This is a genomic window from Streptomyces yongxingensis, from assembly GCF_055597465.1.
Genome location: NZ_CM145717.1, coordinates 3472665 through 3528061, shown reverse-complemented (window position 1 = coordinate 3528061; position 55397 = coordinate 3472665). Strand labels below are relative to the sequence as shown.

Annotated in this window: 52 protein-coding genes and 1 riboswitch (2 of these 53 cut by a window edge); of the genes, 39 read left to right on the top strand and 13 right to left on the bottom strand. The window is 72.4% G+C overall.

The window, feature by feature from the left end; genetic code table 11:
- Positions 1-212, top strand: partial view of a tetratricopeptide repeat protein gene (locus ACZ6TD_RS14695; protein ID WP_471354205.1) — the 3' portion only. The gene continues 115 nt to the left of window position 1, outside the view; the window shows 212 of its 327 coding nt (coding positions 116-327); the start codon falls outside the window, past its left edge; its stop codon occupies positions 210-212.
- A 438-nt stretch (positions 213-650) separates the two neighbouring features.
- Here ACZ6TD_RS14695 and ACZ6TD_RS14690 read toward each other — a convergent pair whose 3' ends face one another.
- Positions 651-3104: a DNA gyrase/topoisomerase IV subunit A gene (locus ACZ6TD_RS14690; RefSeq protein WP_471354203.1), complete on the bottom strand. Its 2454-nt coding sequence runs from the start codon at positions 3102-3104 to the stop codon at positions 651-653.
- A 320-nt stretch (positions 3105-3424) separates the two neighbouring features.
- Here ACZ6TD_RS14690 and ACZ6TD_RS14685 point away from each other — a divergent pair, with 320 nt between their 5' ends.
- The 4 genes from ACZ6TD_RS14685 to ACZ6TD_RS14670 all read left to right on the top strand — a co-directional run bounded on the left by ACZ6TD_RS14685 (position 3425) and on the right by ACZ6TD_RS14670 (position 8450).
- Positions 3425-4789: a M16 family metallopeptidase gene (locus ACZ6TD_RS14685; protein WP_471357740.1), complete on the top strand. Its 1365-nt coding sequence runs from the start codon at positions 3425-3427 to the stop codon at positions 4787-4789.
- A 20-nt stretch (positions 4790-4809) separates the two neighbouring features.
- Positions 4810-6192: a M16 family metallopeptidase gene (locus tag ACZ6TD_RS14680; RefSeq protein WP_471357737.1), complete on the top strand. Its 1383-nt coding sequence runs from the start codon at positions 4810-4812 to the stop codon at positions 6190-6192.
- Between the two features lie 283 nt (positions 6193-6475).
- Positions 6476-6640, top strand: a riboswitch (cyclic di-AMP (ydaO/yuaA leader).
- A gap of 14 nt (positions 6641-6654) precedes the next feature.
- On the top strand, positions 6655-7449 hold the full coding sequence (locus tag ACZ6TD_RS14675; protein WP_471354201.1) for a M23 family metallopeptidase: 795 nt from the start codon (positions 6655-6657) through the stop codon (positions 7447-7449).
- A gap of 245 nt (positions 7450-7694) precedes the next feature.
- Positions 7695-8450 (top strand): GntR family transcriptional regulator, encoded by a 756-nt coding sequence (locus ACZ6TD_RS14670; protein ID WP_471354200.1) that lies wholly within the window; start codon positions 7695-7697, stop codon positions 8448-8450.
- A gap of 155 nt (positions 8451-8605) precedes the next feature.
- Here ACZ6TD_RS14670 and ACZ6TD_RS14665 read toward each other — a convergent pair whose 3' ends face one another.
- Positions 8606-8887: an HPr family phosphocarrier protein gene (locus tag ACZ6TD_RS14665; protein ID WP_137979878.1), complete on the bottom strand. Its 282-nt coding sequence runs from the start codon at positions 8885-8887 to the stop codon at positions 8606-8608.
- 189 nt (positions 8888-9076) lie between these two features.
- Between ACZ6TD_RS14665 and ACZ6TD_RS14660 the strand changes: the two genes are divergently transcribed.
- The 4 genes from ACZ6TD_RS14660 to ACZ6TD_RS14645 all read left to right on the top strand — a co-directional run bounded on the left by ACZ6TD_RS14660 (position 9077) and on the right by ACZ6TD_RS14645 (position 14680).
- Positions 9077-11998 (top strand): bifunctional acetate--CoA ligase family protein/GNAT family N-acetyltransferase, encoded by a 2922-nt coding sequence (locus ACZ6TD_RS14660; protein ID WP_471354198.1) that lies wholly within the window; start codon positions 9077-9079, stop codon positions 11996-11998.
- A gap of 107 nt (positions 11999-12105) precedes the next feature.
- Positions 12106-12702 (top strand): DUF5998 family protein, encoded by a 597-nt coding sequence (locus ACZ6TD_RS14655; RefSeq protein ID WP_471354196.1) that lies wholly within the window; start codon positions 12106-12108, stop codon positions 12700-12702.
- Complete coding sequence (locus tag ACZ6TD_RS14650) at positions 12702-13943, top strand: alkaline phosphatase family protein (RefSeq protein ID WP_471354194.1); 1242 nt, start codon at positions 12702-12704, stop codon at positions 13941-13943. Before ACZ6TD_RS14655 ends, ACZ6TD_RS14650 begins: the two co-directional genes overlap by 1 nt.
- 92 nt (positions 13944-14035) lie before the next feature.
- Positions 14036-14680 (top strand): thymidine kinase, encoded by a 645-nt coding sequence (locus tag ACZ6TD_RS14645; RefSeq protein WP_471354192.1) that lies wholly within the window; start codon positions 14036-14038, stop codon positions 14678-14680.
- Positions 14681-14796: 116 nt separating this feature from the next.
- On the opposite strand, the gene ACZ6TD_RS14640 is transcribed toward ACZ6TD_RS14645, so the two are convergent.
- Positions 14797-15579: a VOC family protein gene (locus ACZ6TD_RS14640; protein WP_471354190.1), complete on the bottom strand. Its 783-nt coding sequence runs from the start codon at positions 15577-15579 to the stop codon at positions 14797-14799.
- A 287-nt stretch (positions 15580-15866) separates the two neighbouring features.
- Here ACZ6TD_RS14640 and ACZ6TD_RS14635 point away from each other — a divergent pair, with 287 nt between their 5' ends.
- Entirely contained in the window at positions 15867-16703 is an 837-nt protein-coding gene (locus tag ACZ6TD_RS14635; protein ID WP_471354189.1) for a sulfurtransferase, read from the top strand.
- Between the two features lie 54 nt (positions 16704-16757).
- Here the strand turns inward: ACZ6TD_RS14635 and sepH are convergent, their stop codons facing one another.
- Positions 16758-17852 carry a septation protein SepH gene (sepH, locus tag ACZ6TD_RS14630; protein ID WP_471354187.1) on the bottom strand — a complete coding sequence of 365 codons (1095 nt, stop codon included), beginning with the start codon at positions 17850-17852 and terminating at the stop codon, positions 16758-16760.
- Between the two features lie 356 nt (positions 17853-18208).
- Here sepH and ACZ6TD_RS14625 point away from each other — a divergent pair, with 356 nt between their 5' ends.
- The gene (locus tag ACZ6TD_RS14625; protein ID WP_471354185.1) at positions 18209-19078 is read left to right on the top strand and encodes a hypothetical protein; all 870 of its coding nucleotides are present in this window, start codon (positions 18209-18211) and stop codon (positions 19076-19078) included.
- A gap of 58 nt (positions 19079-19136) precedes the next feature.
- Here ACZ6TD_RS14625 and ACZ6TD_RS14620 read toward each other — a convergent pair whose 3' ends face one another.
- Together ACZ6TD_RS14620 and ACZ6TD_RS14615 are read right to left on the bottom strand one after the other, a co-directional pair.
- Positions 19137-20462 (bottom strand): D-arabinono-1,4-lactone oxidase, encoded by a 1326-nt coding sequence (locus ACZ6TD_RS14620; RefSeq protein ID WP_471354183.1) that lies wholly within the window; start codon positions 20460-20462, stop codon positions 19137-19139.
- The gene (locus ACZ6TD_RS14615) at positions 20416-21672 is read right to left on the bottom strand and encodes an MFS transporter (RefSeq protein ID WP_471354182.1); all 1257 of its coding nucleotides are present in this window, start codon (positions 21670-21672) and stop codon (positions 20416-20418) included. The genes ACZ6TD_RS14620 and ACZ6TD_RS14615 overlap by 47 nt, the downstream gene beginning before the upstream one ends.
- Before the next feature lie 119 nt (positions 21673-21791).
- On the opposite strand from ACZ6TD_RS14615, the gene ACZ6TD_RS14610 reads away from it, so the two are divergent.
- Both ACZ6TD_RS14610 and ACZ6TD_RS14605 read left to right on the top strand, forming a co-directional pair.
- The gene (locus ACZ6TD_RS14610) at positions 21792-22943 is read left to right on the top strand and encodes a ferrochelatase (protein ID WP_471354180.1); all 1152 of its coding nucleotides are present in this window, start codon (positions 21792-21794) and stop codon (positions 22941-22943) included.
- A 98-nt stretch (positions 22944-23041) separates the two neighbouring features.
- Positions 23042-23842 carry an inositol monophosphatase family protein gene (locus tag ACZ6TD_RS14605; RefSeq protein WP_452872759.1) on the top strand — a complete coding sequence of 267 codons (801 nt, stop codon included), beginning with the start codon at positions 23042-23044 and terminating at the stop codon, positions 23840-23842.
- Between the two features lie 172 nt (positions 23843-24014).
- Here the strand turns inward: ACZ6TD_RS14605 and ACZ6TD_RS14600 are convergent, their stop codons facing one another.
- A complete protein-coding gene (locus ACZ6TD_RS14600) occupies positions 24015-24188 on the bottom strand; it encodes a hypothetical protein (protein WP_020867951.1) in 174 nt (57 codons plus the stop codon).
- 360 nt (positions 24189-24548) lie between these two features.
- Between ACZ6TD_RS14600 and ACZ6TD_RS14595 the strand changes: the two genes are divergently transcribed.
- The 4 genes from ACZ6TD_RS14595 (at position 24549) to ACZ6TD_RS14580 (ending at position 27881) form a co-directional block, all read left to right on the top strand.
- On the top strand, positions 24549-25202 hold the full coding sequence (locus tag ACZ6TD_RS14595; protein WP_014055413.1) for a response regulator transcription factor: 654 nt from the start codon (positions 24549-24551) through the stop codon (positions 25200-25202).
- Positions 25203-25208: 6 nt separating this feature from the next.
- Positions 25209-26456 (top strand): sensor histidine kinase, encoded by a 1248-nt coding sequence (locus ACZ6TD_RS14590; protein ID WP_471354178.1) that lies wholly within the window; start codon positions 25209-25211, stop codon positions 26454-26456.
- Positions 26457-26862: 406 nt separating this feature from the next.
- Positions 26863-27165 carry a DUF4193 domain-containing protein gene (locus tag ACZ6TD_RS14585; protein WP_009714537.1) on the top strand — a complete coding sequence of 101 codons (303 nt, stop codon included), beginning with the start codon at positions 26863-26865 and terminating at the stop codon, positions 27163-27165.
- A gap of 35 nt (positions 27166-27200) precedes the next feature.
- Positions 27201-27881, top strand: coding sequence for a hypothetical protein (locus ACZ6TD_RS14580; RefSeq protein ID WP_471354176.1), 681 nt, complete (start codon positions 27201-27203; stop codon positions 27879-27881).
- Positions 27882-27899: 18 nt separating this feature from the next.
- On the opposite strand, the gene ACZ6TD_RS14575 is transcribed toward ACZ6TD_RS14580, so the two are convergent.
- Positions 27900-28346, bottom strand: a complete 447-nt coding sequence (locus ACZ6TD_RS14575) for a DUF3093 domain-containing protein (RefSeq protein WP_471354174.1) — start codon at positions 28344-28346, stop codon at positions 27900-27902.
- 59 nt (positions 28347-28405) lie between these two features.
- On the opposite strand from ACZ6TD_RS14575, the gene ACZ6TD_RS14570 reads away from it, so the two are divergent.
- The 8 genes from ACZ6TD_RS14570 (at position 28406) to ACZ6TD_RS14535 (ending at position 36505) form a co-directional block, all read left to right on the top strand.
- Complete coding sequence (locus ACZ6TD_RS14570; RefSeq protein WP_471354172.1) at positions 28406-28987, top strand: PaaI family thioesterase; 582 nt, start codon at positions 28406-28408, stop codon at positions 28985-28987.
- Complete coding sequence (dut, locus tag ACZ6TD_RS14565) at positions 28984-29499, top strand: dUTP diphosphatase (RefSeq protein WP_037962336.1); 516 nt, start codon at positions 28984-28986, stop codon at positions 29497-29499. The genes ACZ6TD_RS14570 and dut overlap by 4 nt, the downstream gene beginning before the upstream one ends.
- Position 29500: 1 nt before the next feature.
- Entirely contained in the window at positions 29501-30286 is a 786-nt protein-coding gene (locus tag ACZ6TD_RS14560) for a DUF3710 domain-containing protein (protein WP_470011976.1), read from the top strand.
- A gap of 266 nt (positions 30287-30552) precedes the next feature.
- Complete coding sequence (locus tag ACZ6TD_RS14555) at positions 30553-31464, top strand: hypothetical protein (RefSeq protein ID WP_471354169.1); 912 nt, start codon at positions 30553-30555, stop codon at positions 31462-31464.
- A gap of 267 nt (positions 31465-31731) precedes the next feature.
- Positions 31732-34344: an ATP-binding protein gene (locus ACZ6TD_RS14550; RefSeq protein WP_471354167.1), complete on the top strand. Its 2613-nt coding sequence runs from the start codon at positions 31732-31734 to the stop codon at positions 34342-34344.
- Positions 34341-35024: a response regulator gene (locus ACZ6TD_RS14545; protein WP_471354165.1), complete on the top strand. Its 684-nt coding sequence runs from the start codon at positions 34341-34343 to the stop codon at positions 35022-35024. Before ACZ6TD_RS14550 ends, ACZ6TD_RS14545 begins: the two co-directional genes overlap by 4 nt.
- Before the next feature lie 236 nt (positions 35025-35260).
- Positions 35261-35680: an OB-fold nucleic acid binding domain-containing protein gene (locus ACZ6TD_RS14540; RefSeq protein WP_471354164.1), complete on the top strand. Its 420-nt coding sequence runs from the start codon at positions 35261-35263 to the stop codon at positions 35678-35680.
- A gap of 3 nt (positions 35681-35683) precedes the next feature.
- On the top strand, positions 35684-36505 hold the full coding sequence (locus tag ACZ6TD_RS14535) for a DUF3159 domain-containing protein (protein WP_471354162.1): 822 nt from the start codon (positions 35684-35686) through the stop codon (positions 36503-36505).
- A 52-nt stretch (positions 36506-36557) separates the two neighbouring features.
- Here the strand turns inward: ACZ6TD_RS14535 and ACZ6TD_RS14530 are convergent, their stop codons facing one another.
- The gene (locus tag ACZ6TD_RS14530) at positions 36558-37235 is read right to left on the bottom strand and encodes a potassium channel family protein (protein ID WP_030834322.1); all 678 of its coding nucleotides are present in this window, start codon (positions 37233-37235) and stop codon (positions 36558-36560) included.
- Complete coding sequence (locus ACZ6TD_RS14525; RefSeq protein WP_037962347.1) at positions 37232-37900, bottom strand: potassium channel family protein; 669 nt, start codon at positions 37898-37900, stop codon at positions 37232-37234. The genes ACZ6TD_RS14530 and ACZ6TD_RS14525 overlap by 4 nt, the downstream gene beginning before the upstream one ends.
- Before the next feature lie 612 nt (positions 37901-38512).
- On the opposite strand from ACZ6TD_RS14525, the gene ACZ6TD_RS14520 reads away from it, so the two are divergent.
- The 8 genes from ACZ6TD_RS14520 to ACZ6TD_RS14485 all read left to right on the top strand — a co-directional run bounded on the left by ACZ6TD_RS14520 (position 38513) and on the right by ACZ6TD_RS14485 (position 47603).
- Complete coding sequence (locus tag ACZ6TD_RS14520; protein ID WP_471354160.1) at positions 38513-40045, top strand: ATP-binding protein; 1533 nt, start codon at positions 38513-38515, stop codon at positions 40043-40045.
- A complete protein-coding gene (locus ACZ6TD_RS14515) occupies positions 40042-40470 on the top strand; it encodes a roadblock/LC7 domain-containing protein (protein WP_037962350.1) in 429 nt (142 codons plus the stop codon). The genes ACZ6TD_RS14520 and ACZ6TD_RS14515 overlap by 4 nt, the downstream gene beginning before the upstream one ends.
- Positions 40467-40823 (top strand): DUF742 domain-containing protein, encoded by a 357-nt coding sequence (locus ACZ6TD_RS14510; protein WP_037962352.1) that lies wholly within the window; start codon positions 40467-40469, stop codon positions 40821-40823. Before ACZ6TD_RS14515 ends, ACZ6TD_RS14510 begins: the two co-directional genes overlap by 4 nt.
- A complete protein-coding gene (locus ACZ6TD_RS14505) occupies positions 40801-41412 on the top strand; it encodes a GTP-binding protein (RefSeq protein ID WP_471354157.1) in 612 nt (203 codons plus the stop codon). The genes ACZ6TD_RS14510 and ACZ6TD_RS14505 overlap by 23 nt, the downstream gene beginning before the upstream one ends.
- Entirely contained in the window at positions 41409-42881 is a 1473-nt protein-coding gene (locus ACZ6TD_RS14500; RefSeq protein WP_471354155.1) for a cytochrome P450, read from the top strand. Before ACZ6TD_RS14505 ends, ACZ6TD_RS14500 begins: the two co-directional genes overlap by 4 nt.
- A complete protein-coding gene (locus ACZ6TD_RS14495; protein ID WP_471354153.1) occupies positions 42863-43981 on the top strand; it encodes a cytochrome P450 family protein in 1119 nt (372 codons plus the stop codon). The genes ACZ6TD_RS14500 and ACZ6TD_RS14495 overlap by 19 nt, the downstream gene beginning before the upstream one ends.
- Positions 43982-44068: 87 nt before the next feature.
- Positions 44069-46159 (top strand): APC family permease, encoded by a 2091-nt coding sequence (locus tag ACZ6TD_RS14490; protein ID WP_471354151.1) that lies wholly within the window; start codon positions 44069-44071, stop codon positions 46157-46159.
- A gap of 100 nt (positions 46160-46259) precedes the next feature.
- Positions 46260-47603 carry a class I SAM-dependent RNA methyltransferase gene (locus tag ACZ6TD_RS14485; protein WP_471354149.1) on the top strand — a complete coding sequence of 448 codons (1344 nt, stop codon included), beginning with the start codon at positions 46260-46262 and terminating at the stop codon, positions 47601-47603.
- Positions 47604-47657: 54 nt separating this feature from the next.
- Here ACZ6TD_RS14485 and ACZ6TD_RS14480 read toward each other — a convergent pair whose 3' ends face one another.
- Positions 47658-48605: a hypothetical protein gene (locus tag ACZ6TD_RS14480; RefSeq protein WP_471354147.1), complete on the bottom strand. Its 948-nt coding sequence runs from the start codon at positions 48603-48605 to the stop codon at positions 47658-47660.
- A 674-nt stretch (positions 48606-49279) separates the two neighbouring features.
- On the opposite strand from ACZ6TD_RS14480, the gene ACZ6TD_RS14475 reads away from it, so the two are divergent.
- On the top strand, positions 49280-50086 hold the full coding sequence (locus tag ACZ6TD_RS14475; RefSeq protein WP_471354146.1) for a DNA-binding response regulator: 807 nt from the start codon (positions 49280-49282) through the stop codon (positions 50084-50086).
- A gap of 86 nt (positions 50087-50172) precedes the next feature.
- Positions 50173-50961, top strand: a complete 789-nt coding sequence (locus ACZ6TD_RS14470) for a LuxR family transcriptional regulator (RefSeq protein WP_471354144.1) — start codon at positions 50173-50175, stop codon at positions 50959-50961.
- Positions 50962-51179: 218 nt separating this feature from the next.
- Here the strand turns inward: ACZ6TD_RS14470 and ACZ6TD_RS14465 are convergent, their stop codons facing one another.
- On the bottom strand, positions 51180-51338 hold the full coding sequence (locus ACZ6TD_RS14465) for a hypothetical protein (RefSeq protein WP_471354142.1): 159 nt from the start codon (positions 51336-51338) through the stop codon (positions 51180-51182).
- Between ACZ6TD_RS14465 and ACZ6TD_RS14460 the strand changes: the two genes are divergently transcribed.
- A complete protein-coding gene (locus ACZ6TD_RS14460; RefSeq protein WP_471354141.1) occupies positions 51339-52157 on the top strand; it encodes an IclR family transcriptional regulator in 819 nt (272 codons plus the stop codon). It begins immediately after the preceding gene.
- Positions 52158-52264: 107 nt separating this feature from the next.
- Here the strand turns inward: ACZ6TD_RS14460 and ACZ6TD_RS14455 are convergent, their stop codons facing one another.
- The gene (locus ACZ6TD_RS14455; RefSeq protein ID WP_471354139.1) at positions 52265-53014 is read right to left on the bottom strand and encodes a DUF6269 family protein; all 750 of its coding nucleotides are present in this window, start codon (positions 53012-53014) and stop codon (positions 52265-52267) included.
- Positions 53015-53454: 440 nt separating this feature from the next.
- Between ACZ6TD_RS14455 and ACZ6TD_RS14450 the strand changes: the two genes are divergently transcribed.
- The 3 genes from ACZ6TD_RS14450 to ACZ6TD_RS14440 form a co-directional block, all read left to right on the top strand.
- On the top strand, positions 53455-54225 hold the full coding sequence (locus tag ACZ6TD_RS14450) for a thioesterase II family protein (protein WP_471354137.1): 771 nt from the start codon (positions 53455-53457) through the stop codon (positions 54223-54225).
- A gap of 117 nt (positions 54226-54342) precedes the next feature.
- Complete coding sequence (locus ACZ6TD_RS14445) at positions 54343-54594, top strand: acyl carrier protein (RefSeq protein ID WP_210949165.1); 252 nt, start codon at positions 54343-54345, stop codon at positions 54592-54594.
- 40 nt (positions 54595-54634) lie between these two features.
- A protein-coding gene (locus ACZ6TD_RS14440; protein WP_471354134.1) for a beta-ketoacyl-[acyl-carrier-protein] synthase family protein crosses the window boundary here: on the top strand, positions 54635-55397 show its 5' portion. The gene runs 488 nt beyond the window's last position; only the first 763 of its 1251 coding nucleotides appear in the window; it begins with the start codon at positions 54635-54637; the stop codon falls past the right edge of the window.

Genomic DNA, 55397 nt, shown 5'->3' with positions numbered 1-55397 from the left:
GGGGCGCGTACGCCGAGGCGGTTCACTGGCTCGGTAAGGCGGCCGCGACGGGTGACCTCTCGGCCATGGTGGTGCTCGGCACCGTCCATCTGGACCGTGGCGAGCTGGGCGAGGCGGAGCGGCACTTCCAGCGGGCGGCGGACCGCGGCCACGCCGGTGCGCGCCTCGCCCTCCGGCAGATGCGCGCCCGGCGCAACGGCAGCGGTCACTGAATCGTCCGCCGTCGGCCGTCCGGGGCCACGTTCGCCGGGGCGCCCGGACGCGAGCAGGTGCCTCTCCCGGCGGCAGCCAGGGGAGCCTGGCGCGGTCGCGCGCACGGCGCGGGGTCGTCCCCGGCCTGGGCGGGAGACGTACTCGGGCCACTCCGGCAACGCGGCGAGGGGCCGTACCGCGCGTCGGGAGCGGGGCGGCCGTCACATCGGGTCATGCCGGGCCCCGGGAGCGGGGCGGCCCGCGTGCGGACGGGCCCGAGGGGCGTGAGCGGCGCGGCGCGGGTGCCCGGGAACGGCGAGGGGCGCGGCACCTCGCGGTGCCGCGCCCCTGCGCGCTCGTCCTGCTCGTCCGGGCCGGACCCGGCTCGTCCGGGCTCGTCCGGCCAGACCGGTTCGTCCGGCCGGACCGGTCTGGCCGGCCATACCGGCTCGTGCGGGCTACACCGGTCCGGCCACCACCGTCACCGGCTTGGCGAGCGGCTCGCCCGAGCCGTCCCGGCGCGGGTCGATCTCCGGCAGCGCCGCCGGGGAGCCGTTCGCCCCCGCCGCGCGGGCCGGGACCGTGCCCGCCCAGGCCATGACCAGGCGGTCCTCGCCCTTCAGGAACCGCTGGCAGCGCACCCCGCCCGTGGCCCGGCCCTTGCGCGGGTACTGGTCGAAGGGGGTGAGCTTGGCCGACTGCTGCACCGAGTCATCGAGCGTGCCGCTCGCGCCCGCCACCGTGAAGACCACCGCGTCGCTCGCCGGGTCGACGGCCGTGAACGAGATCACCTTGGCGCCGGAGCCGAGCTTGATGCCCGCCATACCGCCCGCGGCGCGGCCCTGCGGCCGCACCTGGCTCGCCGCGTAGCGCAGCAACTGGGCGTCGTCGGTGATGAAGACCAGGTCCTCCTCGCCGGTGCTCAGCTCCACCGCGCCCACGATCCGGTCGCCCTCCTTGAGGCCGATGACCTCCAACTCGTCCTTGTTGGCGGGGTAGTCGGGGACCACGCGCTTGACGACGCCCTGCTCCGTGCCGATCGCGAGCCCCGGTGAGGACTCGTCCAGGGTGGTGAGGCAGATCAGCTCCTCGTCGTCCTCCAGCGAGAGGAATTCGGCGATGGGCGCCCCGCCCGCCAGATTCGGGGGTGCGGCCGACTCCGGGAGCATCGGGAGGTCGATCACCGAGAGCCGCAGCAGCCGCCCGGTGGAGGTCACCGCCCCCACGGAGCCACGGGCCGTGGCCGGGACCGCCGAGACGATCACATCGTGCTTGGCGCGCTTGGCCTTCCCCTCGACCGGGAACGGCTCGCCGTCGGCGGTACGGGCCAGCAGCCCGGTGGAGGACAGCAGCACCCGGCAGGGGTCGTCCGCGACCTCCAGCGGCACCGCGGTCACCGGCGCGTTCGACGACTCCAGCAGCACCGTGCGGCGCGGGGTGCCGAACTTCTTGGCCACCGCGGCCAGTTCGGAGGAGACCAGCTTGCGCAGCTCGGCGTCGGAGTCGAGGATCCGGGTCAGCTCCTCGATCTCGGCGTTGAGCCGGTCGCGCTCCGACTCCAGCTCCAGCCGGTCGAACTTGGTCAGCCGGCGCAGCGGGGTGTCCAGGATGTACTGCGTCTGGACGTCGGAGAGGCCGAAGCGGTCGATGAGGGACCGCTTGGCCTCCGCCGCGTTCTCGCTCTGCCGGATGAGGCGGATGACCTCGTCGATGTCCAGCAGGGCCACCAGCAGACCCTCGACCAGGTGCAGCCGGTTCCGCCGCTTGGTGCGCCGGAACTCGCTGCGCCGCCGGACCACGTCGAAGCGGTGGTCGAGATAGACCTCCAGCAGCTCCTTCAGGCCCAGCGTGAGCGGCTGGCCGTCCACCAGCGCCACGTTGTTGATGCCGAAGGACTCCTCCATCGGCGTGAGCTTGTAGAGCTGCTCCAGCACGGCCTCGGGGTTGAAGCCGTTCTTGATCTCGATCACCAGCCGCAGCCCGTGCTCACGGTCGGTGAGGTCCTTGACGTCCGCGATGCCCTGGAGCTTCTTCGCACCGACCAGGTCCTTGATCTTGGAGATGACCTTCTCGGGCCCCACCGCGAAGGGCAGCTCGGTGACGACCAGGCCCTTACGGCGGGGGGTCACGTCCTCCACGGCCACCGTGGCGCGGATCTTGAAGGTGCCGCGGCCCGTCTCGTACGCGTCCCGGATGCCGCTCATGCCCACGATCCGGCCGCCGGTGGGCAGGTCGGGCCCCGGCACGTGCCGCATCAGCGTGTCGAGGTCCGCGCCCGGGTGCCTGATCAGATGGCGGGCGGCGGCGATGACCTCGCCCAGGTTGTGCGGCGGCATATTGGTGGCCATGCCGACCGCGATCCCGGACGTGCCGTTGACCAGCAGGTTCGGATAAGCGGCGGGGAGGGTGACCGGCTCCTGCTCACTGCCGTCGTAGTTCGGGGAGAAGTCGACCGTGTCCTCGTCGATCGACTCGGTCATCAGCGAGGTCGCCGACGCCATCCGGCACTCGGTGTACCGCATCGCGGCCGGCGGGTCGTCGTTGCCCAGCGAGCCGAAGTTCCCGTGGCCGTCGACCATCGGCAGGCGCATGGAGAACGGCTGCGCCATGCGCACCAGCGCGTCGTAGATCGACGCGTCGCCGTGCGGGTGGAGCTTTCCCATCACCTCGCCGACGACGCGGGCGCACTTCACATAGGAGCGCTCGGGGCGCAGGCCCATCTCGTTCATCTGGTAGAGGATGCGGCGGTGCACGGGCTTGAGCCCGTCACGGGCGTCGGGCAGCGCGCGCGAGTAGATGACCGAGTAGGCGTACTCGAGGTAGGAGCCCTGCATCTCGTCGACGACGTCGATGTCGAGGATGCGCTCCTCGAAGTCGTCCGGCGGCGGGGTCTTCGTGCGGCGGCGGGCCATCGCGCTTGGGGCTCCTTCAACTGCCGATGCGGGATCTGACGCGGACCATTGTGGCCCCGTCCACCGACAAGTGTGGAACGGCCCGGGGCGCTCGCGGCCGGGGCGGGCCCCGGAACCGCGCCCGGCGGCACCGCGCGAAGGCTCGTCGAAGGGGCCCCGACCCGGCGCCGGAGGGGCGCGGAAACGGTTCGGGACAGCTCGGCAGGACGGGAGTGGACCGGAACTTCGCCAGATGTCCGTCCCCTTGCATACAGTGACAGAAGCGCTGCGCAAGCGGCTGGCACGCGCTCCATCACGCGATCGAAGGGACGTACATGCCCATGGGTCACACGGCCACGCAGCAGGCCGGCTCCGGCGGCTTGAAAGCGACTGAGCACCGCCTGGCCAATGGCCTGCGCGTGGTGCTCTCCGAGGACCATCTGACCCCGGTCGCCGCGGTCTGTCTGTGGTACGACGTCGGCTCGCGCCATGAGGTCAAGGGGCGCACCGGCCTGGCGCACCTCTTCGAGCACCTGATGTTCCAGGGCTCGGCGCAGGTCACCGGCAACGGCCACTTCGAGCTGGTGCAGGGGGCCGGCGGCTCGCTCAACGGCACGACCAGCTTCGAGCGCACCAACTATTTCGAGACCATGCCCGCCCACCAGGTCGAGCTCGCCCTGTGGCTGGAGGCCGACCGGATGGGGTCCCTCCTGACCGCGCTGGACGAGGAGAGCCTGGAGAACCAGCGCGACGTCGTGAAGAACGAGCGCCGCCAGCGGTACGACAACGTCCCGTACGGCACCGCCTTCGAGAAGCTCGTCGCCATGGCGTACCCCGAGGGCCACCCGTACCACCACACCCCGATCGGCTCCATGGCCGACCTGGACGCGGCCTCCCTGGAGGACGCGCGGGAGTTCTTCCGCACCTACTACGCGCCGAACAACGCGGTGCTGTCGATCGTCGGCGACATCGACCCCGAGCAGACGCTCGCCTGGATCGAGAAGTACTTCGGGTCCATCCCCTCCCACGAGGGCAAGCGGCCGCCCCGCGACGGCACACTCCCGGAGGTGATCGGCGGCGAGCTGCGCGAGGTCGTGGAGGAGGAGGTCCCGGCCCGCGCGCTGATGGCCGCCTACCGGCTGCCGCACGACGGCACCCGTGAGGCCGACGCCGCCGACCTGGCGCTGACCGTCCTCGGCGGCGGCGAGTCCTCCCGGCTCCACAACCGCCTGGTGCGCCGCGACCGCACCGCCGTGGCCGCCGGGTTCGGCCTGCTGCGGCTGTCGGGCGCCCCCTCGCTGGGCTGGCTGGACGTGAAGACCTCCGGCGGTGTCGAGGTGCCCGCCATCGAGGCCGCCGTCGACGAGGAGCTGGCCCGCTTCGCCGAGGAGGGGCCGACCCCGCAGGAGATGGAGCGCGCCCAGGCGCAGATCGAGCGCGAGTGGCTGGACCGGCTGGCAACGGTCGGCGGCCGGGCCGACGAGCTCTGCCGTTACGCGGTGCTCTTCGGCGACCCGCAACTGGCGCTGACCGCCGTGGAGCGGGTGCTCGACATCAGCCCCGAGGAGGTGCGGGCCGTGGCCGCGGCGCGGCTGCGCCCCGACAACCGCGCCGTGCTGGTCTACGAGCCCGTCCAGGGCGCAGAGGACGCAGCCGGCACCGCCGAAGCCGCCGAGACCGACGCAGAAGGGGAGGCGGCCCAGTGAGCGACGCCGTCACCGCGACCATGACCTTCCACCCGCAGCCCAAGGGCGGCGCCCCCAGGCCGTGGGCGTTCCCGGCCCCCGAGCGCGGTGAGCTGCCCAACGGCCTCACCGTGCTGCGCTGCCACCGCCCCGGCCAGCAGGTCGTCGCCGTCGAGATCAACCTGGAGGCGCCGCTGGACGCCGAGCCGGCCGGGCTCGAAGGCGTCGCCACGATCATGGCGCGCGCCCTGTCGGAGGGCACCGACAAGCACGACGCCGAGGAGTTCGCCGCCGAGCTCGAGCGCTGCGGCGCCACGCTGGACGCCCACGCCGACCACGCCGGCGTCCGCGTCTCCCTGGAGGTCCCGGCCTCCCGGCTGCCCAAGGCCCTCGGTCTGCTGGCCGACGCGCTGCGCGCCCCCGCCTTCCCGGACGGCGAGGTCGAGCGGCTGGTGCGCAACCGGCTGGACGAGATCCCCCATGAGCTGGCCAACCCGGCCCGCCGCGCCTCGATGGCCCTCTCCGCGGAGCTCTTCCCGGCCGAGTCGCGGATGTCCCGGCCGCGCCAGGGCACCCAGGAGACCATCGAGGGCATCGACGCCGCGGCCGTGCGGGCCTTCTACGAGGCGCATGTCCGGCCCTCCACCGCCACCGCCGTCATCGTGGGCGACCTCGGCGGCGTCGACCTGGACCGGGCGCTCGTGGACACCCTCGGCGCCTGGACGGGCGGGGCGGGCGCGCCGCGCACGGCTCCGCCGATCGTGGCGGACGACACCGGCCGTGTGGTGATCGTCGACCGGCCGGGCGCGGTGCAGACCCAACTGCTCATCGGGCGCGTGGGCGCCGACCGCCACGACCGGGTCTGGCCCGCGCAGGTGCTCGGCACGTACTGCCTGGGCGGCACCCTCACCTCCCGCCTCGACCGCGTGCTGCGCGAGGAGAAGGGCTACACCTACGGGGTGCGCGCCTTCGGCCAGGTGCTGCGCTCCGAGCCCCCGTCGCCCGCGGGCGGATCCTCGGGCGCCTCGATGCTGGCGATCAGCGGCTCGGTGGCCACCGAGGTGACCGGCCCCGCGCTGGACGACCTCTGGAAGGTGCTGCGCACGCTGAAGGAGGAGGGGCTGACCGACGACGAGCGCGATGTCGCGGTGCAGAACCTGGTGGGCGTCGCCCCGCTGAAGTACGAGACGGCGGCGTCCGTGGCGAACACCCTCGCCGACCAGGTCGAGCAGCATCTTCCGGACGACTTCCAGGCGCAGTTGTACGTCCGTCTCGCGGAGACCGGCACGGTGGAGGCCACCGCCGCGGTGGTGAGCGCCTTCCCGGCGGACCGGCTGGTCACGGTGCTGGTCGGGGACGCCTCGGCGATCGAGGAGCCGGTCCGGGCGCTGGGCATCGGCGAGGTGCGCGTCATCTCGGGCTGAGCCGAGGAGAGTTGGCCGGAACCGTTCGATGAGCCGCCGCTCCGGCCCGCTCGCTGACGGTCCGGAGGCGGTCCGGCAGACGTCCGGTCCATGAGCCGACAGCGGAAGGCCCCCGGCCCCGTAAGGGCGTCGGGGGCCTTCCCATACGCCCGATTTATGGGATTGACTGCTTGTTTGGTTTGTGGGGAGAGCAACAAAAAACCGGAACCGTTTGGTGATCGAAAGCGGGCCCGTTTAGCGTCAGTCCGGCTGTTCGCCAGCGACCCGCCGCACCCGCGGCACCGGACAGTCATCGCCGAGTCCCCGTACGGCGCGAGCCAGGGGAGCCGGGGACCCAACACGTCCCCAGGGGTGAATCGGGCGCCTTCCCCGGCCGGGGGAGGAGTCCGTAGGAGACCTTCCTGCTCCGAACCCGTCAGCTAACCCGGTAGGCGAGAAGGAAGGAAAGGAGTGCGCCTCAGTATGGCGTCCACCCGCACTGCCACCGGGAAGCATCGCCGCACCAGCAAGGCCAACATCCGCACGGGCGCGAACGTCGTGGGCATCACGACCGTCGCCTCGGGTGTGGTCGCCGGGATCACCGGACAGGCGTTCGCGGCCGACGGGGGCTCCAACCCCCAGCAGACCGGTCTGACCCAGGCGATCGTGATCGGCGACGGTATCGCGGACCACATCGAGGCCCAGGCGCAGTCCCAGGAGACCGCCGCCGAGCAGGCCGCCGCCAAGGCCAAGGCAGAGGCGATCGCCCGCCAGGAGGCCGCCAGGAAGGCGGAGGCCGCGGCGAAGAAGGCCAAGGCCGAGCGGGAGGCCAAGGAGCGCGCGGCGCGCGAGGCCGAGCGCAAGCGCCTCAACACCTTCGTGTCGCCGATCAGCGGCTCCTACGTCTCCACCGGCTACCAGGCGTCCAGCGGCCTGTGGTCCTCCGGCAGCCACACCGGTATTGACTTCCACGCCTCCACCGGCACCACGGTGCACTCCGTGGGCATGGGCGAGATCGTCGAGGCGGGCTGGGGCGGCTCCTACGGCAACAACGTCGTCATCAAGATGAACGACGGCACCTACACCCAGTACGCCCACCTGTCGTCGATCAGCGTCTCGGTCGGCCAGAAGGTCACCCCCGGCCAGCAGATCGGCCTGTCGGGCGCCACCGGCAACGTCACCGGACCGCATCTGCACTTCGAGGCCCGCACCAGCCCGGACTACGGCTCGGACATCGACCCCCTGTCGTACCTGCGCTCGCACGGCCTCAACGTCTGACCCGTCGCGCGACCGACGCGAACGCCGCGCGGTCTCGCGATCCCGAGATCCCGCGAGACTTCCGAGAAGGCCCCGTCCGCCGGACGGGGCCTTCGGCGTGCCACCGCCCGCCTGACCAAAAAATATCCATGAAATGCTCCCCGTCATCGGAAATGGCGTCCGCGTGGAATAGAGTCGTTCAATACGCGTTCCATGGCCGCGTTTCGCGGGGGTTAAGGCGGAGGTTCGACAATGCGGGACCGTAAGTGAGCGGGGATACGAACGCGGTCCAGGGCGGTCGCCGGATTTCGGCACACGCGGTCTGCGCGGCGATTCGCGACGACATCGTATCCGGCGCATATCAGCCCGGCAGCCGCCTCACCGAGGAACTGCTCGCCCGGCGCTACGGCGTCTCCCGGGTGCCGGTCCGCGAGGCCCTGCGCACCCTGGAGTCCGAGGGCTTCGTGACGACCCGGCGGCACGCGGGGGCCTGCGTCGCCCAGCCCTCCGAGCGTGAGGCGGCCGATCTGCTGGACATCCGCGCGCTGCTGGAGCCACTGGGCGCCGCACGGGCCGCACAGCGCCGCACCGAGGCCCATCTGAAGGTGCTGCGCGGGCTGGTCCGGCTCGGCCGGGAGCGGGCCCAGGGCGGTCAGCTCGGCGAACTGCGGCCGCTGGGCGACTGGTTCCACGAGACGCTGGCCCAGGCGTCCGGCAGCCCGAGCCTGGCCGCGCTGCTCGTCCAGCTGCGCCGTAAGACCGCGTGGGTGTACGCGGCCGCTCCCGGATCGCGGCCCGCGCCGCTCGAGGGCGCCGCGCGCCCCGACCCGGCCGCGCGGGCCGTGGAGTCCTGGGCGGAGCACGGCGCGCTGGTGGACGCGGTGGCGCGCGGCGACGCCGACCGCGCGCGGGCGCTCGCCACCGCGCACACCGAGCGCGCGCTGTCGGAATACCGGCTGCGCCGCCCGATTCCGGTGAGGACTTCGAAACATTCCGTCAACACGGCGAGCGGCCGGAATTAACAGAGCTCCCGTATACAACTCATTGGGAATTCTGTGTGCGGTAGCAGAAAAACGGCGGGCCGCGGCGACCAATACGGCCACCGCGGCCCCGCCGTGCCGAATCCCTGAAATCACCCCGGGAATCAGCCGGGAATTCCAGACAGGGCTCGCCCGGGTCAGACGGTCTCGGGAAGCTCCTCGAGGCCCTCCGCCACCAGCTTCGCCAGTCGGTCGAGCGCGACCTCGGCATCGTCCGCGTCGGAGGCGAGGACGACCTCCTCGCCGCCCTGGGCGCCCAGGCCGAGCACGGCCAGCATGGAGGCGGCGTTGACCGGGGTGCCGTCGCCCTTGGCGATCGTGATGGGGACGCCGGAGGCGGTGGCCGCCCGGACGAAGATCGACGCAGGGCGGGCGTGCAGGCCCTCGGCCCAGCCGATGGTGACGCGGCGCTCAGCCATGGTGTTGCCCTTCAGGTGTGACGGTGCTGTTGTCTAGACCAAAATCATACGGTGTCCGGATTCACCCGTACGATGTCCGAGTGAGCCCGGCCATGCCCGGACTGGCCCGATACGGACCTTCCCCCGACACTTGGCCCCGACGCAAGGGTGTCCACCATTCGGACCGGGTGGACCCGTACCCTGGCTCCCATGCGGAGCCCGTCGGACCATCACGCCTACCCGACCCACTGGGAAGCCGATGTGGTGCTCCGGGACGGCGGCACGGCACAGATCCGTCCCATCACCCCTGATGACGCCCAGCGGCTGGTCAGCTTCTACGAGCGGGTCTCGGACGAGTCGAAGTACTACCGCTTCTTCGCGCCCTACCCCCGTCTCTCCGACCGCGATGTCCACCGCTTCACCCACCACGATTACGTCGACCGGGTGGGCCTGGCGGCCATCGTGGGGGATGAGTTCATCGCCACCGTTCGTTACGACCGCATCGACGGCAGGGGGATGCCCGCCGCGGCCCCCGCCGACGAGGCCGAGGTCGCCTTTCTCGTCCAGGACGCCCACCAGGGCCGCGGGGTGGCCTCCGCCCTCCTCGAACACATCGCCGCGGTCGCGCGCGAGCGGGGCATCCGCCGGTTCGCCGCCGAGGTGCTGCCCGCCAACAACAAGATGATCAAGGTGTTCACGGACGCGGGCTACACCCAGAAGCGCAGCTTCGAGGACGGGGTCGTCCGACTCGAGTTCGACCTCGAACCCACCGACCGCTCCCTGGCCGTCATGCGCGCCCGCGAGCAGCGGGCCGAGGCCCGGTCCGTCCAGCGGCTGCTCGCGCCCGGCTCCGTGGCCGTCATCGGCACCAGCCGCACGCCCGGCGGCGTCGGCCGCACCGTGCTGCGCAACCTCCTGGACGGCGGCTTCACCGGGCGCGTCCACGCCGTCAACCACGCCTTCCCCGACGACATGACGCGCCTGGAGCCCGAGGGCGTCCCGGCCCACCGCTCGCTGCGCGCCATAGAGGAGCCCGTGGACCTGGCCGTCGTCGCCGTCCCCGCCGAGCGGGTGCCCGCCGTCGTGGCCGAATGCGGCGACCATGGCGTCCAGGGGCTCGTCGTGCTCTCCGCCGGATACGCCGAGAGCGGGAGCGAGGGACGCGACCGGCAGCGCGACCTCGTCCGACAGGCCCGGTCCTACGGCATGCGGGTCATCGGCCCCAACGCCTTCGGCGTCATCAACACCGCCGACGGCGTCCGGCTGAACGCCTCTCTGTCCCCACAGCTCCCCAACCCCGGCCGGCTGGGCCTGTTCACCCAGTCCGGGGCGATCGGCATCGCGCTGTTGTCCGGGCTGAACCGGCGCGGCGCCGGACTGGCGAGCCTTGCCGGGATCGCGGGGATATCGACCTTCGTGTCCGCCGGGAACCGTGCCGACGTCTCGGGCAACGACCTGCTCCAGTACTGGTACGACGATCCGCTGACCGACGTCGTCCTGATGTACCTGGAGTCGATCGGCAACCCCCGCAAGTTCACCCGGCTCGCCAGGCGCACCGCCGCCGTCAAACCCGTGGTCGTCGTCAAGGGCGCCCGTCACACCGGCAGCGCCCCCACCGGCCACGCCGTGCCCACCACCCGGATCCCGGACGCCACCGTCTCCGATCTGCTGCGGCAGGCGGGCGTCATCCGGGTCGACACCGTGACCGAACTCGCCGACACCGGGGTGCTGCTCGCCTCCCAGCCGCTGCCCGCCGGTCCGCGCGTCGCCATCCTCGGCAACTCCGAGTCGCTCGGCCTGATCACCTACGACGCCTGCCTCACCGAGGAACTCCGCCCGCTGCCGCCCCGCGACCTGACCACGGACGCCACCCCGGACGACTTCCGGCGCGCCCTGACCGAGGCCCTCGCCGACGACACCTGCGACGCCGTGGTCGTCACCGCCATCCCGTGGGTCGGCGACGGCAGCGCGCGGGCCCTCGCCGCGGCCGTAAGGGAGGCGGCGCAGGCTCCCGGGCCCGGCCCTGCCAAGCCGGTGGCGGTGGTCCACCTGGAGATCCAGGAGCTCGCGCAGGCCCTGGCCGGCACCGGCGGCGAGCCCGCCCCGGGCACCCGCCGGATCCCCGCCTACCCCGCCGCCGAGCGGGCCGTGCGCGCGCTCGCCGAGGCCGTGCGGTACGCGCGCTGGCGGCAGGAGGCCGCCGAGCCCGGGCGGGTCCCGCAGTACGACGACATCGACGAGGCGGGCGCCGCCGCCGACATCCAGGTGCTGCTCGCCCCGGCCGACGGCGCGGGCGGCGACGGCACGGCAGTCGGGACCGGCGGTGGCACGGCAGTCGGGACCGGCGGCGGCGCGAGCGTCGGAACCGGCGGCGGGACCGGCCATGACATGGGCGTCGGGATCGGCGAAGCCTCGAGCGGCGGGGCCTTCGACGGCACGGGCCCCGGCGTCGAGCTGTCCGCCGCCGACACCCAGCGCCTCCTGGCCCGCTACGGCGTCAGCGTGCTGCCCGCCCTCCCCGCGCCCGACCCCGACGCCGCCGTAAGGGCCGCCGAGCGGCTCGGCTTCCCGGTCGCGCTCAAGCCCACCGCCTCTCATCTGCGCCACCGCGCCGACCTGGGCGGGGTGCGGCTCGAGCTGGGCAGCGAGACGGAACTGCGCAGGGCCTACGCCGAGTTGACCGACTACCTGGGCCGCCCCGAGGAGCTGGGGCTGGTGGTGCAGCGGATGGCGCCGCGCGGCGTGGACACCGTCGTACGGGCCGCCATCGACCCCGCCGCCGGGGCCGTGCTCTCCTTCGGGCTCGCCGGCGCCCCCTCCGAACTGCTCGGCGACACCGCCCACGGCCTCGTCCCCGTCACCGGCCGGGACGCCGCCGGGCTGATCCGGTCCATCCGGACCGCGCCGCTGCTGTTCGGCTGGCGCGGCTCCAAGCCGGTGGACACCGCGGCCCTCGAGGAGCTGCTGCTGAGGGTGTCCCGCCTGGTGGACGACCATCCAGAGATGGTCGCCGTCGACCTCGAACCCGTGGTCGTCGCCCAGCACGGCCTGTCCGTGCTCGGCGCCTCGGCGCGGCTCGCCCCGCCGCCCCCGCGCACCGACCTCGGCCCCCGCCACATGCCCGCCTACTGAGCCGCCTGCCAAGCCGCCTGCCGAGCCGTCCGAGCCTTGGCGGGCAGTCGTCCGAGCCTTGACGGGCACGGGCGCCCGTGTCGGCGTCGCCCCGTAGGATGGTGCACATGGCGAAGACCGGTACGACGACCCAGGGGCTGCGCGCGGCGATCGAGCGCAGCGGCTATTACCCGGCACTCGTGGCCGAGGCGGTGGAGGCCGCCGTGGGCGGCGAGCCCATTGTGTCGTACCTGGTCCACCAGGAGACCACCTTCGACGCCAACGAGGTCCGCCGCCATGTGACGGTCCTCGTCCTCACCGGCAATCGCTTCATCGTCAGCCACACCGACGAGCAGGCCGCGGACGGCACCTCCCCGTCGCCGTACGCCACCACCTCCACCGAGTCCGTGAAGCTCCAGCGGATCTCCTCGGTCGTGCTCAGCCGCGTCGTCGCCAACCCCGAGTCGTACACCCCGGGCACGCTGCCCCGCGAGGTCGTGCTGACCATCGGCTGGGGCGCCGTCAGCCGTCTGGACCTGGAGCCCGCCGCCTGCGGCGACCCCAACTGCGAGGCCGACCACGGCTACACCGGCTCCTCCACCGCCGACGACCTCAGCCTGCGCGTCAGCGAGGCCGGGGACGGCCCCGACACCGTCCGTCAGACCCTCGCCTTCGCCCAGGCGCTCTCCGAGGCCACCGCGGCCACCCCGGAGACCGGCCGCTGATGTCCGGTTCCGCCACCGGCCCGCTGCCCTCCACCGCCTCCCTCTGGCCCGAGCCCACCCCGCTCGACCCTCGCTCCGCGCCCCTGCCGCGGTACGGCACCGGCTCGCTCGCCGATCTGCTGCCCGCCGTGGCCGCGGGCCAGGAGGTCCCGGGGCTCTCCTCCGACCTGGTGCTCGCCCCCGCGGACCGCGTCTGCGTCTTCCTGGTGGACGGCCTCGGCTGGGAGCTGCTGCGCTCTCACCCCGACGAGGCGCCCTTTCTGGCCTCGCTGCTGCCCAGTTCGCTGAACGGTTCGGGGGAGCCGCTCACCGCGGGCTTCCCGTCCACCACCGCGACCTCGCTCGCCTCGGTGGGCACCGGACTGCCTCCCGGCGCCCACGGCCTGCCCGGCTACACGGTGCGGGACCCGGACACCGGCCAGCTGATGAACCAGCTGCGCTGGCAGCCCTGGACGGAGCCGCACGCCTGGCAGCCGTATCCGACCGTCTTCCAGCTCGCGGACGCCGCGGGCGTGCACACCTGCCAGGTCTCCGCGCCCACCTTCGCCGAGACCCCGCTCACCAAGGTCGCGCTGAGCGGCGGCACCTTCCACGGGCGGCTCACCGGTGAGGAGCGGATGGACCTCGCGGCCGAGCAGCTCGGCGCCGCGGGCCGCTCGCTCGTCTACACGTACTACAGCGAGGTGGACGGCAAGGGGCACCGCTTCGGTGTGGACTCGCCCGAGTGGCGTGAGCAGCTCCGCTATGTCGACGGGCTCGCCCAGCGGCTCGCCGAGCGGCTGCCGCCCCGCTCGGCGCTCTATGTCACCGCCGACCACGGCATGATCGACATCCCCTTCGACCCGGAGTCGCGCATCGACTTCGACGAGGACTGGGAGCTGCGCGCGGGCGTCTCGCTGCTCGGCGGTGAGGGCCGCGCCCGCCATGTGTACGCCGTTCCCGGCGCCGCGGGCGATGTGCTGGCCGTCTGGCGCGAGGTGCTGGGGGAGCGGATGTGGGTGGCCGGCCGTGACGAGGCCATCGAGGCGGGCTGGTTCGGCGGGCCCGGCGGTGCCGATGGCGGCGGTAAGGGCGTCGACGACCGGGTGTACCGGCGGATCGGCGATATCGTGGCCGCCGCGCGCGACGACGTCGCGATCGTCGCCTCGCACACCGAGCCGAAGGAGTCCGCCATGGTCGGGCTGCACGGTTCGATGACCCCCCTGGAGCAGCTCGTGCCGCTCCTCGAAGTACGCTCCTGAGCGCCCTCGTTCACGCCCGCCCCTCGTTCACGCCCGTCCCCCGGTCACCCCGCCCCCGGTCACCCCCGCCCTACGAAAGGCCCCGCCTCCTCATGCCCGAGCTGGTGTTCTTTTCCGGAACGATGGACTGCGGAAAGAGCACCCTCGCTCTGCAGATCCAGCACAACCGCTCGGCGCGCGGGCTCCAGGGGATGATCTACACCAGGGACGACCGGGAGGGCGAGGGCAAGCTCTCCTCACGGCTCGGACTGGCCACCGAGGCGATCGAGGTCGCCGACGACCTCGACTTCTACACCCATGTGGTCCAGGCGCTGACCGCCGGGGGCCGGGTCGACTACGTCATCGCGGACGAGGCGCAGTTCCTGACCCCGCCGCAGATCGACCAACTCGCCCGGGTGGTGGACGACCTGGAGGTGGACGTCTTCGCCTTCGGCATCACCACCGACTTCCGCAGCAAGCTCTTCCCCGGCTCCCAGCGCCTGGTGGAGCTCGCCGACCGGGTGGAGGTGCTGCAGGTGGAGGCGTTGTGCTGGTGCGGTGCCCGGGCGACGCACAACGCCCGTACCGTCGGCGGCCAGATGGTCGTCGAGGGGGCCCAGGTGGTCGTGGGCGACGTCAACCGGCCGGGGAGCGAGGTCGGCTACGAGGTGCTGTGCCGGCGCCACCACCGGCGCCGGATGACGGCCGCGCGGGCGCGCGCCGCCACCCTGTCGCCGGAGGTGCTGCCCGTCGACTGACGGGGCCCTCCCGTGGACCGGCCTCCCGGCCCTCCGGCCGGTGCCCGGCTCATGGCCCCCGGCCCTCCGGCCGGTGCCCGGCTCATGGCCCCCCGGCCCTCCGGCCGGTGCCCGGCTCATCCCTCGGTGCGCCCGGTGCGCCGTACGACGGTGAAGGCCGCCCCCTCCGGGTCCCGCACCGTGGCCCGATGGCCGCTCGCTCCCCGCGACGGAGGCCGCACCACCTGACCGCCCAGCGCGGTCACCCGGCGCACGGTTTCGTCCACATCGTCCACCGCGAAGTGGGTCATCCAGTACGGGCCCCGGCCGCGCGGCAGGGCGCCGCCCACGCTCTGGATCGCGCAGACCGGCCGGTCGTCCAGGCGCAGCGTGCGGCAGCCCGGCTCCTCCGGGGCCGCCGCCTCCGCCTGGTAGCCGAAGACCATCTTGTAGAACTTCAGCACCCCGGAGCCCTCACGGGTCAGCAGCTCGTGCCAGACCGGGGTGCCCGGCGCCCCGGGCTCCGCCGCCGCGTACGTGCACTCCTGCCACACCCCGAACACCGCGCCCTCGGGGTCGGCGGCGATCAGCATCCGGCCGGCCTCGTCGGCGTCCAGCGGGCCCACCGCCACGGTGCCGCCGCACGCGCGGATCATCTCGGCGGTCTCATCGGCGTCGTCGGAGGCCAGATAGGTCATCCAGGCCACGGGCAGATGGCGTTCCGGAGGCAGCTCGCTCAACCCGGCGACCGGCCGGCCGCCCTGGACCGCGCGGACATACGCGCCGAGCTGCTGGGGGCCCGGGGTGAACTCCCACCCGAACAGGGAGTGGTAGAAGTCCTGTGTCGCGGCAAGGCTGTGCACCATCAGACTCGTCCAGCAGGGCGTGCCCGGTGTGCGCCGAGTCGCTGCCTCGGTCATACGTCATTCTCTCCTCGGACCATCGTGGTGGACGTACGGCCCCGGGCCGGTCGGCGGCGCGGGGCGGTCGTGCGGAGGTGCTGATGCGGGGGGCCCGACAGATGTTTGCACCACCTGTCGCACATAGCGCCCTGGCGGAGCCGCAATTCGCCGTGCCCCACAGCAGAATGCCCGAATTATTACCGCACGTCCGTTTCCGCTTCATTGCGCTCTGGTGTCACCCGGACGTACACCGGGTGACCGGGTGGTCCAATCGACGCAGAGACACCTACGCAAGGATGATCCTTATGCATGCCATCATCACCGCATCCGATCTCATGAGTGAGCTGGCGGAGGATCATCCTCCGCTCCTGCTCGACGTACGTTGGCAGCTCGGCGGGCCTCCTGGCCGCCCCGCATACGAGGCGGGGCATCTGCCCGGTGCCGTCTACGTCGACCTCGACACCGAGCTCGCGGGCCCGCCCGGAAAATCCGGCCGCCACCCCCTGCCCGATCTTTCCGCGTTCGCTGCCGCGATGCGCCGAGCCGGGGTGAGCCAGGACCGGCGCGTGGTGGCGTACGACGGCGGACAGGGGTGGGCCGCGGCGCGCGCGTGGTGGCTGCTGCGCTGGGCGGGGCATCCGTCCGTCCGGGTGCTCGACGGGGGTCTGCCCGCCTGGACGGCGGTCGGCGGCTCGCTGACCACCGAGGTGCCGGACGCGCCCGAGGGCGACTTCGTCCCGCGCCCCGGGGCCCTGCCGCTGCTGGAGGCGGACGACGCGGCGGCGCTCGCGCGGCGCGGGGTGCTGCTGGACGCGCGCGCGGGCGAGCGCTACCGGGGGGAGGTCGAGCCCATCGACCCCGTCGGCGGCCATATCCCGGGCGCGGTCTCCGCTCCCACGGCGGAGAACGTCACGGACGACGGCCACTTCCTGCCCGCCGAGCGGCTGGCCGAGCGGTTCGCCGCCCTGGGCGCCACCGGGGACGCCGAGGTCGGGGTGTACTGCGGCTCCGGGGTCTCGGCCGCGCACCAGGTGCTGGCGCTGGCGGTCGCGGGCGTTCCGGCGGCCCTGTACGTCGGCTCCTGGAGCGAATGGTCCTCGGACGGCTCCCGTCCGGTGGCCACCGGACCCGAGCGGGGCTGACCACACCGCCGGGCCCCGCCACCGGCGTGCGGTGGCGGGGCCCGGCGGCGGCCGCTACTCCTGCTTCTTGCGGCGGGTGCCGAAGACGATCTCGTCCCAACTCGGCACCGCGGCCCGGCGGCCCGGGCGGACGCCGTCCGCCTCGGCCTGGCGGTCCGTCGTACCGGTCAGCCGGTCGCGGTGGCCCGCCACCGAGCGCGGCATCAGCACATCCGCGTACGCCGAACCCGCGCTCGCCGCGGAGGCGGGCGGCTCGACGGCCTCCGGCTCCTCGGCGGGCTCGTCCGGCGGAGGGGCCGCCGACGCGACCGGCGTGTCGGGCACGACCATGTCGCCACGGAAGTTGGGCACGGCCTCCAGCAGGCTGGTGAGCGAGTCCCGCTCACCGAGGCCGTCGTCCAGCGAGGCGGACGCGGGTGCCGGGGCGTCGTCGTCGCCGAGGCGCTCGGGCGACGTCCGGTCCCGGTCGCGATCGCGGTCCCTGTCCCGGTCACGCGGCAGCCGGGCGATCCGCGGCACGAACGGGAAGCTCGGCTCGGGCGTGTCGTCGGCCTCGCCGATCAGCGCCCGCGCCTCGTCGTCCACCGCCTGGACCAGCCGCCGGGGCGGGTCGTAGGTCCAGCTCGCCGAGTGCGGCTCGCCGGCGACCCGGTAGACCAGCAGCACCTCCCAGGTGCCGTCGTCGCGCCGCCAGGAGTCCCACTGCGTGGTGTCCTTCTCGGCGCCGCGCAGCAACAGCCGCTCCGCGACGGCCTCGCCGAGCTGCGGTCCGGTGTTCTCGCCGGGGCGGCGCACGGGAGTCTTACGGGCGCGCTCGGCCATGAAGGCGCGCTCCGCGAGCACCGGGCCCTCGAAGCGCCGCACGCGGTCGACGGGGATGCCCGCCATCTGCGCGACCTCTTCGGCGGTGGCGCCGGCACGTATACGGGCCTGGATGTCACGGGGCCGCAGATGGCTCTCGACCTCGATCTCGATCTGGCCGAGCCGAGCGCGGTCATTGCGCACCGCGGCGCGCAGTCGCTCGTCGATGGGAAGTGTGTACTCCGTGCTGTCCGCAGCCTTGAGCACCAGCCGTGTGCCGTCGTTGCTGACGGCCACGACACGCAGTTCGGGCATGGGGACCTCCCGGGTGGTGCCTGCCGACGTCACGGTTGCGTCGCTGCTCTCCCGCTAGACGAGTGTGGCCTGCCCGGGTGCAGCCTGCCACAACTTTGCCGAGTTGCCCGGGCCGGTTGGTTGCCGCCCTCCGACCCCTCCCGCTGGGTCCGGGCGGCCGGACGGGAAAGCGGGGCCAGGGCTCGCCACAGTACTCCATTCGGGCCGCTCAGGTGGAGCGGCACGCCAGCCGAGTTCATGGCCGGGAGGGGGGTGGCAGCCTGAATCCTCCGAAGTGAGGCCCAATTTGGGTGGCAAGTTTCACAGAAACGACAGAATCGGAACGATCTGCTTCGTTTATCGGTCACTTCTCCCTGCAGGCTGGAACGAATGTCCAAGCGAGGCGGGAGATGCACGGCAAGGCCGACAGCGACGGACAACACAAGAGCGGGCGGATCGAGCTGAGCGTGGCCCATGTGGCGGGCAGCGCGCTGGCGGCCGTCGCGGCCGCGGTGCTCGCGTCCAAACTGGGCGTCTACGGGACGATCCTGGGCGCCGGTGTGGTGAGCGTGGTGGCGACCGCGGGCGGCACCGTCTTCCAGCACCTGTTCCGGCGCACCGGTGAGCAGATCAAGGAGGTGCGGGTCCAGACGCGGCCGACCGGGCGCCGGCGGTACGGCGGTCCCGCCGGTCCCGCCGAGCCGGTCGCGCCCCCGGGGGCCCCGGCCCCCGGCGAGTACGGCGAGCCGACCACGCACGGCGCCCGGCCGCGCGTCCGGCGACGCCGCGCCCTCGGGGCGGCCGCCGTCTTCGTCGCCGCCATGAGCGTGATCACGGGGATCGAGATGTTCTCCGGCGGCCCGGTGTCCAACGTCTGGGGGGAGAACCGGACCGGAACCACCGTCAGCGACAGCGTGAGCGGCTCCTCGGGGCCGAAGTCCACCCCCGGCCCCTCGCGCCGGGACCCGGCCGACCCGTCGCGGAGCCCCGGCTCCTCCCGGGGCGGCGACGAGGCGCCGTCCCCGGGCATCTCCCGCGGGGGCGGCGCGGCCGACGCCTCGACCGCGCCGACCTCCGACGCGTCCGGATCGTCCGGCTCCGGGAAGGGCTCCGGCGGCGACTCCGGCCAGGACGGCGGCACCGGCGGCGCGACCGCGCCCGGCACCTCCGCGCCCGCCACCCCGGGCCCCTCCCGGACCCCGTCCGGCGGTGCCACGGAGGGCGGAACGGACAGTTCCGGCGAGGCCACGCCCACGCCGAGCGCCACCGGCGCGCCGTGACGCGTCCGTCGGCCGACAGGCCGTGAGGCGTCAGTCGGCCGACGGACCGTGAGGCGCGTCAGTCGCCGAGCACCCGCCGCAGATAGTCGTTGGTGAACAGCCGGTCCGGGTCCAGCCGGTCGCGCACCGCCGCGAACTCGCCGAACCGCGGATAGACCCCGGCCAGATAGGCGGCGTCGCGGCTGTGCAGCTTGCCCCAGTGCGGACGGCCGCCGTGCGCGATCATGATCTGCTCGGCCGCCGTGAAGTACGCCCGGTGCGGAGTGCCCCGGTACAGGTGGACGGCGATGTACGCGGTATCGCGCCCGGAGGCGGTGGACAGCGGGATGTCGTCGGCGGGCGCGGTGCGCACCTCCACCGGGAAGCTGACCCGCAGTCCGGACCGCTCGACGGTCGCCTTGAGCTCGCGCAGCACCGTGACGGCGGCCTCGCGCGGCACGGCGTACTCCATCTCCAGGAACCGCACCCGGCGCGGAGAGGTGAAGACTTTGTAAGGGATGTCCGTGTAGGTCCGGGCGGACAGGGCGCGGCTGGAGATCTTGGCGATTCCGGGGATGGTGGCGGGGACCGCCCGGCCCACCGAACAGGCCACCTGGAAGATGCCGTTGGACAGCAGTTCGTCGTCCACCCAGCCGCTGACCCGGCCCACCGGGGCGGCGGGGCCGGTACTGCGGTTGTTGCGCTTGGTGTTGCAGTTGCCGGTGTGCGGGAACCAGTAGAACTCGAAGTGCTCGTTCTCGGCCACGAGCTGTTCGAAATCGGCCATCACGCGGTCGAAGGGCATGGGCTCCTCGCGCGCCGTGAGGAGGAACTCCGGTTCCACCCCGAAGGTGATCTCGCTGACCACGCCGAGCGCGCCGAGCCCGATCCGGGCCGCCGCGAAGACCTCCGGGTTCTCCTCCGCCGAGCAGCGCAGCACCGAACCGTCCGCCGTCACCAGCTCCAGGCCCTTGATCTGGGCGGCGATCGAGGCGCTGTCCCGGCCGGTGCCGTGGGTGCCCGTGGAGGTCGCCCCGGCCACCGTCTGCTCCATGATGTCGCCCATATTGACCAGCGAAAGACCATGGGCCGACAGCGTCTCGTTGAGCTGCCGGAGCGAGGTGCCGGCCGCGACGGTCACGGTCCCCGCCTCGCGGTCCAGCCCGCGCACGCCCGCCATCCGGTCGGGGCGTATCAGCAGCCCGTCGGTGGCGGCCGCGGTGGTGAAGGAGTGCCCGGTGCCCACCGCCTTCACCTTCAGCCCCTCCGTCGTCGCCCGGCGCACCAGCTCGGCCAGCTCCTGCGTGGACGACGGGGCGACGATCCGCGCCGGGCGGGCCATCACGTTCCCCGCCCAGTTACGCCACACGCTGCTCCGTACGGTCTTCACGGTCCTGACGGCCATCCGCACCCGACCCCTCCCGCTGTGGCGCCGGCCGGAGCCGGCGGTACCCGAGGAACGCCACCGCAGCCGCGAGCGCCCCGGCCACGGCCGGCACCGCGTACCCCGCCCGGGCGCCGGCCGCGTCCACCACCCATCCGGCGGCCGACGAGCCGAGCGCCACCCCGACCGCGAGCCCGGTGCTCACCCAGGTCATCCCCTCGGTCAGATGCGCGCGTGGTACGTGCCGTTCGACAAGGGCCATGGTGGTGACCATCGTTGGTGCGATGGCCAGGCCCGCGACGAAGAGCGCCACGGCCAGGAACGGCAGGTTCCCGACCAGTTGGAGCGGGATCATACTCACGGCGATCGCACAAATACCCCACAACCAACGACGGGACACCGGACCGCTCAGCCGCAGGACCCCGAAGACCGCGCCCGCGAGGCAGGAGCCCGCCGCGTAGACCGCCAGGACCAGACTGGCCGCGCCCTTGTGGCCCTCGTCCTCGGCGAAGGCCACCGTCACCACGTCGATCGCCCCGAAGATCGCGCCGGTCGCCATGAAGGTGGCCACCAGCACCTGGAGCCCGCGCGAGCGCAGCGCCGAACCGCCGGTGTGGTGCCCGCGCGGATGCGGTACGGGCTCGGTGGCCCGCTGCGCGGTCAGCGAGAAGACCCCGGCCGCCAGGAAGCAGGCGGCCAGCAGCGGGCCCGCCTCCGGGAACCAGGAGGTGGACAGCCCGATCGAGATGACCGGCCCGACGATGAAGCAGATCTCGTCGACGATGGACTCCCACGCGTACGCGGCGTGAAGTTCGTGCGGGGAGTCCTCGTAGATCGCCGCCCAGCGGGCCCGCACCATGGAGCCCACACTGGGCACACAGCCGGACGCGGCGGCGAAGACGAACAGCGTCCAGTCCGGCCAGCCCCGGTGCGCGCTCAGCAGCAGCCCGCAGACGGCCGTCAGCGCCACCAGGGTCGCCGGGCGCAGCACCCGGCGCTGGCCGTGCCGGTCGACCAGCCGGGATATCTGCGGGCCGATGACGGCGGCGGAGAGCGCCAGCGTGGCCGACAGGGCGCCCGCGAGCCCGTACCGGCCGGTGAGTTCGGAGACCATGGTGACCACGCCGATGCCCGCCATGGACAGCGGCATCCGCCCGAGGAAGCCGGCCGCGGAGAACTCCTTGGCGCCGGGGGCGGCGAAGATCGCGCGGTAGGGGCTGGCACTGGGCAAGGCAGTCTCCGCCGTGAGCAGGGTAAGGATCGTCGAGCGCTGATACAGATTACGGGCCCGCGCCCGGTTCGCGCAGGGCCGTTTCCCGCCCGTCAGAGGCGGGTGGCAGGATCGGGAGCATGCCGGATCAGTCAGTACAGCCTGCCCCCGACCCCTATGACGCACTGCTGTTGCTCTCCTTCGGCGGTCCGGAGGGCCCCGATGACGTCGTGCCGTTCCTGGAGAACGTCACGCGCGGGCGGGGCATCCCCCGCGAGCGGCTGAAAGAGGTCGGCCGGCACTACTTCCTCTTCGGCGGGGTCAGCCCGATCAACGCGCAGAACCGCGAGCTGCTGCACGCGCTGCGCAAGGACTTCGCCGAGCACGGCCTGGACCTGCCGGTCTACTGGGGCAATCGCAACTGGGCGCCGTATCTGACCGACACCCTGCGCGAGATGGCCGCCGCCGGCCACCGCCGCATCCTGGTGCTGGCCACCAGCGCCTACGCCTCGTACTCGGGCTGCCGGCAGTACCGCGAGAACCTCGCGGACGCCCTGGCCGCCCTGGAGGGCGAGGGCCTGCCGCTGCCGCGCGTGGACAAGCTGCGGCACTACTTCAACCACCCCGGCTTCGTACGGCCCATGGTGGACGCCACGCTGGCCGCCCTCGCGGAGCTGCCCGGGGACCGGCGCGCCGGGGCCCACCTCGCCTTCACCACCCACTCCATCCCGACCGCCGCCGCCGACACCTCGGGCCCGGTCGAGGCCCACACCGAGGACGGGGAGGGCGGCGCGTACGTCGCCCAGCACCTCGACGTCGCCCGGCTGATCGCGGACGCGGTGCGCGAGGAGACCGGCGTCGAGCGCCCCTGGCGGCTGGTCTACCAGTCGCGCAGCGGTGCGCCGCACATCCCCTGGCTGGAGCCGGACATCTGCGATCACCTCGAGCAGCTGCACGGCGAGGGCGCGCCCGCCGTCGTCATGGTCCCGATCGGCTTCGTCTCGGACCATATGGAGGTCAAGTACGACCTCGACACCGAGGCCACGGCCAAGGCGGCCGAGCTCGGGCTGCCGGTCTCCCGCGCTTCGACCGTCGGCGCCGACCCTCGGTTCGCCGCGTGTGTGCGCGATCTGGTGCTGGAGCGCGCGGCCACCGAGCGCTTCGCCGAGGGCCGGGCGGCGGCCGCCCCGGAGCGCTGCGCCCTGGGCGCCCTCGGCCCGAGCCATGACGTGTGCCCGGTGGGCTGCTGCCCGGCCCGGTCGCCGCGCCCCGCCGCCGCGGGCGCCGACTGAACGCGCCCGCCCTCACGCCCCGGGCTCCGGCCGGCCGCGCCCGCCGCCCCGGCCCGCCACCGCCGCTCGCCCCTCCGGGCAATCCGCTAAGGAGCACGATGACCGACCCGCTCATGACCGAACTCCTCGAGACGGCGCTGGAGGCCGCCCGCGGCGCGGGGGACCTGCTGCGCGACGGCCGCCCGGCCGACCTCGGGGTGGCGGCCACCAAGACCAGCCCGATCGACGTCGTCACCGAGATGGACATCGCCGCCGAGAAGCTGATCACCGACCTCCTCGCGCGCCGCCGCCCGCGGGACGGAGTGCTGGGGGAGGAGGGCTCCAGCAGCGAGGGCAGCAGCGGGGTGCGCTGGGTGATCGACCCGCTCGACGGCACCGTGAACTACCTCTACGGCCTTCCGTCGTGGGCGGTCAGCATCGCCGCCGAGAAGGACGGCGAGGCGGTCGTCGGGGTGGTGATCGCCCCGGTGCGCGGTGAGACCTTCCACGCGGTCCTGGGCCAGGGCGCCTGGCGGAACGGGGAGCAGGTGCACTGCCGCCCCGCGGCCCCGCTGGAGGAGTCGCTGATCGGCACCGGCTTCGGGTATGTGCGCGAGCGCCGCATCGGGCAGGCCAGGGTCCTGGGCGGGGTGCTGCCGCGGGTGCGGGACATCCGGCGCGGCGGATCGGCCGCCATCGATCTGTGCGATGTGGCCTGCGGGCGGCTCAACGGCTACTACGAGCGCGGGCTCAACCCCTGGGACTTCGCGGCCGGTGCGCTCATAGCGCGGGAGGCGGGCGCGCTCACCGGAGGGCGGCCGGGCGTCCCGGCCTCCACCGAGCTGACCATCGCCGCCGCCCCCGGTCTCTTCGAGCCGCTGCGGGGGCTTCTGGACGATCTGGGCGCCTGGCACGACTGATCCCGCCCCCGGCCCCGTCCACACACACCGAAGCGCCCCGGAGTCACGAGGACACCGGGGCGCTTCGGCGTGGTTACCGGATGTTTTCTGGATCGCCATCCGGCGGTGAAGGGGAATCGGTCACACGGTCATATGGAATCCGGATCTGGATCGGGTCCGGAATCCACAAGGATCAAGCAAACGAGGCGCTTACTTCGACGCCGTGCTCGGCGGCGAGGCGACGGAGGTCTTCCAGCTCCGACTGCTCCACGTCCACAAGAAAGTCGTCGCCCGTCTCACGGGCGCGAATGAGATCGGACTTGGTGTTCTCTATGCGCTGCAGAATGCCTGCGGTGAACGCGTCCATGTTGCGCCCCCTCGTCGTGGGTCGGTGGCACGGGGGTGTGCCGACGGCGGGTTGATCACGTGCGTGCCCCTGCCGACGGCAATGCCAGCCAGATATGCCGGGGACAGGGCGTGATCGCGGGTGTGCAGTCGTCCTCCCCACCCCGTCTTCGGGGGAAACCTCCGGACCCGAAAGAATCTGAATTCGGTGTTCCGGCCGCCGCGGGCCCCTCCGCCGCGGCCATGATCCGCACTCGGGATCCCGCGGCGACCCTCTTACCGCCGGTTTATGAGACTTCGAGGCAGGATGGAGGCGCCGAACACCCATCGAGTTTGGCGAGATCACCCCGCCCACTGCGGCAATCAAGGAAGGACCAACGACGTGCGCGTACTCGTCGTCGAGGACGAGCAGTTGCTCGCCGATGCGGTGGCCACCGGACTACGCCGGGAGGCCATGGCCGTCGACGTCGTGTATGACGGAGCCGCCGCCCTGGAGCGGATCGCCGTCAACGACTATGACGTCGTCGTCCTCGACCGGGACCTGCCCCTCGTGCACGGCGACGACGTCTGCCGCAAGATCGTCGAACTCGGCATCCCCACCCGTGTGCTGATGCTCACCGCCTCCGGCGACGTCAGCGACCGGGTGGAGGGCCTGGAGATCGGCGCGGACGACTATCTGCCCAAGCCCTTCGCCTTCAGCGAACTGATCGCGCGGGTCCGGGCGCTCGGCCGCCGGACGACCGTGGCCCTGCCGCCCGTCCTGGAGCGCGCCGGGATCAAGCTGGACCCCAACCGCCGCGAGGTGTTCCGGGACGGCAAGGAGATCCAGCTGGCGCCGAAGGAGTTCGCGGTGCTGGAGGTGCTCATGCGCAGCGAGGGCGCCGTGGTCTCCGCGGAGCAGCTGCTGGAGAAGGCATGGGACGAGAACACCGACCCGTTCACCAACGTGGTGCGGGTGACCGTGATGACCCTGCGCCGCAAGCTGGGCGAGCCCGCGGTGATCGTCACCGTCCCCGGCTCGGGCTACCGGATCTGATCGGGCATGGCGACGACTCCGACCCCGCTGCCGCCGACGGTGCCGCCCAAGCCCAGCTGGGACCCGCAGGCCGGCTCGCGCCCGAACCCCTGGCTGCGCCCCACGATCCGGATACGGCTCACCCTGCTGTACGGCGGGATGTTCCTGATCGCCGGGGTGGTGCTGCTGACGATCATCTACCTGCTGGCCGCCCAGGCCCTGCACGTCGGCAACGAGCTGCCGTTCAAGCTCGTCGGCGGCAGTGTCCAGCCGACCAACAACACCTGCCCCGAGATCATCGGCCAGAGTAGCCCCGACCAGTTCAACGCGGTCCTGAACACGTGCATGAAGGAGCAGCGCCAGCTCGCCCTCGACGGGCTGCTGCGCCGCTCCCTGATAGCCCTCCTGGGCCTGTCCGTGATCGCCTTCGCCTTCGGCTACGCGATGGCCGGGCGGGTGCTCTCGCCGCTCGGCCGGATCACCCGGACCGCGCGCCAGGTGGCGGGCTCGGACCTGTCCCGCCGGATCGAGCTGGACGGCCCGGACGACGAGCTCAAGGAGCTCGCCGACACCTTCGACGAGATGCTGGAGCGCCTGGACCGGGCGTTCACCGCCCAGCAGCGGTTCGTCGCCAACGCCTCGCACGAGCTGCGCACCCCGCTGGCGATCAACCGCACCCTGCTGGAGGTGCAGCTCTCGGACCCGCAGGCGTCCCCGGAGCTGACCCAGCTCGGCAAGACCCTGCTGGCCACCAACGAGCGCAGCGAGCAGCTCGTGGAGGGCCTGCTGCTGCTGGCCCGCAGCGACAACGAGATCGTCGACCGCAAGCCGGTGGACCTCGCCGAGGTGGCCTCCCAGGCGCTGGAGCAGGTGCGGGCGGAGGCGGAGGACAAGGGCGTGGAACTGCGCGGACAGCGCGCCCCCGCGGTGGTCCAGGGCAACGGGGTGCTGCTGGAGCGGATCGCGCTGAACCTGGTCCAGAACGCGGTGCGCTACAACGTGGCCCGGGACGGCTGGGTGGAGGTCACCACCGAGAGCCGGCAGGGCCAGGCCGTGCTGGTGGTCGCGAACACCGGCCCGGTGGTCCCCGCCTACGAGATGGACAACATCTTCGAGCCCTTCCGCAGGCTCCGCACCGAGCGCACCGGAAGCGACAAGGGCGTCGGCCTCGGGCTGTCGATCGCGCGCTCCGTGGCGCGCGCCCACGGCGGCCGCATCGCGGCGGAGCCGCGCGAGGGAGGTGGCCTGGTGATACGGGTGGTGCTGCCGGTGTGACGTCGGAGAGCGCGCGGCCGGGGACCCGCCGGGATGTGTTCGCTTTGGGCGGAATTTTCGGGATCCGCCCACCCGGGGTAGGGTGTGTGATCGATCACATGGGCGATTTTCCGGCCATATACTCTGCGTGATCGTCGCGGTTGACAGAAAGCCGGGAAAATCCGGGTTTTCAGGGGCCGTGATCACGGGAAGTACACGTCATGGCGCATGTGAGTGCGACATTCGGACCGTGTACGGTCCCGATGGCCATCCAACCCGATCACCTCTTCAGGGGTGCGGTTGGGTGTCGATTGAGTAACAGACCTTGATGTGAGGCAAAATCTCCGCCTCGGGTCGGGCACAAGTCCGGCCTCTCACGCGTTACGTGCGCTGGAGACACCACAGACACCCAGAGGGGGAGACAGACATGGCAACGGATTACGACACCCCACGCAAGACCGACGATGACGTCAACGAGGACAGCATCGAGGAACTGAAGGCCCGGCGGAACGACAAGTCCGCGTCCACCGTCGACGTGGATGAGTTCGAGCAGGCCGAGGGCCTGGAGCTGCCCGGTGCGGACCTCTCCAACGAGGAGTTGTCCGTCCGGGTCCTGCCCCGCCAGGCCGACGAGTTCACCTGCATGAGCTGCTTCCTTGTGCACCACCGCAGCCAGCTGGCCGCCGAGACCAAGAACGGCCAGCCGATCTGCCGCGACTGCGCGGCCTGAGCCGCGGGGTCGGCGTGGAGGTGGAACACGACGACATGGACGAGACCGAGCGGGGCCGGATGGCCTCGCTCGCGACCTCTGTCGGCCGTGGCGTGCGACGAGGCGGTGAGCGCGCGAGAGCGGGGGTCTACGCGGTCGCCGACCGGATCATCGCGAACGCTCCACGTATTCCCGTCCGCGATCTCGCGACGCTGCGCAAGCAGTTCCCGGGGCTGGGCCCCGAAGAGCTCGCGGACAAGCTGGTGGCCGGTGCCGCGGGCGGCACCGCCACAGTGGGCGCGGGCGTCGGTGCCGCGGCGATGCTGCCGGCCCCGCCCGCCATGCCCACCGAGCTGGCCGCCGAGATCATCGGCGTGGCCTCCATAGAGTTCAAGCTGATCGCCGAGCTGCACGAGGTCTACGGCGTGCGTGCGCCCGGCTCCACGCGTCAGCGCGCCGTCGCCTATCTCGGCGCCTGGGCCGAGGAGCGCGGTATCGACGTCGGCCAGCCGGCGACCGTCAACGCGGCTCTCGGCGTCCAGATGAAGCGCGAGCTGCGGCAGCAGGTCCTCAGACGCGGCTTCCGGAACATGCCGTCCCTGGCGCCCTTCATGGTCGGCGCGGCCGTGGGAGCCGCGATGAACCGGCGCGACACCAAGAAGCTCGCGCGCAAGGTCCGCAAGGATCTGCGGGCCAAGCAGATCCCCTGGGACCTCCCCGTAGCCCTGGAGAAATGAGCTCCCCGCGCGCCCCCGTCACGCCGGGCGCACGGCCGTGAGCGCGGCGGCGAGCGCCTCCGGATTCCGTGTGGACACATACACATACGGTGTCGGGTCCTCCGGATCGGTGACAGCCACCCGCAGCGCGGTCGGGATGTAGCTGCGCAGCAGCATGAACGCCCGCGGATCGGCCTTGTAGGTCCGCCAGGCGGCCGCCTCGGTGGCGTCCAGCACCTGCGGGGTCCCCAGCGCCGACACCGGGATCTTCGCCTCTCCGGCGACCAGCGAGTCCGCCACCACGCGCACCCGCGCCGAGCCGTACGAACTCACCGCCACACAGGCCAGTGCCGCCCCGCCGATCAGCCCGCCGAGCATCGGCAGGGTGCCGAACGGCAGCATGATCAACCCCACCGAGACCCCGATCAGGACGGCGATGAACCACCAGGAACGGGGCGCGCTGAGGCGTTCTTCGTAAGGCTGCATGCGTATCAGCTTGGCATGGCCGCCGACCCCGGTTGTTCTCGCGGGTAAGGTCAGCCGTTGTGAGTGGACGAACGACAGGGCTGACGCCGCCGGAGGGCGCCACGGCACCCGTGCGCCACCCCGACGCGCCCGCGCCCGGGGAGACCCTCGGCGCGCACTACGACCAGTGCTTCGGCTGCGGCGACCGGGCGGGGGGCCTGGGGCTGACCACACGGGCGGGCGAGGGCGTGAGCGTCACCGCCGAGTTCACCGTGCGCACCGGCCATCAGGGCGCGCCGGGCCTGGCCCACGGCGGGGTGCTGGCCGCGGCGCTGGACGAGACGCTCGGGTCGCTCAACTGGCTCCAGCGGGTGATCGCGGTGACCGGGCGGCTGGAGACGGACTTCGTACGGCCCGTGCCGGTCGGCGCCGAGCTCCACCTGGAGGCACGGGTGACCGCCGTGCACGGCCGCAAGATCTACTGCTCGGCCACGGGCCGGATCGACGCCCCCGACGGCCCCGTCGCGGTGCGGGCGCAGGCCCTCTTCATAGAGGTGCGGGTCGACCACTTCATCGAGAACGGCCGGGCGGAGGAGATCGACGCGGCGCTCGCCGACCCGGATCAGGTGAAGGTCGCGCGCGCTTTCGAGGTGAACCCATGAGCCCGCTGCCCGTCGACGTGCTGATCCGCAGGGTGGACCCCGAGGTGCCGGTCCCCGGCTACGCCCACCCCGGCGACGCGGGGGCCGACCTGGTCACCACCGAGCCCGCGGAGCTGGCCCCCGGAGAGCGCGCGGTTCTGCCCACCGGAGTGTCTATCGCGCTCCCGGAGGGGTATGCCGCCTTCGTGCATCCACGGTCCGGACTCGCCGCGCGCTGCGGCGTCGCCATGGTGAATGCCCCGGGGACCATCGATGCCGGGTACCGTGGAGAGATCAAGGTGATCGTGGTCAATCTGGACCCGCGCGAGAGCGTGCGGTTCGAGCGCTTCGACCGGATCGCCCAATTGGTCGTCCAGCAGGTCGAGAAGGTGCGCTTCCAGGAGGTGGCGGAGCTTCCCGGGTCGGCGCGGGCCGAAGGGGGCTTCGGGTCCACCGGCGGTCATGCCGCCGTGGACGGCACAACGGGTGGGAATGGATACGCTTCGGTCGGTTCCGACCGGGAAGGACGATGACGTGTTCGGACGTCGCCGCAAGCGCAGCAAGGAGGACGTCGAGTCGCTCGACGTGACCTCCGACGAGTTGGCCGAGGACGCGGAGGACGCGGACGGCGCTGAGGACACCGCCGCACCCGTGGAGGGCGGGCGGGTGAGCCTGCCGCCGGCCCCGCGCCCCGAGGGCCCCTGGGACGTGTCCGAGGTGCGTGAGCCCGGCGAGGGCCGGGTGGACCTCGGCGGGCTGTTCGTGCCCGGCGTGGAGGGCATGGAGCTGCGGGTGGAGGTCGCGGGGGACGCGATCGTCGCCGCGACCGTGGTGCTGCGGGACAGCGCCGTGCAGCTCCAGGGGTTCGCCGCGCCCAAGAAGGAAGGCATCTGGGGCGAGGTGCGCGACGAGATCGCCACCGGCATCACCCAGCAGGGCGGGATCGTGGACGAGGTCGAGGGCCCGCTCGGCTGGGAGCTGCGTGCCCAGGTGCCGGTGCAGCTCCCGGACGGCAAGAACGGTGTGCAGGTGGTCCGCTTCGTCGGCGTGGACGGGCCCCGCTGGTTCCTGCGCGGCGTGATCTCCGGGCAGGGCGCGGTGCAGCCCGAGACCGGCAGCCTCCTGGAAGCGATCTTCCGGGACACGGTCGTGGTGCGCGGCGATGGCCCGATGGCCCCGCGCGACCCGATCGTCCTCAAGCTGCCGGACGACGCGCAGATGGTGCCCGACGGGGTGCAGCAGGACGAGGCGCAGGGCTCGCGGTTCGCGGGTGGCGCCGACCGGCTCCAGCGCGGCCCGGAGATCTCCGAGGTGCGCTGAGCCGCCCTCGCTCGCGGCAGCTCGCGTACGTCTGCTCGCGCACGGCGGAGAGCCAAGGCCCGGAAGGGGCCCGGGGCAGGGCCCCCGGGCCCCTTCGGCATGTCCCGGAGCCTTCCCTTCGGGTTTTCGGGATTTTCCCGGGAGCCGTTGAACACACCCGCCGTACTGGCCGTACTCATGGGCGCGAGACCTTGTGACGCTCCGAGGGGGAGAGGGCGCGTCGCGAGACACACCCCCTGTCCGACCTCAACGAGGTGAGTGATCAGATGTCGCGTGGCCTTCCGTTACTGCACCGCCGGAGAATCCTGGTCTCCGGGGCGATCGGCGGTATCACGTGTGCGGCCGTCGCGGTGGGAGCCGCCATGGCCGGTCAGGACGGCGGCGGCGACGCCGGTGCGTCGACCAAGGCGGCCTCGACCATCAGCTGCCCCGCCGTCGCCGGTTCCCTCCCGGAGATCCCGGCGGAGGCCCAGGCCGAGGTGGACCGCAACCTCGCCCTGCTGGACACCCAGCTGGCGGAGGCCAATAAGCGGCTCAGCACCAGCCAGGGCGAGGGCGGCCCCAACTTCGTGCAGAACGCCATCCTCGGCCCGCTGGCGGACAAGCGGAAGTCCACCCTGGACCGCATCGCGATCTCCATAGGACGGCACGCCGAGAAGCCGGCGGGGCTGGACGCGCTCGCCGAGTGCACGCTGTCGGACGCCGGGGCGGGAGCGGGCTCCGACACCGGCGCGGGCGGCGAGGCGGGCGGCGCCGCGAGCCCGACCGCCGCCGCGTCCCAGCCCGCGGACGAGCAGGGTGGCGGAGCCGACCAGGGTGGCGGAGCCGACCAGGGCGGAGGAGCCGAGCAGGGCGGCGGCGGGGCCGGCGCGGGCTCCGGCCAGACGATCAGCTGCCCCGATGTCGCCTCCGAGATCGGCGACGTGCCGGCCGCCGCCCAGGCCGAGGTGGACCGCAATATCGCGCTGCTCCAGACCCAGCTCGACGAGGCCAACAAGCGGCTGGCCTCCTCCGCGGGCGAGGGCGGCCCCAACTTCGTGCAGAACGCCATCCTCGGCCCGCTGAAGGACAAGCGCGCCTCCACGATCGACCGCATCGAACTCTCATTCTCCCGCCAGGGCTCGACCGCCCCCTCCGGTCTTGACGCCTTGGCGGGCTGCTCGCTCGCGTCCGGCTGAGCCGACGGCGTAAGGCCCGGCCCGATGTGAGCGTCTACCGGTGGGCCGTACTCTTCTCTGCGGAGTACGGCCCACCGGCTTTTTCCCGGGGTTTGCCCCGAGGTGTTCGGGCGCCGCGCGTCAGAGACGCGTCAAGAGGGCGCCGCCGGCCGTAAGGGAGGCGTCAAGGGACGGCCGGTCCGGCCGGGGGCGGGGTTTGCTCGACGGGTATCGCCCGCCGGAAGCTCGCCGAGCGCTCAGGCGCCGTCCAACAGGGAAAATAGGGGCATGGGACGCGGAAAGTTGCGGATCTACCTCGGTGCGGCACCGGGCGTCGGCAAGACCTACGCGATGCTGTCCGAGGGGCACCGCCGGGTCGAGCGGGGCACGGACCTCGTGGTCGGCTTCGTGGAGCACCACGGCCGCCGGCGCACCCAGGTGATGATGCACGGGCTCGAGGAGGTGCCCCGCCGGGAGGTGGAGTACCGGGGGTCCACCTTCGGCGAGATGGACGTGGACGCGGTGCTGGCGCGCCGCCCCGCCGTCGCGCTCGTCGACGAGCTCGCCCACACCAACGTCCCCGGCTGCCGGAACGAGAAGCGCTGGCAGGACGTCGAGGAGCTGCTGCGGGCGGGCATCGACGTCGTCTCCACCGTCAACATCCAGCACCTGGAGTCGCTGGGGGACGTGGTGGAGTCGATCACGGGGGTACGCCAGCGGGAGACCGTCCCGGACGAGGTGGTGCGCCGGGCCGACCAGATCGAGCTGGTCGACATGTCGCCCCAGGCGCTGCGCCGCCGTATGGCGCACGGCAACATCTACGCGCCCGACAAGGTCGACGCCGCGCTGTCGAACTACTTCCGGCCCGGGAACCTGACCGCGCTGCGCGAGCTGGCCCTGCTGTGGACCGCCGACCGGGTGGACGAATACCTCCAGCAGTACCGCGACGAGCACTCCATCCGCTCCACCTGGCAGGCGCGTGAGCGCATCGTCGTCGGGCTGACCGGCGGCCCGGAGGGGCGGACGCTGATCCGCCGGGCGGCCCGGATGGCGGCCAAGGGCTCCGGCAGCGAGATCCTCGCCGTCTACATCGCCCGCAGCGACGGTCTGACCTCGGCCTCTCCCAAGGAGCTGGCGGTCCAGCGCACCCTCGTCGAAGACCTCGGGGGCACCTTCCACCACGTCATAGGGGAGGACATCCCCAGGGCGCTGCTGGAGTTCGCCCGCGGGGTCAACGCGACCCAGGTCGTGCTCGGCTCCAGCCGCCGCAAGACCTGGCAGTACGTGTTCGGACCCGGGGTGGGCGCCACCGTCGCCCGGGAGTCCGGACCGGACCTGGACGTCCACATCGTCACCCATGACGAGGTCGCCAAGGGCCGCGGGCTGCCGGTCGCGCGCGGCGCCCGGCTCGGCCGGTCCCGGCTGATCGCGGGCTGGGTGGTCGGGGTGGCCGGACCGGCCCTGCTGACGCTGCTGCTCACCGCCACCGGTGCCACCCTCGCCTCGGAGGCGGGGCCCGGTTTCGCCAACGAGGTGCTGCTCTTCCTGTTCCTCAATGTGCTGGCCGCCCTGCTGGGCGGCATGGTGCCCGCCCTCGCCTCGGCGGCCGTCGGATCGCTGCTGCTCAACTACTACTTCACGCCACCCACCCACACCCTCACCATCGCCGACCCCGAGAACATCGTCGCCATAGCGATCTTCGTGGCGGTGGCCGTCTGCGTGGCCTCCGTGGTCGATCTCGCCGCCCGCCGCACCCATCAGGCCGCCCGGCTGCGCGCCGAGTCCGAAATACTCTCCTTCCTCGCGGGCAGCGTGCTGCGCGGCGAGACCAGCCTGGAGGCGCTGCTGGAGCGGGTCCGCGAGACGTTCGCCATGGACTCCGTCGCGCTGCTGGAGCGGGAGAGCGATGTCGCCCCCTGGACCTGCGCGGGCAGCGTCGGCGGCCACGGCGGCACTCCGCCGCCCGAGCGGCCCGAGGACGCCGAGGTGGACATGCCGGTCGGCGACCATATGGCGCTCGCGCTCTCCGGCCGGGTCCTGCCCGCCGAGGACCGCCGGGTGCTCGCCGCCTTCGCCGCCCAGGCGGCCGTCGTCCTCGACCGGCAGCGGCTGGCCCAGGAGGCCGGGCAGGCCCGTGAGCTGGCCGAGGGGAACCGCATCCGCACCGCGCTGCTCGCCGCCGTCAGCCACGATCTGCGCACCCCGCTCGCGGCCATCAAGGCGGCCGTGAGCTCCCTGCGCTCCGACGACGTGGCCTGGTCGGCGGAGGACGAGGCCGAGCTGCTGGAGGGCATCGAGAGCGGCGCCGACCGGCTGGACCACCTGGTGGGCAACCTCTTGGACATCTCCCGGCTCCAGACCGGCACCGTCACCCCGCTCATCCGGGAGATCGACCTGGACGAGGTCGTGCCGATGGCGCTCGTCGGCGTCCCCGAGGCCGACGTCGCCCTCGACATCCCCGAGGAGCTGCCGATGGTCGCGGTCGACCCCGGGCTGCTGGAGCGCGCCGTCGCCAACATCGTGGAGAACGCGGTGAAGTACAGCCCGCAGGACCGCCCCGTGCTGGTCTCCGCGAGCGCCCTCGGCGACCGGGTGGAGCTGCGCGTGGCCGACGGCGGGCCGGGCGTGCCGGACAGCGAGAAGGACCGTATCTTCGAGCCCTTCCAGCGGTACGGGGACGCCCCGCGCGGCGCCGGGGTCGGCCTCGGGCTCGCCGTCGCCCGCGGCTTCGCCGAGGCCATGGGCGGGCGGCTGACCGCCGAGGACACCCCCGGCGGCGGGATGACCATGGTGCTCACGCTGCGTGTCGCCCGCGACCGCCCGCCGGCCGCCCCCGCCCTCCCGGTCCAGGTCGGCTCCATGTCAGGCACAACGATGCGGAAAGGCAGGCCCGCCGGATGAACCGGGTGCTCGTGGTGGACGACGAGCCGCAGATCGTGCGCGCCCTCGTGATCAACCTGAAGGCGCGCAAGTACGAGGTGGAGGCGGCCTCGGACGGCGCCACCGCGCTCCGGCTCGCCGCCGCCCGCCATCCCGATGTGATCGTGCTCGACCTCGGCCTGCCCGATATGGACGGGGTGGAGGTGATCAGGGGGCTCCGGGGCTGGACCCGGGTGCCGATCCTGGTGCTCTCCGCCCGTCAGACCTCGGACGAGAAGGTCGAGGCGCTCGACGCGGGGGCGGACGACTACGTCACCAAGCCGTTCGGCATGGACGAGCTGCTCGCCCGGCTGCGCGCGGCCGTCCGCCGCGCCGAGCCCGTCGGGCAGCCGGAGGACTCGGTGGTGGTGGAGACCGACGCGTTCACCGTCGACCTGGCCGCGAAGAAGGCCCACCGCGACGGCCGCGATGTGCGGCTGACCCCCACCGAATGGCATCTGCTGGAGGTCCTGGTGCGCAACGCCGGCCGCCTGGTCAGCCAGAAGCAGCTGCTCCAGGAGGTCTGGGGTCCCTCGTACGGCACCGAGAGCAACTACCTGCGGGTGTACATGGCGCAGCTGCGCCGCAAGCTGGAGGCCGACCCCTCCCATCCGCGGCACTTCATCACGGAACCCGGCATGGGGTACCGGTTCGAGCGGTGAGGGCGCGAGGTGGGTGTCCGGCCGGGGGTCCGGGGGTTGCCCCCGGGGGATGCCGCATCACGGAACCCGGCATGGGGTACCGGTTCGAGCGGTGAGGCCGCGAGGTGGGTGTCCGGCCGGGGGTCCGGGGGTTGCCCCCGGGGGATGCCGCATCACGGAACCGGGCATGGGGTACCGGTTCGAGCGATGAGCGCGGGGACGGCGTTTCGGTGATGGCTCACCGGTACGCTGGCCGTATGAGTTCCGTACGCCACCCCTCCGACGGGGCCGACAGGGGAGACAGGCCGGCCGGCCGGTTCCGGCGGATGCTGGACCGGCTGTCGAGCTCCCAGGAGGAACTGCACTCCGCCGAGTTGCAGCAGGACGCGGAGGCCGCGGGCTGTACCAAGATCGGCGACTGCGGTGACCGCCAGATCGTCAAGGTGACGGGCACGCTGCGCACGGTGACCCTCAGACCGCGGGCCGGAGTTCCCGCACTGGAGGCGGAGCTCTTCGACGGCACCGCCGCGCTGGACGTGGTGTGGCTGGGCCGTCGCTCCATCATCGGGATAGAACCGGGGCGCAAGCTGATCGCCTCGGGCCGGATCTCCATGAGCCATGGGCGCCGGGTGCTGTTCAATCCGAAGTACGAACTCCGACCGCTCGGACAGGAGTAGCCGGTGACGCCAGACGACAAGACGCCCCCGACCGGGCACCGACGCACCGCCGCCGACAGCAGGGCGGCGGCGGACACCGCGCTCCTGGAGGCGTTCGGCGGGGTGCGGGGCATGGTGGACACCACCGTCCCCGGTCTGGTCTTCGTCCTGCTGTACACGATCAAGCGGGACATCCACCTGGCCGCGATCGCCGCGCTCGGCCTCACCGTGCTGCTCGGGCTCGCCCGGCTGGTGCGCAAGGAGACGCTGAAGCACGCCTTCAGCGGCGTCTTCGGGGTCGCGTTCGGCGCGATCTTCGCGATGATGTCCGGCGACGCGAAGAACTTCTATCTGCCGGGCATGCTCTACACCCTGGGCTTGGCGATCGCCTACATCCTCTCGGCGATCTTCCGCTTCCCGCTGATCGGGGTGCTGCTCGGGCCGATGCTGAAGGAGAACCTCTCCTGGCGCACCCGCAACCCCGGCCGGTTCCGCGCCTACACCCGGTCCACCTGGGCGTGGGGGCTGATCCTGCTGGCCAAGTCGGCCGTGCTGTTCCCGCTCTACTGGTGGGGGGACGCCACCCAGCTCGGCTGGGTCAAGGTCGCGCTCGGGATTCCGCCGTTCCTGCTCTGCGTCTATCTGACCTGGATCTTCCTGGCCAAGGCCCCGCCGCCGATCGACGTCATCGCGGAGATGGAGGCGGAGGAGAAGGCCGAGCGGGACCGGGAGCGGGCGAAGGCCGAGGCCGACAAGGTCGCCGATCCGCTGCTCTCGGAGTGGACCGGCCAGATCGTGTCCGAGGCCCGTACCGAATCCGCCGACCGGCAGCCGCCCCGGCACTGAGGCCCGCCGCCCTGGGCTCCCGAGCCGGGAGCCCAGGGCGGGAGTTCACGGCCTAACCGGCGGCGTCCTGGCGCTGGACGGACAGCAGTTGCTCGAGCTGCTCCTCGCGCGCCTGCGCCGCGACGAACAGCAGCTCGTCCCCGGCCTCCAGCACATCGTCCTTGTTCGGGGTCAGCACGCGGGTGCCGCGGATGATGGTGACCAGCGTGGTGTCCTCCGGCCACTCCACATCGCCGACCCGGGTGCCCACCAGCGCCGCCTCCGGCGGCAGCGTCAGCTCCACCAGGTTGGCGTCGCCGTGGCTGAAGCGGAGCAGCCGCACCAGATCGCCGACGCTCACCGCCTCCTCGACCAGCGCCGACATCAGACGCGGGGTGGAGACGGCCACATCGACGCCCCACGCCTCGTTGAAGAGCCACTCGTTCTTGGGGTTGTTGACCCGGGCGACCACCCGGGGCACCCCGTACTCGGTCTTGGCGAGCAGCGAGACGACGAGGTTGACCTTGTCGTCACCGGTGGCCGCGATGACCACGTTGCAGCGCTGCAGCGCGGCCTCGTCCAGCGAGGTGATCTCGCACGCGTCGGCCAGCAGCCACTCGGCCTGCGGAACCCGCTCCACCGAGATGGCGGTCGGCGCCTTGTCGATGAGGAGCACCTCGTGCCCGTTCTCCAGCAGCTCGCTCGCGATGGAACGCCCCACGGCGCCCGCACCGGCAATGGCAACTCTCATCGCCCGGCCTCCTCGGGACCCTTTTCAAAGGCCGCCTCGACCTTCTCGACCTCGTCGGTGCGCATCATCACATGCACCAGGTCGCCCTCCTGGAGCACCGTCTCGGAGGTCGGCAGCATCGCCTCGCCGAGCCGGGTGAGGAACGCGACGCGCACGCCGGTCTCCTCCTGGAGCTTGCTGACCTTGTGGCCCACCCACGAGGGGGAGATGTGCACCTCGGCCAGCTGGACCCCGCCACTGGGGTCCCGCCACAGCGGCTCAGCGCCGGACGGCAGCAGCCGCCGCAGCATCTGGTCGGCGGTCCAGCGCACCGTGGCCACGGTCGGGATGCCGAGGCGCTGATAGACCTCGGCGCGGCGGGGGTCGTAGATCCGGGCCGCCACGTTCTCCACGCCGAACATCTCGCGGGCCACCCGGGCCGCGATGATGTTGGAGTTGTCGCCGCTGCTGACCGCGGCGAAGGCCCCGGCCTCCTCGATGCCCGCCTCGCGCAGGGTGTCCTGGTCGAAGCCGACGCCGGTCACCCGGCGCCCGCCGAAGCCCGCGCCGAGGCGGCGGAAGGCGGTGGGGTCCTGGTCGACGACCGCGACCGTGTGCCCCTGTTGCTCCAGGGTCTGGGCGAGGGCCGCGCCCACCCGGCCACAGCCCATGATCACGATATGCATGCGTCCTACCCCGCACTCCTGATGACCGTGCCGACCTGCGCAAACACCCTGCTCACATCTTCCTTCCAGGACCTACGGGGCGACAGCGGGGCGGGACCCCGATGCCGGTGCCCGGGGACGACGGGAGTCGGCCGCCGCGGCACCTGTCCCCACCGTATCCGTACCGGCGGCCCGCTCCCCCGTCCGCGCGCGACGGTCCGGAAATGAAGGTGGTGACGTATGACATAGCGGGAAAGTTCCCACGGTGATCCGTGATGGGGGGAGGTGGCCGGAGGTGATCGCGGACACGCCGGGAGGAAAGAGGTAACGATCATTTCCGGTTGCGGATGCCCGGTGAAAGGGCTGTCGGTGATCAGCCGCGACCACTACGGTGGGCCCGGGTTACGGCGCTCCTCAGGTGGTCGCGACCCTTCATCTTCGCCTGAAATCCCGGATCTTCACCGAAACCACATGACAAATGCCCAGTCATTCGGGCTGGTTCGAACTTTGTCACGGGTGTCGGACGCTAGGTCACGACATGGCTAAGATGATCGTCGTATTCCGTTTCCGGACGGGACATCAGGGCTCTGAACGTTCCTTCCGCGCCCGCGTTTCTCCTGCACGAGGTTCCTGATGACTGATCACATATCGGAGGCGGTGAGCTGGTGTCTGGCCGTCGGGCTTCTCGTCGTCCTGGTGCTTCTGATCCGCCAGCGGCAGATCACCGCCGGAGTCCGCAGGCGCAACGCCACGCTCGAGGACAGCCTGCTCGCCCGTGACGAGGAGGTGCGCCACCTCGTCGACGTACGCCTCCCCTCGATCGCCGACGCGCTGAGCCAGCCCGGCCCGCTGCCGGGCCTGCGCGACGAGAAGCTGGCCGGTACGGCCTTCGCGCAGAGTCTGCACGCCGTCATGGAGCAGTTCACCCGGACGGTGGACAAGGCGCAGACGCGCGCCGACGCCTCCGCCAAGGCGGCGCTCAAGGCGTCCATGCGAGCCGTCCAGGGACTCGCCAACGAACAGCAGGTCTCCATCTCCGAGATGCAGGAGCGGCACGACAACCCCGATGTGCTGCGGGACCTGCTGGAGATCGACCACGCCAACGCCCAGTTCGGCCGGCGCGCCCAGGCCATCGCCGTGCTCTGCGGCTCCTGGCCCGGCCGGCAGCGGCTGGCCTCCTCGCTGACCGACGTGGTCCGCGGTGCCAAGTCGCGCATCCGCGACTACCAGCGGGTTCAGGTGCACACACTGATCGACGTCGCCGTGGTGAGCCGGGCCGTGGAGCCCGCCGTGCTCGCGGTCGCCGAGCTGCTGGACAACGCCGCCCGCCACTCGCAGCCCAACACCTCCGTGGAGGTCAGCCTCCAGCCGGTGCACAACGGTGCCTGCATCGTGATCGACGACGCCGGTGTGGGCATGGACGGCCTGGAGGTCCAGCGGGCCGCCAACCTGCTCTCCGGCCAGCGTGCCGTGGACGTCTCCCGGCTCGGCGACCCGCCGCAGTTCGGCTTCGCCGTGGTGGGCCTGCTGGCCGCGCGGTACGGCTTCAGCGTCTCGGTGGACACCCGGTCCCCGTACGGCGGTGTGCGCGCCGTGCTGTTCCTGCCGACCGAGCTGCTCACCCACATCGACCCCGACGAGCGGCCGGGCACCGTCGGGCAGGACCCCGAGGGCGCCGAGCCGCTGCACACCCTGCCCTCCCGCCGGACCCGTCCCCCCAGAAGGGCGCCGCACGCGCCGACCGCCCCGGCCCAGGCGCGGGAGCCGTCCCCGATCCCGCACCAGGCCCCGGGGCCGCACCAGGCCCCGATCCCGCACCAGGCCCAGCCTCCGGCACCGGGCCCGGCGGCGCCCGCCCCGGAACCGGCACCCGCCCCGGCGCCCCAGCCGTCCCCCGACGGCGAGGGCACGCGTGTGTACGGCACCACGGCGGGCGGTCTGCCCAAGCGCCGCCGCCGGGAGGCCGCGGCCACCCCGCCGCCCGGCGACTGGACCACGGGCGCCGGGCAGACCGGCGCCGCCGACCCCGACACGGGCGCGTTCCGCGTGCGGTCGGCGAAGGAAACCGCTTCGCGGATGGGCGCTTTCGCCCGCGGCACCCGCTCCGGCCGTTCCGCCACCCAGGACTCCGCCCCTCACCATGACGAAGGGAATCGCCAGGCATGAACGACCATCTCAACAACGAGCTCGGCTGGATGCTCGACGAGGTCGTCAAGATGCCGGAGGCGCGGCACGCGATCCTGCTCTCCGCGGACGGGATGCTCCGGGCACACTCCCAGGGCATCGCGCGCGACGAGGCCGAGCGCCAGGCCGCCGCACTCTCCGGGCTGCAATCGATCAGCCGCTCCACCTCCGAGTTCTGTGATCCGCACGAGACGCCCTGGCAGCAGACGCTCGTCGAGTTCGTCGGCGGGTACGTCTTCCTGATCGCCGCCGGGCCCGGTGCGTATCTGGCGGTCTCGGCCACCGAGGCCGTGGACATGGAGGCGGTCAGCTACCGGATGCAGAAACTCGTCGACCGGCTCGGCAAGGAGCTCACCAGCCCGCCGCGGCAGGGCCTCCCGCGGCAGGGGATCGGCAGCCACGCATGAGCCCGGGGAGGCGCGAACGAGGATTGGTACGGCCGTATGTCGTGACCGACGGCCGTGCCTACCCGACTCGTAACACCTTCGACCTGGTGACCCTGGTCATGGCCCATCCCGACCGGCCGCTCACCGGGCTCAGCCCGGAGAAGCGGCGGGTGATGGAGCTGTGTCTGGGCGGCGCGCTCTCGGTGGCCGAGGTCGCCGGGTATCTGGAGCTGCCCGTCAGCGTCACCAAGGTCCTGCTCGGCGACCTCGTGGACAGCGGCCACATCAGCGCGCGGGCCCCCATCCCGCCCGCCGAACTCCCCGAGGTCCAGCTCCTCCAGGAGGTGCTCGATGGACTCCGCGCTCGCCTCTGACCAGGCGGCCTATCTCCCGGCCACGGTGCGGGTGGCGGCGAAGATCCTGGTCGTCGGGCACTTCGCCGTCGGCAAGACGACCTATGTGAACTCGCTGTCCGAGATCCGGCCGCTGCGCACCGAGGAGACGATGACCGAGGCCGGTGCGCTCACCGACGATCTGCGGGGCATCGAGGACAAGACGACCACCACCGTCGCCATGGACTTCGGCCGGCTCACCCTCAGCGAGTCCCTGGTGCTCTATCTGTTCGGCACGCCGGGGCAGCAGCGCTTCACCCGGCTGTGGCGGGACATGACGCTCGGGGCGCTGGGCGCGCTCGTGCTGGCCGACACCCGGCGGCTGGAGCAGTCCTTCCCGGTGATGGCCGTCCTGGAGGAGCACGGACTGCCGTACGCCGTCGCCGTCAACCACTTCGAGGGCGCTCCCCGCTTCGCCGAGTCGGAGGTCCGGGAGGCCCTCGATCTGCTTCCGGAGACGCCCCTGGTGACCTGCGATGCCCGGGACCGGACCTCCTCCACCCACGCGCTGATCGCCCTCGTCCAGTACCTACAGGCCCGCCAGACCCGTAGTTCTCAGGAGATTGTGTGACCAACAGTCCAGCCGCCGGGCCCGTTCCGCCGCCCGGCTGCCCCGCGCACGCCGCCCCCGCCGAGGCCGGGAGCGCCACCGGGTCCCGCGCGGCCGTACCGATGTACGGTCCCGAGTTCGCCGCCGACCCGCACGGCGCCTATGCGCGGATGCGCGCCACCTTCGGGCCGATCGCACCGGTCGAGCTGTCGCCGGGGGTGCACGCCTCGTTGGTCACCAGCTATCAGCTCGGCCTGGAGATCCTGCGCGACACCGAGCGGTTCGCCAAGGACCCGCGCGGCTGGCGGGCGATGCAGGACGGCACCGTGGGGCCGGACAACCCGGTCGCGCCGATGATGATGTACCGGCCGAACGCGCTGTTCAGCGACGGGGAGGCACACGCCCGGCTGCGCGGGGCGATCACCGACAGCCTGGACCGGGTGGATCCGCACGCCCTGAGCGAGTACGTCGAGCGCAGCGCGGAGACGCTGATCGACGCCTTCGCCTCCCGGGGCCGGGCCGAGCTGATCACCGAATACGCGTCGGTGCTCCCGCTGCTGGTCTTCAACCAGCTCTTCGGCGCGCGCCCGGCGGACGGGCCGAAGCTGGTCGAGACGATGATGAAGCTCTTCGACAGCGGCGAGGACGCGGCGGCCGCCAACGACGAACTGCTCCGGTGGATCTCCGGCCTGGTGGCGGAAAAGCGCGAGCACCTCGCCGCCGACGTCACCTCCTGGCTGATCGCGCACCCCTCGCAGCTCGCCGACGAGGAGCTGATGCAGCAGATCATCCTGCTGATGGCGGCCGGTACCGACCCCCAGCAGAACCTGATCACCAACGCGCTGCGGCTGCTGCTGTCGGACGACCGCTTCGCCGGTGAGCTGTCCGGCGGCAGCATGCCCGTCCAGGACGCCCTGGACGAGGTGCTCTGGAACGATCCGCCGATGGCCAACTACGGCACCCGGTTCCCCCGGTACGACTGCGAGGTGGCGGGCGTACGGCTGCGCAAGGGCGACCCGGTGCTGATCAGCTACGCGGCGGCCAACCACGAGGCCGCGCTGGCCTCCGACCGCCGCTCCGGCAACCGGGCCCATCTGGCCTGGAGCGCGGGCGCCCACCGCTGCCCCGCCGAGCGGCCCGCCCGGGTGATCGCCTCCGTGGCCATCGAGCGGCTGCTGGACCGCCTGCCGGACATGGAACTGGCGGTTCCCGTCGAGCAGCTGACCTGGCGGACCGGGCCCTTCCACCGCGCCCTGGCCGCCCTGCCGGTGCGCTTCCCCGCCCAGGCGGCGGCTCCGGCCGAGCCGTACAGAGCGTCCGTGTCCAAGTCGGCCCCATTCGACGAGAGCCCTGGAGGCAGCCAGTGGAACCCCGTCCCATCGTCCTCGACCCCGCCGGCCGTGACATCGTCGGAGAGGCAGCCCGAGTCGCAGCAGGCGGCGAGGCGACGCTTGTTGAGCTTCCTGACGGCGTGGTGGCGTGGGCAATAAGCCGCCAGCGCACGCTCAAACAGCTGCTGACCGACCCCCGGGTCTCCAAGGACCCCCGACAGCACTGGCCCGCGTGGATCAACGGTGAGATCTCGCCCGAGTGGCCGCTGATCACCTGGGTCGCCGTGGAGAACATGTTCACGGCCTACGGCGGTGAGCACCGGCGGCTGCGCACCCTGGTCTCCAAGGCGTTCACCGCCCGGCGCACCGCCGCCCTGCGGCCGCGCATCGAGGAGATCTGCGCCAGGCTGCTGGACGACCTGGCCGCCGCCGGGCCGGGCGAGGTGGTCGACCTGCGCGAGGCGTACGCGTACCCGCTGCCCATCCAGGTGATCTCCGAGCTGTTCGGGCTCGAGGACGAGAACCTGCGCGAGCGGATGCGCCGGGTCGTGGACAGCATCTTCCACACCTCCGCCTCCGCGGAGGAGGTCACCGCCACCTACGGCGAGATGTACGCCGTCCTCGGCGAGCTGGTGGCCACCAAGCGCGAGAAGCCCGGCGACGACCTGACCAGCGGACTGATCGCGGTGCGGGAGGAGGGGAGCGACTCCAGGCTCAGCGAGAAGGAGCTGACCGACACCCTCGCCCTGTTCCTCTCGGCCGGTCACGAGACCACGGTCAACCTCCTGGACAACGCCATCCACGCGCTGCTCACCCGGCCCGAGCAGCTCGAGCACGTCCGGGCGGGCCGGGCCACCTGGGACGATGTGATCGAGGAGACACTGCGGCACTCCGCCCCGGTCGCCAACCTGCCGCTGCGCTACGCCGTGGAGGACATCGAGCTGGACGGCGGCGTGGTGCTGCGCAAGGGCGACGCGATCCTGGCCGCCTACGCGGCCGCCGGGCGCGACCCGGAGGTGCACGGCGAGGACGCGGCCGCCTTCGACGTCACCCGGCAGCTCAAGAGCCATCTGGCGTTCGGCCACGGCGTCCATCTGTGCGTCGGTGCCCCGCTGGGGCGGCTGGAGGCCGCCATCGCGCTCCCGGCGCTCTTCGACCGCTTCCCCGGGCTCACCCTCGCGTCCGGGCAGGACCCGCTGGAGCCGGTGGAGTCCTTCATTTCCAACGGCCACCGCACGCTGCCCGCGCGGCTGGCCTGACCGCCCGGGGGTCCGTGCTCCCGCCCGCCCCTTTCCCCGGGGTGGGCGGGTGGGCGGGGGCCGGGGCTACCCCTTACGATCCTCTGCGTGTCCAAACTGACCGACCTCCCGAAACGGATCCTGATCGGGCGGGCGCTGCGCAGCGACAAGCTGGGGGAGACCCTCCTCCCGAAACGCATCGCGCTCCCCGTCTTCGCCTCCGACCCCCTGTCCTCCGTCGCGTACGCGCCGGGGCAGGTGATGATCGTTCTGTCCGTGGCGGGTGCGTCGGCCTACCACTACAGCCCGTGGATCACGATCGCCATCATCGTGCTGATGTTCACGGTGGTCGCCTCGTACCGCCAGAACGTCCACGCGTACCCCAGCGGAGGCGGTGACTACGAGGTCGCCACCACCAACCTCGGCCCCAAGGCCGGGCTGACCGTCGCCAGCGCCCTGCTGGTCGACTACGTCCTCACGGTCGCGGTATCGATCTCCTCCGGTGTGGAGAACCTCGGCTCGGCCGTCCCCTTCTTCGTCGAGAACAAGACGCTCTGCGCGGTCGGGATCATCCTGCTGCTGACGCTCATGAACCTGCGGGGCGTACGGGAGTCGGGCAAGCTCTTCGCGATCCCCACCTACGTCTTCGTCGGCGGCGTCTTCCTGATGATCCTCTGGGGTGCCTACCGCGGGCTGGTCCTGGGCGACGACATGAAGGCCCCCACCGCGGGCTACGAGGTGCACGCCGAGCAGACCGGTCTGGCCGGCTTCGCGCTGATCTTCCTGCTGCTGCGCGCGTTCTCCGACGGCTGCGCCGCCCTGACCGGCGTCGAGGCGATCAGCAACGGCGTGCCCGCCTTCCGCAAGCCCAAGAGCCGTAACGCGGCCACGACGCTGGCGTTGATGGGCGGCCTCGCCGTGACCATGTTCGTCGGCATCATCACCCTCGCCCTGGCCACCGACGTCAAGATGGCCGAGAACCCCGCGCACGACCTGCTGAAGAATGGCACCCCGTTGGGCGCCGACTACACCCAGAACCCGGTGATCTCGCAGGTGGCGGCCGCGGTCTTCGGCGACGGCTCGTTCTTCTTCGTGGTGCTGGCCGCGGCGACCGCGCTGGTGCTGTTCCTGGCCGCCAACACCGCGTACAACGGCTTCCCGCTGCTCGGCTCGATCCTGGCCCAGGACCGCTATCTGCCCCGCCAGCTGCACACCCGCGGCGACCGGCTCGCCTTCTCCAACGGCATCGTGCTGCTGGCCTCCGCCGCCGCGGTCCTGGTCTACCTCTACGGGGCCGACTCCACCCGGCTGATCCAGCTCTACATCGTCGGTGTCTTCGTCTCGTTCACCCTCAGCCAGACCGGCATGGTGCGGCACTGGAACCGTCATCTGGCCACCGAGCGGGACCCGAACGCCCGCCGCCGCATGATCCGCGCCCGCGCGATCAACACCTTCGGGGCCTTCTTCACCGGCCTGGTGCTGGTCGTGGTGCTGCTGACGAAGTTCACCCACGGCGCCTGGGTCGCCCTGCTCGGCATGGTCATCTTCTACGTCACCATGACGGCCATCAGGCGCCACTACGACGGCGTCTCCGAGGAGCTGGCGGCGGCCACCGAACAGCTCGACGAGGAGGAGGTGCGCCCCTCCCGGGTGCACTCCATCGTCCTGGTCTCCAAGGTCCACAAGCCGACGCTGCGCGCCCTGGCCTACGCCAAGCTGATGCGCTCCCACCGGCTGGAGGCGCTGAGCATCAATGTGGACCCCGCCGAGACCAAGGCGCTCCAGACGGTGTGGCACGAGCGCGGCATAGACGTACCGCTCAAGATCCTCGACTCGCCCTACCGCGAGATCACCCGCCCGGTCATCGACTACGTCAAGAGCCTGCGCCGGGAGAGCCCGCGCGATGTGGTCTCCGTCTTCATCCCCGAGTACGTGGTCGGCCACTGGTACGAGCATCTGCTGCACAACCAGAGCGCGCTGCGGCTCAAGGGGCGGCTGCTGTTCACCCCGGGCGTCATGGTGACCTCCGTACCGTGGCAGCTCGACTCCTCCGAGCTGGCCCGGAAGCGGGCCCGCAAGCGGGCCGAGTGGAGCGCGCCGGGTGCGGTGCGGCGCGGCCCGGTGATCCCGCCCAAGCGGGAGAAGGGCGAGAAGGGGGCGAAGGGCGAGACGGGCGTCACCTCGCGGGCGGGGGGCTGAGGGGTGTCCGGGCGTTGACGGGGTGAGGTCCGGCGCGACGTAGACTGGTGGGCTGTTGTCCCACCGCGCCCCCTCACCCCTTCTGGAGCCTGAGCCCGCCATGCAAAGTGAACCCAAGGCATCGCTGGTCGGCGAGGAGTACGAGGTCGAGGTCGGCCCGGTGGCGCACGGCGGCCACTGCATCGCCCGGACCGCCGAGGGCCAGGTGCTGTTCGTCCGGCACGCGCTGCCCGGCGAGCGGGTCGTCGCCCGGGTGACCGAGGGCGAGGAGGGCGCGCGCTTCCTGCGCGCCGACGCGGTGCGGGTGCTGGACGCCTCCAAGGACCGGGTCGAGGCGCCGTGCCCGTTCGCCGGGCCCGGCAAGTGCGGCGGCTGCGACTGGCAGCACGCCGCCCCCGGCGCCCAGCGCAGGCTCAAGGCCGAGGTGATCACCGAGCAGCTGGCCCGGCTGGCCGGGCTCACCCCCGAAGAGGCGGGCTGGGACGGCACGGTCGAGCCCGCGCCCGGCGACAAGGTGGCCCGCGGCGAGGTCCCGGCCTGGCGCACCCGGGTGAGTTACGCGGTGGACGAGCAGGGCCGTCCCGGGCTGCGCCGCCACCGCTCGCACGAGGTCGAGCCGATCGACCACTGTCTGATCGCCGCCCCCGGCGTCACCGAACTCGGCGTCGAGAAGCGCGAATGGCCCCAGATCGCCACCGTGGAGGCCATCGCCGCCACCGGCTCCTCCGACCGGCAGGTTGTCCTCACCCCGCGCCCCGGCGGCCGGCTGCCGATCGTGGAGCTGGACCGGCCGGTCTCGGTGCTGCGGGTCAGCGAGTCCCGCGGCCGCGAGCGGACCCGTCTGGTGCACCGCGTCCACGGCCGCCCCTTCGTCCGCGAGCGCGCGGCGGGCCGCACCTGGCGGGTCGGCGAGGGCGGCTTCTGGCAGGTCCACTCGAAGGCGGCGGACGTCCTCGTCGAGGCCGTGATGCAGGGTCTGATGCCCCGTAAGGGAGAGATGGCCCTCGATCTGTACTGCGGTGTCGGCCTCTTCGCGGGCGCGATCGCCGAGCGGGTGGGGGAGCGCGGCGCGGTGCTGGGCATCGAGTCGAGCAAGCGCGCGGTCGAGGACGCCCGGCACAACCTCCAGGACCTGGAGCGCGTCCGCATCGAGCACGGCAAGGTCGAACAGGTGCTGCCCCGCACCGGGATCACCGAGGCCGACCTGATCGTCCTGGACCCGCCCCGCGCGGGCGCGGGCAAGGAGACGGTCACCCGGCTCGCGGCCCTGGGCGCCCGCCGTATCGCCTACGTCGCCTGCGACCCGGCGGCCCTCGCCCGCGACCTCGAGTACTTCCGCCAGGCGGGCTACGCCCCGCGCCGCACCCGCGCCTTCGACCTCTTCCCGGTGACCCACCACGTGGAGTGCGTGGCGGTGCTGGAGCCCGTGCGCGAGCAGCGCTGAGACGGAAGGCTCGGGCCCCGCGCGGCCGTTGGCGGCAGGCGGCGGCGGGCGGCGTCAGGCGGGTGGGGCCGCGGCCACGCCCGGGCCGGTCCGGGACGGGGCTCGGGTGAGGGTCCACATCATGGCGCCGCCCGCCGCGATGGCGCACAGGTGGAGGGCGATCGCGAGGCCCAGCCGCTCCGGGAGCACGACGTCGGAGGGCGAGGCGATCGCGACGTACAGGGTGAAGGGCAGTTTCCAGCCGCTCCACGCGAACAGCGAGCCCGAGCCGAGCCAGCCGAGGACCGACGGGAGCCAGCGGGGGAGCCGTCCGGGGCCCTCGCGGCCCGGGTGGGCCACGGCGAACGCGGCGACCAGCGCCCAGGTGCCGCAGATCCCGCACAGCAGGCGCCAGGTGGTGCGGCCCTCGTCGGGGTGGGCGAGGCCCGCGGTGCCGCCCGCCGCCCAGTACAGCCACATCAGGCCGACGGCGGCGCCGAGCGCCACGGCCGCCCGGCCGAGTGGTGAGGGCCCGCCGGCCCGGCCGGTGAACGCCTCCGGCCAGCGCCTGCGCAGATAGGCGGGGAGCGCGAGGGTGAGGCCCAGGCCCATGCCGATGAAGCCGAACTGGATCAGTGCGGCCTCCCAGCCGGGCATCTGCGGGTCGCTGTCGCTCCCGGACCCGGCGGTGTCCGGCTCCGACAGCAGCGAGTCGGCCACCGCGTACGGCAGCATCGAGACCAGGAACCCCGCGCCGACCCAGGCGCAGAAGACCAGGGGCACCCCGGGTAGCCGCATCCCCCACGGCCGGGCCAGCGCCAGTCCGAGGGTGATCCCGATGACCGCCATGCCGACCGTGACGGTGTTGAGCACCACCCATTCGGCGAGCCCGAACCCGGCCCCGACGGGCGCCAGTCCGAGCAGTGAGCCGACCACCCACGACACCTTGATCACGGCATAGGGGGCCATGGCGGCGGCGCCCCCGTACGCGGCCAGCCGCCCCATCCGGTCCCACCGGTCCATCGAGCTCTCCTTCTGTGCGTTGCGATCATCTTCGCGCTCGGTGCCGGGGGCCGCGTCCCTCTCCGGGACCATCCGGCTCCGCCGCACGGGGGAGCGGGATTCGTTCCCCGGCAGGACGGGCGGGGAGCGGAAACCATGGCCGAATTCATTCCCCTGATACGGTTGAATTCTTTATCGCTCAACAAAGAAGGGGGCAATTCATGGCGGTTTTCGGACGATAGCGCAGGTCGCAATTCCCGATGCGGATGTGGTTTTTACCGACTACTGTGACGTAAGGTGCTGAAGCGGCCCGGGGGGGCCGTGCCATCACGTGATCACCGTAGGCAGCAAGGTGCCCGTGGGGGAGCGGCGTTGGCCTCAAGAGGACACCGGCGTGGCGAAGCGTGATCGTACGCATGCGCATCGGCACAAAAAGGAGGGGAAGCGATTCCGCTTAGGGGCTCGGTGCGCAGCAACCTGACAGTCGCGGCGCATGGGTGCACGCTTCACGGAAAACGGTCGTTTACTTGTTCTTTGGCCGGTGAGCGCCTTGACTCGCTGACGGTTGACCCAATCTGTGCACTCAATCTAGTGTCCAATACACTGCTACGCACGGTGCCATTCCGCTCGGGTGAATTCTCAGGGCCCGGCGGATGGCGAAGAACCGGTGCATGCCAATCGACGGGGGATTCGGGATGGGTGTGGCAATTGATCCACGTGGTGTTGATCCGCGGGGTGTTGATCCACGGGGTGGCGACGAGACGACGGAGCGGGCCGACGACCACGCGTCTCATCTGGAACAGGCGCTGTTACAGGCGCGCAAGCTGATCGAGTCCACGGTTCTGCTGCACTCGCGCAGACTGACCGCGCCCTCCCCGGTGGTGCGCACCGACGGCGCCCGGCTCGGCGACTCCCTCGCCCCGCTCATCGGCGGCGCCCGGTACTCGGTGGCCGTGACCCTCACCGGCGCGGGCGCCTTCGAGAACGCGGTGATCGAGGAGCTGGACCGCACCCCGAGCCGGGCGGTGGTCCGGGTGCTGTGCAACGTGCCGGCCGCGGAGGGCATGGCCGAGCGGCTGCGCCCGCTGACCCGGGTCCGCCCCGAAGTGCGCGTCTCGCAGAGCGAGTTGCGCGGCATCGTGGTGGTCGACGGCGCCTCGGCGCTGGTGCAGACGCAGGTCCAGGAGCCGGAGGGGCAGGTGGCCGTCGTCAACGACCTCGGCGCCGTACGGGCCCTGGAGCTCCTCTTCGCCGGTGCCTGGTCCCGGGGCCGCAAGCTGGCGGACCACCTCGGGCTCGCGCCGAGGCTGCGCACGGAGTTCGCCCGCACCGTTCTGGAGGCCCTGCGCGCCGGTCACACCGACGAGACCGCGGCGCGGGCGATCAATGTGTCGCTGCGCACCTACCGCCGTCATGTCGCGGAGATCATGCGGGAGCTGGACGCCAGCTCGCGCTTCCAGGCCGGGGCGCGCGCGGTCGAGCTCGGCCTGCTCGCCGACTGAGGGCGACGACACAACGCTGTCGGGACCGGGCCGCCACGGGGGATCGCGGCGGCCCGCTGATCCATATCTTCAGGGGGATGGTTGGCATGTCCGGCTCGCGCGAGGACGAACTCGAAAAGGCCCTGCTGGAAGCGAAGGCGCGCATCGAGTCGATGGTCGCGCTGCACCGGGACCGCAGCTCCCAGGAGCAGCTCATCACCGTGGTCGACGACGCCTACGACACGGTGCTGGAGACGGCCGAGAGCCTGGTCAAAGAGGCGCGGACCAGCATCGACATCATCCACGCCCGACGGCCGTCCCGGGCGGACCGGCTGCGGCGGCGCAGCGACCAGGTCGAGCGGGACCTGCTCTACGGCGCCCATGAGGGCGTGGCGATCCGGCTGCTGACCACGCCCACGCTGCTGGACGACGACTTCGTCCGCGAACAGCTGGGCCGGGAGTGGGCCGTGGCCATCCGGGTGGCCCATATGCCGCCGCTCCAGGCGCTCATCGTGGACGACAGCGTGGCGCTGGTGGTGGCCGAGTCGGCGGCCGGGCGGCGGGCGTCGGTGATCCGGGTGGCGGAGCTGCTGCACTCGCTGCGGATGCTCTTCGAGTCCATCTGGAAGGACGCCTTCCGGGCCGGGGAGCGGTTCGTCTTCGGGGACCGCACCCGGGCGGCGTTCGCCCGCCGCATCCTCAAGTACCTCCAGGCCGGGGTCACCGACGAGGTCGCGGCCCGCGAACTCACCGTCTCGGTGCGCACCTACCGGCGCTACGTGGCCGACATCATGTGCCAGCTCGGCGCCAACTCCCGGTTTCAGGCCGGGGTGCGCGCCGCCGAGCTGGGGCTTCTGCCGCCCACGCCGGGGGCGGAGCCGAATGGTCGCGGCTAGGCGGGGCGGGACGCCTGCGGCGGGCTGCTCCCCGCCCCGCCCCTTCCCACAACTGGGGCTCCGCCCCGGACCCCGGGGTCCAGGGGGCGAAGCCCCCTGGTCGGGGGGAGGGGAAAGAGCCGCCGGACACCCGGTAGCCGCCGTCCGGCGGGGGCGGCCTGGCAGTTTCCTGTCTCCGGCGTTGCCCGTGCCGGGGCCCTTCGATTTGGATGGGCACATCAGAGCGGGGGACCGGCGAGCCGCAGCTCCCGCCCCGTCCCGGCGGCCGGCTGCCACACCTGCGAGCCGTCGATGTGCGGGATTCCGGTGCCGCGCGGCCTCGGAGCCTCGCGCCATCCGGTGTCCGCCGTGCGGAAGGCGAATCCTCCATGAGTCACATGCCGATCGGACCGGTCTACCGGCGCGCCGACGCCGACGGGGCGGGCACGATGAGCGTCGCGTCACGGCCGCTGCCGATGAGCGGCGTCGGAGTGCTCGACAAGGCGTCCATGATCCTCAGCGTGGTCGAGCAACGCCCCTCCAGCCTCGCCCAGGTGGTGGCGATCAGCGGGCTGCCTCGCCCCACCGTCTACCGCATCGCCACCGCCCTCGAACGGCTCGAGCTGCTGAGCCGGGACGCCCACGGCCGGTTCCTGCCCGGCGCCAGGATCGGCCACGCCGCGGCCGGGCAGCCGCGCGACCGGCTGGAGCACCTCGCGGAGGGCGTGCTGGCCGATCTGCACGCGCGCACCGGGCTCAACGCCCGGGTGCACCGCCGCCGCGACGCCGTGCACATCTGCGTGGCCAGCTCGGTCGACCCGGTCACCGGGCAGGACGCGGTCCCCCTCGGCACGGCCCGGCCCGCCAAGTCCGGCCCGGTCGCCCAGGTGCTCCTGGCCTGGGAGGACCCGGACGAGCTGTACGCGGGGCTGCGCGGCGCACGCTTCAACGCGGCGCAGCTGGCCCTGATCCGGCAGCGCGGCTGGGCGCACGGGCCCGATGTGATGGTGCTGGACGAGTATGTGCTGGCCGTACCGGTCCGGGACGGCGAGGGGCGGGTCTCCGCCGCGCTCGTACTGTCGGGCCCGCGGACGAGGATGGCGAAGCTGCCCGAGCGCGGGCTGCGGAACACGGTCATCGACGCCGCGGCCGGGCTGACCGAGACGCTGCCGCGGCCGCCGGTCCGCCCCCGGCTGCGGAGCGTGCCGCCCCGATAAGACCGACACCGCCGCCGGCCGGGCCGTCGGGTGACGACCGTCCGCTGACGGACCGTCCGGTGCCGGGCCACCCGCTGACGGACCGTCCGCACCAAATCCGGCCACCGTCACGGCCTCGCCGGCGGGGGCCGCCACTCCCCGGCGCCGTCCCCGGGGCTCGGCGCGCCCGGCCCGCTCCGTCCACCTGGCGCGCCTGGGCCGCCCGGCGCGTCTGACCCGCTCGGTCCGCCGTCCGGCCCGCCTGGTCCGCCCGGCTCGCCCCGCGCGCCCGGCCCGTCTGGCCCGCTCGGTCCACCCGGCCCGCCCGACGCGTCTGACCCGCTGGGTCCATCTGGGCTGCCCGGCCCGCCTGGTCCGCCGGGCCCGTCCGGCACGCTTGACCTGCTCGGTCCGCCCGGCGTGCCTGGCCCGTCTGGCCTGCTCGGTCCGCCGCCCGGCCCGCCTGGTCCGCCCGGCCCGCCCGGCCCGTCCGGCGCGTCTGGTCCGCCTGGTCCGCCCGGCGCGTCCGGCCCGCCCCGCGCGCCCGGCGCGTCTGGCCCGCTCGGTCCACCTGGCTCGCCCGGCCCGACTCGGCTGCGCGGCTCGCCCGGCCCGCCTGGTCCGCCGGGCCCGTCCACGCTTAACCTGCTCGGTTCGCCCGGCGTGCCCGGTCCGTCTGCTGCCCCGCCGTCGGCGGCTTCCGGGTCGGGGCACGGCCGGCCCGTCAGGGCGTCGACGAATCGCTCCAGCAATTCCCCCCAGGGCGCCCCGCAGTCGCGCAGACACGCCTCCTGGTCCAGCGCGATCTGCTCCTCCAGCCGGGCCAGGAACGCCCATGGAGGCTCGGTCGCGGCCGGAGAGGTCGGGTCGTCGGTCATCGGGTGGCTCGCTGACTGGTGGGTTACGGGCATGGATACAGAGGATCTCCTGCGCATCCTGCCCCGCCCGGGCGCCGGTGATCCATCGCGACGCGGCCTCCGCCGCGCACTGGCAGCAAGCTGTTACCCCGCTCCCTCAACTCCGCTCCGGCCGCCCCGGATCCGCCTCCGGAGCCCGCCCTGGCACCTTCCTGAAAGGGACGTTGAGGCGCGGGGTGGGCCTGGTTAGAAAGGTGTCCCGGGTCCTCCCGCCCGCCGCCGAGCGGGCGGCGGAGTGCGACCCGGCGGTGGGGCCCTTCCCCGCGACCCGCCGCCGACACCTCACGGGAAGCGGGCAGCGAGCCCACCGGAGCGCGACCGGCCCCGGGAGGCGGCGGCCGGTCGCCGTCCCGGCCGAGGGAGACGCGGAGACGCGGGAGACAGCCACGAGGAGAGCGACGATGACATCGCCCGGCAGTGCCCGAACCCGGTGGTTCCGGCGGTACCCGGCGGCCGGCCGGCCGCGGGCGCGGCTGGTCTGCCTGCCCCACGCGGGCGGGACCGCGACGTTCTTCCACTCCTGGGCCGGGGCGCTGGGCCCCGACGTCGAGGTGCTGGCCACCCGGTACCCCGGCCGTCAGGAGCGGATCGCCGAACCGTGCGCGACCAGCATGGCGGAGCTCGCCGACCCGCTGGCCGCGGAACTGCTCCCCTTCCTCGACGTCCCGGTGGCCTTCTTCGGCCACAGCATGGGGGCGTCCCTCGCCTATGAACTGGCCCTGCGCCTCCAGCCGGCCCACGCGGACCGGCTGGCCGGGCTCTTCGTCTCGTCCCGCGAGGCCCCGCATCTGGTGACCCCCAAGGAGATCCACCTCGGCACCGACGACGAGCTGATCGCCGAGGTGGTGCGGCTCGGCGGCGCGGACGCCGCGCTGCTGGCCGACCCCGGGATCCGGGACATCGTGCTGCCGTCCGTACGGGCCGACTTCCGGATCGCGGGCACCTACCGGGCCGACGTCCCGCACCCCGTCGGCTGTCCGGTCGTGGCGTATGCCGGAGACCGGGACCCGGGCGCCGGGGAGAACGAGATGAAGCACTGGTCCGAGGTCGCCGGACATTCCTTCGACATGCGCGTCCTGCCCGGTGGCCATTTCTACCTGAATGCCGAGCGGGATTCCCTGACGAGCGACATCAAAAGGCGCCTGGACGAAGCAGTGTTGGCACCTTCCTGACGCAGGGCGTGCACATCGCATAACCGTACTGCGATGGTTTTGAGTGCGGGAACGCAAAAGGAGCGCCGAACGGGGGGATTCCCGCCCGGCGGCAATGACCGAGAGGTTGAATTCATCATGCCTACCCTTACCGAAGAGCGCGCTGCGAAGATCAAGGAAATCGTCTGCGAGATTCTCGAGCTGGAGGAGGACGAGGTCACCGAGACCAGTCTCTTCCGCGAGGACCACGACGCCGACTCGCTGCGCGCCATCGAGATCCTGGCCTCCCTGGAGAAGGAGTTCAAGGTCGTCATCGACCAGTCCGAGCTCGCTCGCATGGTCAACCTCAAGGGCGTCCACGAGGTCGTCGCCGAGTCAGCCGGCTGGTAATCCCGTCCGCTGTTCAAGCCGAGACTGGTTGGAGGTTTCGATGACTGCTCCCGCGCGCGACGGTTCCGCCGTCGCGGCTCACCGAGTGGTTCTTACCGGGTTTGGCGTTTTCTCCAGCATTGGAGTGGGCGCCGCCGAGTTCGCCGAAGGGCTGCGTTCCGGACGCAGCGGAGCGAAGCCGATCACCGCCTTCGACACCGAGGGGTTCGCCCACGCCAACGGCTGCGAAATCGTCGACTTCGAACCGGAGAAGTGGATACGCAATCTGGACGTGGCGGAACTCGGCCGGGCCAGTCAGTTCTCGGCAGCCGCGGCCCGCATGGCCGTCGAGGACGCGAAGCTCGACGTCGACGTACTGCGCGAGCAGCGCGGCCTCATCTCCATCGGCACCACCGACGGGGAGTCCTTCGATCTGGACCAGCTGGTGGAGAGCCAGATCGCCCACGGGCCGGAGAAGATGGACTCCACCATCGCGCGCCGCGTGCGGGCCGGCCGCCTCTCCGCGGCCGTCGCCCATGAGCTCGGGCTGACGGACGTCGAGGCGGTGACGATTCCGACGGCCTGCGCCGCGGGCAACTACGCGATCGGCTACGGCTTCGACGCCGTACGCACCGGCGAGGTGGACTTCGCCCTCTGCGGCGGCGCCGACGCCATGTGCCGCAAGACCTTCGCCGGCTTCTACCGGCTGGGCACCATCGCGCCCGAGCTGTGCCAGCCGTTCGACGTCGACCGCAAGGGCATCCTCACCGGCGAGGGCGCGGGCGTGCTCGTCCTGGAGAGCCTGGAGTCGGCGCTGGCCCGGG

Bases quoted from the DNA above. Each gene is read 5' to 3' on its own strand.
- ACZ6TD_RS14690 (WP_471354203.1), bottom strand. From the start codon at position 3,104: ATGGCCCGCCGCCGCACGAAGACCCCGCCGCCGGACGACTTCGAGGAG.
- ACZ6TD_RS14685 (WP_471357740.1), top strand. From the start codon at position 3,425: ATGGGTCACACGGCCACGCAGCAGGCCGGCTCCGGCGGCTTGAAAGCG.
- ACZ6TD_RS14680 (WP_471357737.1), top strand. From the start codon at position 4,810: ATGACCTTCCACCCGCAGCCCAAGGGCGGCGCCCCCAGGCCGTGGGCG.
- ACZ6TD_RS14675 (WP_471354201.1), top strand. From the start codon at position 6,655: ATGGCGTCCACCCGCACTGCCACCGGGAAGCATCGCCGCACCAGCAAG.
- ACZ6TD_RS14665 (WP_137979878.1), bottom strand. From the start codon at position 8,887: ATGGCTGAGCGCCGCGTCACCATCGGCTGGGCCGAGGGCCTGCACGCC.
- ACZ6TD_RS14660 (WP_471354198.1), top strand. From the start codon at position 9,077: ATGCGGAGCCCGTCGGACCATCACGCCTACCCGACCCACTGGGAAGCC.
- ACZ6TD_RS14655 (WP_471354196.1), top strand. From the start codon at position 12,106: ATGGCGAAGACCGGTACGACGACCCAGGGGCTGCGCGCGGCGATCGAG.
- ACZ6TD_RS14650 (WP_471354194.1), top strand. From the start codon at position 12,702: ATGTCCGGTTCCGCCACCGGCCCGCTGCCCTCCACCGCCTCCCTCTGG.
- ACZ6TD_RS14645 (WP_471354192.1), top strand. From the start codon at position 14,036: ATGCCCGAGCTGGTGTTCTTTTCCGGAACGATGGACTGCGGAAAGAGC.
- ACZ6TD_RS14640 (WP_471354190.1), bottom strand. From the start codon at position 15,579: ATGACCGAGGCAGCGACTCGGCGCACACCGGGCACGCCCTGCTGGACG.
- ACZ6TD_RS14635 (WP_471354189.1), top strand. From the start codon at position 15,867: ATGCATGCCATCATCACCGCATCCGATCTCATGAGTGAGCTGGCGGAG.
- ACZ6TD_RS14625 (WP_471354185.1), top strand. From the start codon at position 18,209: ATGCACGGCAAGGCCGACAGCGACGGACAACACAAGAGCGGGCGGATC.
- ACZ6TD_RS14620 (WP_471354183.1), bottom strand. From the start codon at position 20,462: ATGGCCGTCAGGACCGTGAAGACCGTACGGAGCAGCGTGTGGCGTAAC.
- ACZ6TD_RS14610 (WP_471354180.1), top strand. From the start codon at position 21,792: ATGCCGGATCAGTCAGTACAGCCTGCCCCCGACCCCTATGACGCACTG.
- ACZ6TD_RS14605 (WP_452872759.1), top strand. From the start codon at position 23,042: ATGACCGACCCGCTCATGACCGAACTCCTCGAGACGGCGCTGGAGGCC.
- ACZ6TD_RS14600 (WP_020867951.1), bottom strand. From the start codon at position 24,188: ATGGACGCGTTCACCGCAGGCATTCTGCAGCGCATAGAGAACACCAAG.
- ACZ6TD_RS14590 (WP_471354178.1), top strand. From the start codon at position 25,209: ATGGCGACGACTCCGACCCCGCTGCCGCCGACGGTGCCGCCCAAGCCC.
- ACZ6TD_RS14585 (WP_009714537.1), top strand. From the start codon at position 26,863: ATGGCAACGGATTACGACACCCCACGCAAGACCGACGATGACGTCAAC.
- ACZ6TD_RS14580 (WP_471354176.1), top strand. From the start codon at position 27,201: ATGGACGAGACCGAGCGGGGCCGGATGGCCTCGCTCGCGACCTCTGTC.
- ACZ6TD_RS14575 (WP_471354174.1), bottom strand. From the start codon at position 28,346: ATGCAGCCTTACGAAGAACGCCTCAGCGCGCCCCGTTCCTGGTGGTTC.
- dut (WP_037962336.1), top strand. From the start codon at position 28,984: ATGAGCCCGCTGCCCGTCGACGTGCTGATCCGCAGGGTGGACCCCGAG.
- ACZ6TD_RS14555 (WP_471354169.1), top strand. From the start codon at position 30,553: ATGTCGCGTGGCCTTCCGTTACTGCACCGCCGGAGAATCCTGGTCTCC.
- ACZ6TD_RS14550 (WP_471354167.1), top strand. From the start codon at position 31,732: ATGGGACGCGGAAAGTTGCGGATCTACCTCGGTGCGGCACCGGGCGTC.
- ACZ6TD_RS14545 (WP_471354165.1), top strand. From the start codon at position 34,341: ATGAACCGGGTGCTCGTGGTGGACGACGAGCCGCAGATCGTGCGCGCC.
- ACZ6TD_RS14540 (WP_471354164.1), top strand. From the start codon at position 35,261: ATGAGTTCCGTACGCCACCCCTCCGACGGGGCCGACAGGGGAGACAGG.
- ACZ6TD_RS14530 (WP_030834322.1), bottom strand. From the start codon at position 37,235: ATGAGAGTTGCCATTGCCGGTGCGGGCGCCGTGGGGCGTTCCATCGCG.
- ACZ6TD_RS14525 (WP_037962347.1), bottom strand. From the start codon at position 37,900: ATGCATATCGTGATCATGGGCTGTGGCCGGGTGGGCGCGGCCCTCGCC.
- ACZ6TD_RS14520 (WP_471354160.1), top strand. From the start codon at position 38,513: ATGACTGATCACATATCGGAGGCGGTGAGCTGGTGTCTGGCCGTCGGG.
- ACZ6TD_RS14515 (WP_037962350.1), top strand. From the start codon at position 40,042: ATGAACGACCATCTCAACAACGAGCTCGGCTGGATGCTCGACGAGGTC.
- ACZ6TD_RS14510 (WP_037962352.1), top strand. From the start codon at position 40,467: ATGAGCCCGGGGAGGCGCGAACGAGGATTGGTACGGCCGTATGTCGTG.
- ACZ6TD_RS14505 (WP_471354157.1), top strand. From the start codon at position 40,801: ATGGACTCCGCGCTCGCCTCTGACCAGGCGGCCTATCTCCCGGCCACG.
- ACZ6TD_RS14485 (WP_471354149.1), top strand. From the start codon at position 46,260: ATGCAAAGTGAACCCAAGGCATCGCTGGTCGGCGAGGAGTACGAGGTC.
- ACZ6TD_RS14480 (WP_471354147.1), bottom strand. From the start codon at position 48,605: ATGGACCGGTGGGACCGGATGGGGCGGCTGGCCGCGTACGGGGGCGCC.
- ACZ6TD_RS14475 (WP_471354146.1), top strand. From the start codon at position 49,280: ATGGGTGTGGCAATTGATCCACGTGGTGTTGATCCGCGGGGTGTTGAT.
- ACZ6TD_RS14470 (WP_471354144.1), top strand. From the start codon at position 50,173: ATGTCCGGCTCGCGCGAGGACGAACTCGAAAAGGCCCTGCTGGAAGCG.
- ACZ6TD_RS14460 (WP_471354141.1), top strand. From the start codon at position 51,339: ATGCCGATCGGACCGGTCTACCGGCGCGCCGACGCCGACGGGGCGGGC.
- ACZ6TD_RS14455 (WP_471354139.1), bottom strand. From the start codon at position 53,014: ATGACCGACGACCCGACCTCTCCGGCCGCGACCGAGCCTCCATGGGCG.
- ACZ6TD_RS14450 (WP_471354137.1), top strand. From the start codon at position 53,455: ATGACATCGCCCGGCAGTGCCCGAACCCGGTGGTTCCGGCGGTACCCG.
- ACZ6TD_RS14445 (WP_210949165.1), top strand. From the start codon at position 54,343: ATGCCTACCCTTACCGAAGAGCGCGCTGCGAAGATCAAGGAAATCGTC.